Source organism: Aequorivita flava (genome assembly GCF_038742595.1).
Lineage (GTDB): Bacteria > Bacteroidota > Bacteroidia > Flavobacteriales > Flavobacteriaceae > Aequorivita > Aequorivita marisscotiae.
The window spans coordinates 1-57,671 of sequence record NZ_JBANCF010000008.1; the positions used below are offsets into that span (position 1 = coordinate 1).

Consider the following 57,671-nt stretch of genomic DNA (forward strand, 5'->3'; position numbering starts at 1 on the left):
ATATGGGTAAAAAATAATACCCCCCTCAATGCCTAGTCCCGTAGGGACTACATATAATATGGGGTTTTCCAGAGTTAGTCATTACTTTTATCGGACAAAAATGTTTCCGAATCCACGAATTAACGAATCAACCAATTAACAAATCCCGAATCCACGAATCCCGAATCCACGAATCACAAATCCCAATAGTTTTCGTTATTTTTGAAACAAAATAATTGTAATGAAAATAGTAGTTTCCCCAGCCAAAACCTTGGATTTTGAATCAAAACTTCCCACCACTCGCGCTACCCAACCCAAATTTTTGGAGGAAGCCGAATTAATCAACAACAAACTGGAACGCAAAAGCAAAAAAGCAGTTGCAAAGTTGATGGATATCAGTGATAAACTGGCGGAACTCAATTACCAGCGGTACAAGGAATTTAATACTCCATTTAGCAAAGAAAACGCCCGCCCTGCGATTTACGCCTTTGCTGGCGACGTATATACCGGTTTAGATGCATATACTATTCCTTCCCAAAAAATAGATCTTTTGCAGGATTCCCTTCGCATACTTTCGGGCATGTACGGTTTGTTGCGACCTTTAGATTTAATACAGCCCTACCGATTGGAAATGGGTACCAAACTCTCCGTAAACCGCAAAAAGGATTTATACGCCTTTTGGAAAAAATCCCTTACCGAAACTTTAAATAACGAATTGGAAGCTGATGAGCTTTTCTTAAACCTCGCCAGCGTAGAATACTTTAAGGCAATTGATTCAAAAAAACTAAAAGTACCGGTAATTGCTCCGGTGTTTAAGGATTTTAAAAATGGGGAGCTTAAAATAATTTCCTTTTTCGCCAAAAAGGCGAGAGGAAGTATGGCGCGTTTCGCCATAGACAACGCTATAAAAACTGCAGACGATTTAAAAGCATTCGATTATGACGGATACGGCTATAGTGAAGAATATACAGAGAAGGCGAATGAGCCTGTTTTTATTCGGTAATTGAAATAAATAACACTTCTTTTTTCACAATTCATTGTTCATTTTTTAATAAAACCCGCTTTCCCGAAAATATGTTTCATTATTAAATGCGTTACTTTATATTTGTTCATTATCAACCCTGCTATATGAAATTTACGTCCCTACTGTTGTTTTTGATTGTTGCAGCAAGTTTCACTTCTTGCGTAACCACCAAACAGCTTACTTATTTGCAGGAAAATACCAGTGGCACCGATACGTTGGCGCTTTTGCGCAAAAAGCAGGAGCCCTACCGACTTCAAATAAACGACCTTTTAAGTATTCGCGTTAAGGCCTTAGATCAGGAAACCGTGGGGATTTTTAACCCCATTAACGACGAGAATCCAAATGTTACTGGCGAAGAACGGTTGTACTACGACGGATTTAAGGTTGACGATCACGGCAACATTCGCATTCCAAGTTTGGGGCTGATAAACGTTTTGGGCTACACGGTAGATGAAGTTCGGGAAATGCTGGAAGAACGTTTGCTGCGCGATTATTTTAAAGCTGAAGCCAATGTATTTGTCACCGTAAAACTCGCCGGAATCCGTTACACTATCAACGGTGAAATTAACAGCCCGGGCTCCAATATTATTTATCGCGACCAAGTAAGCATTATGGAAGCTATTGCCAATAGTGGCGATATAACCTTAACCGGAGATCGTAGCGATGTAGTTATTATTAGGCAATATCCCGCAGGGCAAAAGGTGCACCACATAGACCTCACAAAGTTAGATGCTATGAATTCGCCTTACTACTACATTAAACCAAACGATTTAATTTTAATAAATCCGTTGCCACAAAAGGCGCTGGGTACGGGTACAACCGGGTTGCAGTCTTTTACCACAATTATTTCAATTACAACAGCGTTGGTTACAACCATTTTGTTGTTTACCCGATTATAAAAATATGAACGAAGAATTCGAAAAAAATGAAAACCAGGTTACCTTTGATTTTAAAGGTTTTCTCTTGCGGCTTTTGCACCATTGGCCGTTGTTTTTGGTTTCATATTTTATCGCTTTCGGAATAGCGTACTACATAAACGTTCGCAAGCTGCCTATTTATATAATGGAGAATACAATCTCCATAAAAGATGATCAAAATCCGTTTTTCACCAGTACTACCAGTCTTACTTTTAACTGGGGCGGAACCACTGATAAAGTTAATACAGCGGTTATTTCGTTAAAGTCGCGATCGCATAACGAAAAGGTAGTAGAGCGATTGCAGTACTATACCACCTATTTGCGCGACGGAAAATACCAGCAGGTAAACGCCTACAAACAAACTCCTTTTATGGTAGAAGTTGACGCTTCGAAACCCCAAATGCTCAATGAGCAAATAAAAGTTGTTTTTAAGGATTCTGTAAATTTCGACTTAAGCTTTGCTTTTGAAAATGGAAAGACCGTTAGCTTACAAAACTATACCACCAAAGAAATCAGCACCCTTTTTATTGACGCGGGCAAATTTTCACAATCGTTTAAAATTGGGGAGCAAATTAACCTGCCTTTTTTTAGCGGCACCTTTGTTGCAAACCCCGAGGTGGTGTCGCAGCCCGGAACGCCTTACTATATTGTTTTTAAAAACTTTGATGGCGTAGTACAGCGTTATGCCGGAATTCGGGTTGATGCCGAGAGCAAAGGGTCTTCTGTTTTAAACATGCGGCTCACGGGCAATAATAAGGCCGAATTGGTAGATTATTTAAACACTTCGGTGCAGGTTTTAAGTGAAAATATGCTGGATCGCAAAAACCTTTTCGCTACCAAAACAATCAAGTTTATAGACAGTAGTTTGGCGATTAAATCGGCCGAACTTTCTACGGTTGAAGACGAGCTGAATAAATTTAAAAACAAAAATGCAATTTTTGATCTTGAAAGCGAAGGAACCGAAATAAATAGCAAACTAAACGAATTGGACCTTCGGAAAGAGGCTGCAAGTCGCGAATTGAATTACTACAACACCTTGGAAAATTATCTCACCAACCGCACAGATTACAGGGATGTGCCGGCGCCATCGGTTGCAGGTATTTCGGAAGCAAGTGTGGTAAGCGGGGTTGGCAAAATAATAGCGCTTGCCGAGCAGCGCAACAAACTTCAGTATTCGTACAAGGAAGGTGCGCCTATCTTTAACGATATAGACCGACAGATTAATGCGGTAAAATCTGTATTGTTAGAAAATATTCGTTCCTCTAAAAGCTTAAAAAATCAGGAGCTCTCATCCATTAATCGCGATATTGCTAAATACGAAGCCGAAATCAGAAAACTTCCAAAGGAACAACAGGGGCTTTTAAATATTGAAAGACGCTATAATTTAAGTCAGGGGGCTTACAATTTATTTTTGGAAAAACGCAGTGAAGCTGGATTGGTAAAAGCCGCCAACGTAAGCGACGTGATGGTAATAGACTCTGCAAAAGACACCGGCGGCGGACAAATAGGCCCGAATACACAGTTAAACTATATGATGGCTGCGCTGCTGGGCGGGTTATTGCCGTTTTTATTTGTGTTTTTGCGGGTGTTTTTTGATACCAAAATAAGTAAAGTGAAGGATTTGGAGCGAATCACCCCCATTCCGTTGTTGGGCATAATTGGGAAAAGCCCAATTGACAATAACTTAGTTGTGCTCCAAAAACCGAAATCCGCAATAGCCGAAGGGTTTAGGGCCTTGCGTTCCAGTTTGCAATTTATTTATAAAAAGCAGGGTATTACAGGATCTAAAACGGTTTTGGTAACCAGTTCGGTGAGTGGGGAGGGTAAAACATTTTGCTCCATTAATCTCGCATCGGTTTTTGCGTTAAGCGAAAAGAAAACCGTTTTGGTGGGGCTCGATCTTCGAAAGCCGAAGATCTTTGGCGATTTTAATATCAATAATGAAATAGGGGTAGTGAATTTTCTTATAAATGAAACTCCCCTAGACACGATAATTCAAAAAACGGAAATTGAACATTTAGATGTAATTACTTCTGGTCCGGTGCCGCCAAACCCTTCCGAATTATTGATTAGTGAAAAGCTCGATGAGCTTATTGATAAATTAAAGGAGCGCTACGACTATATCATATTGGATTCCCCTCCTTTGGGAATTGTTTCCGATTCGTTGGAACTGATGAAACACGTTGATGCCACCCTTTATATGGCGCGTTTTAACTATACCCACAAAAATATGTTTGCCTTCGTAAATGAGAAGTATAAAACGGGAGAAGTAAAACATATAAGTATTGTACTAAACGATTATATTGAAAAATCTGGTCGCGTTTATGGCTACGGCTACGGTTATGGCTACGGTTATGGCTATGGCACCTACGGCAATTACGGCAGTGGCTACCACGATAAAGTAAAGCCAAGTTCGCTGTTGCGCAGAATTTTACGGGTTTTTAGGAAGAAGTAATACTTCCCTTAAATCCCCTCACTGCGTCAAGCTCAGCACATCACTTTTAAGAAGGGACTTATATTCCCGTCCGATAATTATTGGTGATTTCCGAAACCGCTCCTCCCTTTGAAGGGAGGCTGGGAGGGATGTTTTTGCGAATAGTTCCCCTAAATCCCCGCACTTCGACAAAATTAGCACATCACTTTTAAGTAGGGACTTGTATTCCCGTCCGATAATTATTGGTGGTTTCCGAAACTGCTCCTCCCTTTAAAGAGAGGCTGGGAGGGATGTTTTACAACTCACGGATTAACTTTTCAAAGTCCTCATCGTTGTCTTGAAGTTGCATTTTCGACTTTATTCGGTACTTTGTAGCGGTAACATTTTCTTCTGTGACGCCCATAAGCGATGCAATTTCGGAGTCGGTTAGTTGCAGTTTTAACAGGGAGCAGAAAGCAATATCGTCTTCAGATAAGCTTGGGAACATTTCGATGAGGTTATATCCAAACTCGGGATGCACCTCGATAAATTTCGATTTAAAATGTTTCCAATAATTAAGTTGGTTTAAGGTATTGATAATTTGCGTTGATAATTCATCAGAGATTTCCTCTTTGTTACTGGCTTCAATTAAATCTTTTATCTGCTTTTGTATGTTTGCCACTTCCAAAGAAATTGCCACTAATTCCCGTTCTTTATCGGCTAGGTTTTTTTCTTTTTCGGCTAAAAGTTCTTGCTCCAATTCCCGTTTTTCATTTAAAATAGTGTTTGCCTTTTCCAAATTTGTAACGGCCACTTTTTGTAGTGAGAGTCTTTTTTTATGATACGTATAAATAACTACACTGAGTATAAGTGTTAAAATAGTAAGGAGCCAACTCAGAATAGTTGTGGTATGCTGCTTTGCATTGTATTTTTTTAAAAGCGCGTTGCTTTCTTCAAGGGCAATATTTTTATCGCGTTGGATTTTATTTTGGTAGGATTCCTCGAGCTGTTTTATTTTAACTCTATCTACGGCAGTTTTTAATGAATCTTTTAAAAAGTCAATTCGGTCAAAGAGGGTTAGCGACTCTTTAAACAGTCCTTTTTTTCGAAATGTTTCGCGGGCGCTGACTAAAAAATTCATTTCATCTTGCACGTTCATAGTACGCTGGAAGTTATTGGTACTATTTTTAACACGTTCTATAACCTCTAAGCCTTTATTGTAATCGCCTTGAAGGTTTAGGAAATCTAAGTATTCCCGGGCAATTTCCATAAATCGGGTGGACTGGATTTTAAGGAGATAATCAAAAGCTGAAGCAAAGGCTTTAGACGCTAAAACAGGGCGATTGGTTACTTTGTAAATTTTCCCCAATTTCCCCCAAGCCACGTGCATATACTCTAAATTGTTAATCGCCTCCAGGCCGTCTTTGGCTTCCATCAAACGTTTTTCGCCTTCTTTAATCTTTCCGAGTTTAACCAAACTTTCAGCATAGGCAAGCAGGGTAAAATAATAGGGAGGTCCTTTTTGTTTGGCAAATTCGGGTAACACTTCTTCGTATAAATCTACTGCAAATTCATAGTTTTCATTGTTGTAGTAGGCATTGGCCAATTTTTGCTGTAAAATATAAAGTCGGGGTTCATTAGCTTCCTTAAATATTTCAATGGCTGTTTCTAGGTGGGTAATTGCCTTTTCCTTTTCGGCCATATAGCTGAAATTAGAAGCCATTTCGCCGTAAACCACGCCTTCGCCAATTCGGTCGCCTATACTTTGGTAAAGTTCCATAGCTTTTTCCAAGGCAGCCAAAGACTCGGTATAATTGGCAGAAGTGCGGTAATTTATTGCATTGTTTGAATAAATGCCGGCTTGAATTTTCGGAAAACCAGCAGACTTTTTAATTCCTTTTTCAAAGTAATAAGTGGCCGAGTCGTAAACCGCTAATTGATTGTAGGTAATGCCCAATTTACTGTAGGTTTCAGCAACTGTGGTGTCCGGACGTTGGTTGGAATAGGCCAAAAGTTTATATAAATAAATTTTTGCGGAGTCGGGTTTTTTAAAGATATATTTTTCAATTTCCGATTCCAATTCGGAAATTTCTTCGGTTTGGGCGGAGAGCGAACCGCAAAGCAGAAATATAAAAAGTGAGGCTAAAAATTGTTTCATACAAATTATGTGGGAGTTCAAATTTATCGAAAATAATTGAAACGCAAATTTGAAAGAATGTTGCATGACTTTTTTACCTAGCTGCCTTTCTTTTAATTACAGCTTTGGGTATTGGATTTCAAAATTATAAAAATTGGAGATTTTTTACAGTATTAATTCTATTTTGAAGAAAAATGAGCCTGAAATTGATTGCTTTAAAAACAGAAGAGATTTTATATTGGCTACTGTTAAGCACTTTAATAGGGAAGGAAAATGTATTCAAATTACTTATATTAGCTCCCAATTAAAATAAACATTTGACTTCTCGAGAAAACGACACCTGGCTCTACGAAATTTCATCCAAACGAAAAGCGCTCGACCTTAATTTAAAGGAAGTTTGGCGCTATCGCGATTTGCTTATTCTCTTTGTAAAAAGGGATATAACTACAGTGTATAAGCAAACTATTTTGGGGCCGCTGTGGTATTTTATTCAGCCGTTATTCACCTCGGTTATTTTTACGTTGGTGTTTAATAATTTGGGAAGTATTAGCACCGGTAGTATTCCGCCTTTTCTCTTCAACCTAGCCGGTATTACGGCTTGGAACTATTTTACGGCTTGTTTTACTGGAACTTCAAATACGTTTAGAAGCAATGCAGGAATATTTGGGAAGGTGTATTTTCCGCGGGTTATCATGCCTATGTCTATTACCATTAGCAACCTTCTAAAATTTGGGATACAGCTACTTATATTTTTTATTTTTTACGGGTATTATTTATTTCAAGGCGCGAGTATTAGTCCAAATTTACATGTTTTGCTTTTCCCAATTTATATTTTAATGATGGCTTTACTCGGATTGGGATTGGGAATGACCATCAGCTCGATGACCACCAAATATCGCGATTTAAACGTATTGGTAGGCTTTGCTGTCTCGTTATTGATGTATGTTTCGGCAGTGCCATATCCGCTTTCGGAAGCTCGGAAAAAACTGCCGGGTTATGTAGCCGATTTTGTGGAATACAATCCGCTTACCCAAATAATCGAAGGTTTCCGTTATATGTTATTAGATACGGGCAGTTTTAGTTGGTTGGGATTTTTCTATACTTTAGCAGTAAGTGTAGGGTTGTTTCTTTTAGGGTTGGTTATTTTTAATAGAACGGAGAAATCGTTTATTGATACTGTTTAGATTTGAGAAATGAGACGTAAGACGGGAAGACGTATGACGTATGACAAATGGACGTTTCTGATATGATTACTTAGTTTATAAAAATTATGATGGAAGATATGAGGGTGGGGTTAAAAATTTATATTTTTATATGTGAAACTAGTATGATACTAGGGGATGACTAGGGAAACACTAGCATGAATGTAGCACTCGAGTAGCATGAAAGGTACATGAACTATACATTAACACAGCATGAAAGTAGCATACAAGCACTCCCAACTATGCATAGATAATTTTGAAAAGTACATGGAGTGCTTTGAAGGTAGCATTAATATCAAATCCCAAATCACAAATCTCAAAAAAAAACAAATCCCAAATCCCAAATCCCAAATAACAAATAACAAAATTAACAAACTCATCGTCAAAAGCACGATCCCTAATTAACAAATCCCGAATCCCGAATTAACGAATTAACGAATCCCGAATTAACGAATTCCAAATGACAATTTTAAAGGCCGAAAACATTAGCAAACAATACCGCCTAGGGAATGTAGGTACAGGGACGCTTTCGCACGATTTAAATCGTTTTTGGCACAACATCCGTGGGAAGGAAGACCCTTATTTAAAAATAGGGGCGGTGAATGATAGGAGCAGTAAAGCCAAATCAGATTATGTTTGGGCGCTTCGCGATATAAATTTTGAAGTACAGCAAGGGGAAGTTTTAGGAATTATAGGGAAGAACGGTGCTGGGAAATCTACCCTGCTTAAAATTCTTTCGCGAGTAACGAGTCCAACGACGGGTGTTATTAAAACTAAAGGTCGAATTGCATCTCTGCTCGAAGTAGGCACAGGGTTTCACCCCGAACTTACAGGACGGGAAAATATATACCTTAACGGGGCCATTTTAGGGATGACCCGTGGCGAAATTACCGCCAAACTAGAGGAAATCATAGATTTTTCTGGCTGCGAGCTATATATTGATACGCCAGTAAAACGGTATAGCAGCGGGATGACCGTGCGCCTAGCCTTTGCCGTGGCGGCACATTTGGAACCCGATATTTTGGTGGTGGATGAGGTGCTTGCCGTAGGCGATGCGGAGTTTCAGAAAAAGGCAATTGGGAAGATGCAGGATATCTCAAAAGGAGAGGGGAGAACGGTACTGTTTGTTAGTCATAATATGGATTCAATACTTAGATTATGTTCTCGCGCTATTTTAATGAAAAATGGTTGTATAATTGAAAATGGCGATGTTTCAAAAATTATTGATAAATATTTGCAGACAGAATTTGGTTCAAGTTCCCATAAAAAGTATCCTCAAAAGAGGAGAGGAGGTCTTGTAGATATTTTGGAAGTATTTGTACATAATAACAAATATGTGAGAGGCGAAAATTTTAAAATTACAGAAAAAGTTGGTATTACAGTAACATATGAGGTTTTAGAATCTGGAAATAAAATCCATTCTGCTTTTAATTTTTATAATGCCAATGGTGTTAATATTTTTGATTCTCATGAAAGCAATTCTGAACTCTATCATTTGAAAAAGGAAAAAGGAATCTATCAAACTACCGTTTGGGTTTATGAAAATTTATTTTCTGAAGGAGTAATAGTAGTGGGAGTTGCATTGGTTACACATGATCCTTTTGTTGTACATTTTCATGATAGAGATGCATTAGCATTTAATATGATTGAAGATATTAAAAATAGTCCAACAAGAGGTGATTATGTTGGAAGTTTACCTGGAATAATTAGACCAAGTTTAAAATGGGAGTCCATAAAAAGTGAGATAAATGTTTAAAATAGGAAAAAAATTAGCAGATGAGGAAGTTCATTTCGATGTTAAATCTGTCGATAAAGGACACCATAATGTTACTTATAGGGGCGTAAAAGCAGTTAGATGCCCATTTGATTATCTTATCTATCAAATGATTATTTCCGAAGTAAAACCAGATTTGATAATAGAAATCGGAACGAGGAAAGGAGGTGGAGCTTATTACTTGGCTGATTTGCTTCAGAATATCGGGCATGGTATTGTCCATACAGTAGATATTGTAGATGACGTAGAAACCGTTGTAAGGAAACATCCGCGAATAAATCTTTTTACAGACGGTTGGGCTAATTATGATATTACTCTTGCTAAAGATCATGAGAAAATAATAGTAATAGAAGATGCCTCCCATATTTATGAAGATACTATTGGCGTATTAAATAAATTTCATTCTTTAGTTAATATTGGGTCTTATTTTATCATTGAGGATGGTATTATAAATGAACTAGGCCTAGAAAAAGACTATAATGGAGGTCCTTTAAAGGCAATTCGAGAATTTTTACCAAATCATTCAGAGTTTATAGTAGATAAAAAATGGTGCGATATGTTCGGTAAAAATGCCACTTTTAATGTAAATGGTTATTTAAAGAAAATTAAATAGTCAAAAATATTTAACCTATACAGAAGCAATGTCAAGAGTATTTACAGGTGAGAGATTAGAAACAAATATCTATAATGATAACTCTGTAAAACACCTTCATCGATACGCCGTGACAACAAAGTATATTCATAATAAAATTATATTAGATATTGCTTCAGGTGAAGGATACGGCAGTAATTTAATGAGTGATTTCGCTTCTTTTGTTTATGGTGTTGATATTGAACTCTCTGTAGTCGTTACCGCAGGCAATAAATACAATAAAGGCAATCTGAAATTCCTTCAGGGCTCAACAAGTAATATCCCATTAGGTGATAATTCAATAGATGTAGTAGTTAGTTTTGAGACCCTTGAACATCACGACGAACACGAGAAAATGTTTTCAGAAATCAAAAGAGTATTACGTCCTGAAGGAATACTGATAATATCTACGCCTGATAAGTATTATTATTCGGATAAGAGAAATTACTCAAATGAATTTCACGTTAAGGAATTATACAAAACTGAATTTATTCAGTTAATTTCTGCCAACTTTAAAAAGCACGAAGTTTTAAGTCAAAGCTACCTGAACAATAATTCATTAATATTTGAAGAGGTGGTCAGAAATAATATGGCTTATTATAGTGGAGATTTTAATGGAATATCGGAAGTAGATTCAAGTCCTCACTTTTTAATAGCGGTTGCATCAGATTACGACTTTCCAAATCTTGGCAACAGTATGTTTGAAGGTGAAAAAATTCTTTCGAAGAATTTTATTCAAGGTGGTAAAATCGATGAGATTTATCGTTCTTCTTCATATAGATTAGGACATTTGTTGCTTTTGCCATTTAAAAGATTAAAACGCTTTTATAAAAAACTTAACACAAAGAAATGACAGAATATGTAGTGGTTATTGCCACTTACAACGCAATGCCTTGGATTAAAAAATGCTTGGAGAGTTGTATTGGGATGAACGTTATAATTGTGGATAATAAGTCAACGGATAGCACCGTAAATTATGTTGAGGAAAATTACCCAAACGTATCTATATTACCTCAAAATCAAAACTTTGGTTTTGGCCAAGCTAATAACATAGGGATAAGTTATGCTCTGAAACAAGGTGCAGAATATGTGTTTTTATTAAACCAGGATGCGTATTTAGTAGATGGTTGTATTGACGTTTTGATAGATATGCAGCAACAAAATCCCCAATACGGTATATTAAGTCCAATTCATTTGAACGGAAAAGGCGAAAGGTTGGATCAAAACTTCTCCAATTATGTAAATTATAGAAACAATCCTGATTTCTATTCGGATTTTGTTTTGAATAAATCTTTATCGCAAGTTTATGATTTGCCATTTGTAAATGCTGCGGGTTGGTTATTGTCGTGGGAAATATTAGAGACTGTAGGTGGTTTTGACCCTATTTTTTTCCATTATGGTGAAGACGATAATTATTGCCAGCGAGCTCGCTTCCATAATTTTAAAATAGGGGTAGTCCCAACAGCTTTTCTAAAACACGATCGAGAAGATAGAGAAGTTATTGAATCAAAAACTTCCAATTATTTAGCCAATTACGAACGTAGTTTAAAAATGAAATATGGAGATATCAATAACGATAATTTGGGCGACTTAAAGCATTTACTAAAAAAGAGAAAACGAGCGTTAGTTAAGTTGCTTTTAAAGCTTCGTTTCTCAAGTGTGGAGGCTTTAAGAAAGGAAATCCATATAACAGAAAAGGTCATACGGGAAGTGGAGCTTAGCCGAGATAACAATAGAGCTAAAGGAAAGCATTATTTAACTTAAATAGATATCTATGCGAATAACCTCAATTTGATTTGAAATTTGTAAGAAAACACGGAATCTTAAATCTGTTAACTCTTTATTTTTCACTATTTTTGGCTAAATTCATTTCTAGTGAAAGAACCTTTAGTTTCCATAATAATTCCGACTTATAACCGCGCCCACCTAATTGGTGAAACGCTGGATTCCGTATTGGCACAGACTTATCAAAATTGGGAGTGTATTGTAATAGATGATGGGAGTACGGATGATACCGCTGAGGTTATGGCTACTTATTGTGGAAAGGATTCTAGATTTCAATACCATCAGCGACCTGCAGACCGTTTGTCTGGAGGAAACGCAGCCCGAAATTACGGGTTTGAGCTGAGTAGAGGAGAGTTTGTGAATTGGTTTGATAGTGATGATTTAATGACAGAAAACCACTTGAAAGAAAAAGTAGAGGCAATCATTTTTTATAATGTGGACTTCATTGTAGCCGATTGCGTTAATTTTAAAACTGACAAAGATATCCACTTAGGCAAACCGTTTAATACTGTTCGTCAAAATAAACATTTAAATGCGATGAATTTTGCCTTTCATACAATTGGTTGGATTACTGATGATTTTTTTGGAAAAAGAATCCTTTTAGATTCTATCAGATTTAATGAAAAACTTAGGGCAGGTCAAGAGTATAATTTTTTTTTGAGATTATTGTTTAAGAATTCTAATGGTCACTTTTTAAATAAAGTTCTAACAAAAGCACGACTTCACGACCAATCTTTAAGTTCGAAGAGTTATGATCGGTTAGGAAATCGACATAAAATCAATGCTGAAATAAAGTTATTGACTTTGGAAGATATTTATATATCGGCTCCGAAACCTTTAAGAGCATGGTTTATATCGGGATATATGCAATTCGCATTTGAAACTGCTTTGCAGAAACAAAACCAATCATATCTAACCAAAGGCTTTTGGCTTGTTTCGAGAACAAACTCTGTTTTTAAAGGAATTATATTCTTATTTGGAATCTTTACGGCCCGATTTTTCTCGAAAGGATATAACATTATAAAGTATGTTAGATTAAAGTAAATTATGGTTGATATTATAATCCCCCTTTACAATAAGGAAGAATTTATCGAAGATACCCTGCATTCCGTCAATTCACAATTATATAATGATTATAAATGTTATATAATAGATGATGGTAGTGATGATAATTCAATTAATCTAGTTAAGAATTTTATAAAGGATAAGCCTCGCTTTTTTCTTATCAAAAGGAATGAAGAGCTTTCTAAGGGGGCTGCTACTTGTAGAAATATTGGTTTACAAAATTCAAATCAAAAATTTATTCAATTTTTAGATGCAGACGATTTACTAGCACCAAATAAAATATCCAGTCAACTAGAATTATTAGTGGATGAAAATCCGTTAACGATTTCTACTTGTAAATGGGGTGGCTTGCTAAATGGTAAAATAGAAAGATACAACAACTTAATTTCCTATAAATCATTTTACAATATCCCTGGTTTTCTTAACTCACTGACTCAATCAAAAGGTTATTTTCCAATCCATGCATATCTTATTCCTAGAAAATTAATTCAAAAATCAGGATTATGGAATGAGGCTTTGGCGTTGAATGATGATGGAGAGTTTATAATGCGTATTTTGTCGAACACAACTAAAGTTGTTTATTCCAAAAAGGGTTATGTGCTTTATAGGGGGTCAAATGGAAATAATCTGAGCGATTTCTCGAGTCTAAATAAAACTGAAGGAGCTTTAATAAGTTGGATTTTAGTTGAGAATATGCTCATAGAAAAGTTCGATAGTCGAGTTTTAAAGTTTATTGAATTCAGTAAAGGGAAGTTTTTTAGTAATGTAGAGAGAAATTACCCTAATTTAATCCAAGAAAATCCGATTTTCTTTAAAAAACAAATAGCGGATAAGAAAAAGGAAAAATCATTTTCTCATAGATTACGAAAAAAACTATTTAAACTTATTTATGGATAAGCTAGTATCGATAATTATACCTTGCTACAATGACGCTTCATTTATTGAGCAAGCAATAGACTCGGCTTTTTCGCAAACATATGCCAATAAGGAAATCATTGTCGTAGATGACGGATCAAACACGGAAACCAAGAATATTATAAAATCTGTACAATCAAAAATAGATATACTTATAACACAACAAAATAAAGGAGTGTGCATTGCTCGTAATAATGCAATAGAAAGGGCGAAAGGAGAATATATTTTGACCTTAGATGCCGATGATTTCTTTGAACCCTCTTTTTTAGAAAAAGCAGTGGATATCTTAAATAAACGTTCAAATGTTGGAATGGTTACTTGTTATGTGAATGTTATAACTGTTAAGAACAATACTTCATACGTTTTAAAACCTTCAGGGACAAATGACACTGAACCATTATATTATAACAACTCTATGGGTTCCTGCTTGTATAGAAAATCAATTTGGCAAGAAGTTGAAGGTTACGATGAAAATCTAAAAGAAGGATTTGAAGATTGGGAATTTAACATTGCTATTTCAAAGAAAGGGTGGATGGTTCATGTTATAGCTGAAATATTGTTCAACTATCGAATAAAACCGACATCGCGTAATCAATCTGCAAAAAACTATCAAAAAAAAATAAGGCGATATGTGTTCTTAAAACATAGTGATATTGCCGAGACTAATTTTGAAAAAACGTTGGATTTCTTTTTAGATGAGATAGAAATGTTAAGAAGGCTTATTCACGCCCAGCAGAACACAGCATCTTTCCGAATTGGACATTTTTTTGTTAAATTGGGAAAGCCGATTTTATCCATTTTTAAAAAAAAATAGTCTGGCACCATTAGTTTCAATAATAATCGCTACTTATAATAGACCAAAACACCTTTCTAAGGCCATTGATAGTCTATTACAACAAACAATGGGTGATTGGGAGTGTCTTATTATAGACGACCACTCTATACCATATGATTTTAATGAAAATAAAAAGATTGCTAGAAAAGATGCCAGAATAAAACTTTTAAGAAATAATCATAAAAATAAAAATGGACCTTCAGTTTGTAGGAATATTGGTCTAAAAGTAGCTTCAGGTAGATATATTCAATTTTTTGATGATGATGATATAATGTTTCCCGAAATGCTTGAAACAAAAATTAATTTTATACAGTTTGATGATTTAGATGTAATTATTTCGCCTCTTGCTTTTTACGATGTACAGGAACAAAATATAACTCATCAAAACAAAATTTTATCAATTAAATTAATCGAAGACTATATTTTGGGCAAGGTTTCTTGGTATGTTAGTGGTCCTTTATGGAAAAGGAAATTTTTGAAATCGAAATTTGATGAAAACATCCAAACTCTTGACGATTGGGATTTTAACCTTTTAAATATTTATAATAATCCAAAAATCAATTACCTAGATAAACCACTACAATATTATAATAGATATAGTTTGGAATCAACGTTGAGTACAAAAAAAATAAATAGGGGAAGCGTTCAAAACAATTCATTATTCTTCGCATATAGTAAACATTTAGAAATACTACAGAAAGAAAAAATTCTAACACCAATACTTGCGCATAGATTGATTAATTTGATTATTGGGACTTTACGGGAATCTTTAGAGGAAAGAAATGAGAATGTTTTAGTTATTTTTAAATTCATTCAGAAAAACAGCTCATTGCTTAAGAGAGGACGTTACTTAAAATTATATTTAGGATTTTACAGTTATAAAATATTCGGCAAAGGGTATAGATTTATTAATTGAAATTATGTATTCAACTTCAAGAAATATAAAATGAAACTAAAAGTTTCTATAATAATGGCGACCTTCAATAGGGCTCATTTTATTGAGGAAACCTTAATCTCGATACAGAATCAAACGTTTAAAAATTGGGAATGCTTGATTATTGATGATGGAGGAACGGACAATACTGAAGAAATCATTCAATCATTCATACAAGATAAACGTTTTCATTATTATAAACGATCAAGCAAATATGCTAAAGGCCTTTCTGGCTGCCGCAATTTTGGGCTTGACTCCGCTATTGGGGATTATATTATATTTTTTGATGATGATGATATTATTCATCCCCGCAATTTAGAATTTTGTGTTAAAGAATTGGAAAATCCTTTTTACTTTTTTTGCCGATATCACAGAGAAATTTTTACTGGAGATTTTCATTATTACTTCTCTAATATCTCCAATTATAAAATAATTGAGTTGAATGGTAAAACGACTGTAAAAAAATTATTGACCCAAGAATTACCTTTTAATTCTTGTGCTATTATGTGGAAAAAAGAATGTTATGTGAATAATGTTTTTATAGAATCTTTGCAATATGCTGAGGAATGGGAGTTATATAGCAGAATATTAAGTAATGGATTTAATGGAGTGTCTATCAACGCAACTTTGTATTATGGGAGAAAACACTCCAATTCCAATACCGGCGAATTCTGGAGGGGTAATGAAAAGAGGATGCAAAGCAAGATTGAAGCTACTAAACTCGTTATCTCTAATCTGGAAGCGAAAAAAATATTGGATACTAGTCTAATAAAGTATTTTAGTTGGGAAAGTGTCCGGCTTAAGAGCCCAGCCCTTTTTTCCCATTTAATGAAACAACCAAGCTTAAATACAATACATCGTTTAAAGGAAAAAATGCGATATTTCGGTAGCCCCTTAATTCACGTTATTTTGCGAATAAAAAAAAGACTTCGATAAAAATGTCAAAAAAAATACTAATACTTGCTGAAACCTTGGATGTTGATAGCAGTAGTGCGGGGAAAGCTTGCAATGCTTTTATAAAATCTTTGGCAGCAGAAGATTTTTATATTATAGCCTACCATTATTCCCATAAAGAAATAAATATTAATAGCGTCCAAACCATTCTTATTAAGGAAAATAGAAAGGATATCTATTATTTTTTAAGCCGTTCCCAAAGAGTATTTCAAAGGTTGACGAAAAACGATATTTCAAAAAAAATGGAAAACAGATTTGGTTTTTCCTTTACTTTTAAAAACGATGTCAATGGCATGGTTAAGGCAATGGAACATGAAAACCCATCTGACTATGATCTCATTATTACATTAAGCAAAGGCGCTAGTTACCGTACCCACGCCGCGCTTTTAAAACTTCCAAAATGGCACAACAAATGGCTTGCCTATATTCACGATCCCTATCCATTCCATTGGTATCCTCCACCGTACGAATGGACCGAAGCAGGCTGTGTTAAAAAGGAATGGTTTTTTGTACAGATCGCACATAAATCAAAGTGGCTGGGTTATCCATCACAACGATTAGCTGAATGGATGGGCCAATTTGATAATGCGTTTTTAAAAAAGGCAGTGGTCCTGCCCCACCAAATGCCTAGAAATAAAACTGAAAATAGCACCCCTTTACCAAGTTTTTATTTAAAAGATAAATTTACAGTATTGCATGCGGGGAACTTACTGAAACAACGTAATCCTTTTCCACTAATTGCGGCATGGAAAAGATTCTTAGAAGAGATCCCCGAAGCAAAAAAATGTAGTCAATTGCTATTGATAGGCCCTTCCTCCTACCATCAGCCTAAATTGTCAGCAATTCACAATACTATTCCCTCCATATTTGTTAGTGAGGGAAATATGAATTATGAAGAAGTCCTTCAAATGGAAACAGAAGTCACTGTAAATATTGTTTTGGAAGCAGTTTCAGAAATCAGCCCTTTTCTTCCCGCTAAATTTCCGGGCTTAGTAAAAGCAAATAGACCTATTTTTCATTTAGGCCCCGTTAATAGTGAAAGCAGGAGGTTGCTTGGAATTGATTATGAATATGTAGCAGCGGCCGATGATGTAATAGCAATAAAAGGAACCCTGAAGAGCTGTTTTGTAAATTGGAAATCCAACGATTTTCAATTGAATAGAGGAGACCTGAACGAATATTTTTCATCCAGTTATTTAAAAAAGATTGTAGATTCGCTAGTGTGATAAAGTTTTCCATTCTTATTACCACCAAAAATAGACGGGATGAGCTTAACATAACGCTCCGTTCCTTAAAGCAAATCATGGGACGTGATGACGTAGAGCTGATTGTTTGTGATGATGGTTCCAATGACGGAACCTACAATTACATAAAAAAGGAATATCCAAATATCATCTTGTTGAATAATAAAAAGAACATTGGGCTTATTGCGAGCCGGAACCGATTGCTAAGTGAAACAACTGCACAATATGCAATATTTCTTGACGACGACGCCCATTTTTTGAGTAGTACTGTTTTAGAGACAATTGAAACGCATTTTGCAGAAAATAATAACTGTGGCGTTATTGCCTGCCGCATCTTTTGGGGAATTCAGGAGCCGCATTCATTTAGAACACTAGAAAAACCATTGCGAGTAAAGGGCTTTGTGGGCTGTGGCCACGTATGGAATATGAAAGCTTGGCGCAACATAGCTAATTATCCAGAATGGTATATATTTTATGGAGAGGAGGAATACGCTTCGTACCAACTTTTTAAAAAAGGTTGGCAAGTGCACTATCTACCCGATATTTTAGTGCATCACCGCGTTGCGGTAAAGGATAGGAAAAAGCAAAACGATTATGCACTTCGCCTACGCCGGTCCTTACGTTCTGGTTGGTATAATTATATGTTGTTTTTGCCATTAATTAAAATTCCTCGAAAGTTGTTTTATACTTTGTTTATACAGTTAAAGCTAAAAGTTTTTAGGGGAGATTTAAAAGCCGCCATTCCCATTCTGCAAGCTTTGTGGGATTTGTTGGTACATTTACCGTTGCTGTTAACTGAGAGCAAACGCCTTACGCAAATGGAGTTCAAAGAATACCAGAATTTAGCGGATACTAAGATTTATTGGCAGCCAAAAGAAACTACTAATGCGTGATTTTTTAAAGAACCACATTTCGTTTCAAAATCGTTTAAAGATAAAATACCGTTTAAGGCACTTAAAAGCAATTTTATTTCCGTTTAACTTGTCTAAAATGGCCAAAATCCATAAAACCGATAAATATGGAAATCATTTCTATACGCCCCATTATCAAAAACATTTCAAACAATTTAAATTTAAGAAAATAAAACTTTTGGAAATTGGCGTAGGGGGTTATGACAATCTCTTCTTTGGAGGGAACTCATTGCGTATGTGGAAATCATATTTTCCTTTTGTAACAATATTTTCTTTGGATATTTACGATAAGTCATTTTTACAGGAAAATAGAATACGTATTTTCCAAGGTAGCCAAGTAGATAAATCTTTTTTAGATGAAGTGATTGAAATAATAGGAAACTTAGATATTATTATTGATGATGGAAGCCACATCAACCAGCACGTTATAGAAACTTTTCAGTTTCTTTTTCCAAAACTTAAAATAGGAGGCGTTTATGTAGTGGAAGATACACAAACCTCATACTGGCCAGATTATGGAGGCTCTTCAGATATTAATTATAGCGGTAATACCATAATGAATTTTTTTAAATCCTTAACAGATGGGCTAAATCATGTGGAATATATTTCACCAACCTTTGAACCTTCATACTTTGATGAAAATATAGTTTCAATTCATTTTTATCATAATTTAATTTTCATTTATAAGGGCGAAAATAAGGAAAAGTCTAATTTTTTGATACAAAATCAAAAACCAACTAAAATTTGAAGAATACACATTCCAATATTGCAATGCTCACTACGGTGATAAATTTCGATTTTTATAACAAAACCGTCAATTTATTTCCAGAGAATATTCCTTATTACATTATTGATGGTCGGAACGGGATGCACGGCATCCATAGTCTATTTTATGCCTTTAAAAAATTAAAAAACAAAGGTATTGAATGGCTAATTATGGCAGATGAGGATGTTATTTTTCAGAACGCTAAATCTGTTTTTGGAATCATTGATTTTATGAAAAATAATAAATATACCGTTTGCGGTGTTAGGGATGGGGGAGTTATAGATCATAGAAATAACAATCCGCATTTAATTAACACCTTTTTTTCCATCATCAATTTTAAGGAGGTAAGCAATTACTTCAATAAAAAGGAAATTTTAAAAAATCAGTATGTAATTGAAGGAGAATTTAAAGATGAATTTTATGCTCCATTTAAATATGACTCACAAAGTTTGTATGAACCATATTATTGTTTCTATTTCTGGCTCAGAAGAAAAGGTGTAAATATTCTATTTTTGGAAGCAGAAATGTATGGAGATGACCAACTGTCAAATACAGTAATGGATCATTTTGGAGAAACTTTTTTAATTCATACTTGGCACGCGCGATCTTACGGTATTAATAAGAAACATACCCAACGCATTAACCGTATTTTAAATGAAACTAAAATTGAAATTAAGCAGCATAATAAAATTTATGTTTTAAGATCAAAAACTTTTGTTATAGTTCAGAAATTTAAAAAATTGCAAAGGAGATTTTCGCGTTATTTTAAGCTGATTCAATAACATTCAACGAGCAAAGTAATAATTAGCGGGATGATGAAGCAAATATAAATATGAAATATAAAACACTCTTTTTAATCGCCGAAATCGCTCAAGCTCATCAGGGCAGCTTTGATAAGGCATTGGAATATATAGATGCGCTATCCAAAACTGGTATAGATGCAGTAAAGTTTCAAGTTCATATAGCCGAGGCGGAAAGTAGTATTCATGAGCCCTTTCGCGTAAATATGGCTGGAGGCGATAAAACCCGTTTTGATTATTGGAAGCGAATGGAGTTTTCTTTGGAGCAATGGAGAGCCATTAAATCTCATTGTGAAGCAGGAGGCATGGAATTTATAGCTTCCCCATTCAGTAACGCCGCAGTAGATTTACTTGAAAGAATCGGGGTCTTAAGATATAAAATTGGTTCTGGTGAGGTAAATAACTTATTGATGTTGGAAAAGATCGCAGCAACAAAGAAACCTATAATTCTATCATCAGGAATGAGTTCCTATAAAGAGCTTGACGAAACGGTGGCATTTTTAAAGAATAGAGGATGTGATTTTTCATTACTTCAATGTACTACCAGCTATCCCACACAGCCTGAAAATTACGGACTAAACGTTATTGCCGAATTAAAAATGAGATATCAAGTGCCTGTAGGTTTTTCAGACCATTCCGCCAAAATTGAAACTTGTATTGCCGCTGTTGCAATGGGAGCAGAAATTTTAGAATTTCACGTGGTTTTTGAGAGAAATAATGATAACGGGCCTGATTCTTCTTCTTCCTTAGAAATTGATGAAATAACACAACTGGTTAGGAGTGTCAAAAATATTTCCATTGCAATGAACAATCCAATCGATAAGACAGACAATTCCGGATTCTCAGAATTAAAGGGCATATTTGAGAAGAGCCTTGCTGTAAATAAATCTTTAAAGAAGAATCATAAGCTAACTTTTGAGGATCTGGAATCCAAAAAACCCAAAGGTTTTGGAATTAAGGCCTCAGAATTTGAGGCGGTTATTGGCAAAAAACTTGTAAGAGATATGACACAATGGGATTTTTTACGACACGAAGATCTTTTTGAATAAACGCGCTACCTTGTACTTGGGATATATTATGATGTCTTAAATGTTTGTTTTTCAAATATATCAATAGAAATTTAACTTTGAATAAATGGTGAATATAAATAATTTTTCCAATTCTCAGTATCGAAAATTCTGTACTCTTGAAGGGAGTGAATATATTGCGAGTGAATTTGCTTTACGAAATATTTTAAGAGTAATAAAAAAAAATAGAATTGAAAAGGTTCTAGAAATTGGTGTAGGAATAGGTACTATATCGGGTAGTATAATTAAATTCTCTCAAGATGAAAATTTAAATATCAGTGTTACTGGAACTGAAGCTAATGAGTTTTGTTTGAAGCAAATTCCAATCAATTTAAAAGATTTGATTTTGCAATTAAAATTATATCCTGACCTATCAAAAATTCCAGATTCTGAATTATTTGACATTATAATTGTTGATGGATCGGAAAAGAATTTAAATAAGGTACAATGTTTAATAAAGCCTAATGGAATAATTTTGATTGAAGGAGATAGGAGTGATCAGGTTAAAATTATAAAGAAAATATTTAAAAGTTCTAAATTTGTCCATTTAATATCTCTTACAAAGAACGGAGATTATTCAGTTAAAAACAGTGATAATTATCAAGGAGGACTTAAGATTATTTACACAGATCCCTCAAATGCACATTTAATATATTGGTTTAGTTCTAAGATTAAAACAAAAATTAAATACATCTTACGGAAACTTTGACTAGTTTAATTATTTAGGTCTTTGAATCCTATATTTTAAAATGGAAGCCACGTAACCTAAAATTTCTCTACATTTAGAGTCGATTTACAATCTTTCCAATGAAAAAACGCAAAATCTGTGCTGTAATTACTGCCAGACCTACATATAGCCGTGTAAAAACGGCACTTCAGGCAATTAAAGAACATCCTAATCTAGAATTGCAACTGGTGGTGGCTGGTTCAGCATTACTTGACCGTTACGGTACTGCCGTAAATTTTATTGAGAAAGATGGGTTTAACATTTCTGCTAAAGTTTTTATGGTCTTGGAAGGGGAAAACAAGACGGCTATGGCGAAAAGTACGGGCTTGGGAGTGATGGAATTGGCCAATGTTTTTTACAATTTACAACCCGATGCGGTACTTACCATAGCAGATAGATTCGAAACTATTGCCACTTCTATTGCCGCTGCATATCAGAACATTCCGTTAATCCACTTGCAAGGGGGTGAGGTTACTGGGAATATCGATGAAAAAGTACGCCACGCCAATACAAAACTGGCGGATATCCACTTTGTTACTTCAGAAGATGCAAAACTTCGTGTAGAAAAAATGGGGGAAGACCCCGAATATGTTTACAATACGGGCTGCCCTTCAATCGATATTGCTGCGGAAGTTTTGAAATCACCACAATTAGATTTTAATCCAATACAAAAATACGGGGGTGTTGGTAGTGCGATTCCATTCTCCGGAGAATACTTGGTTGTTATGCAACATCCTGTTACTACTGAATACTCTCAGGCGAGGGAAGATGTTCAAAAAACTTTAAGAGTTATTGACGCACTACAAATTCCCACATATTGGTTTTGGCCTAATGTAGATGCTGGGGCAGACGGCACATCGAACGGAATTCGTTCATATCGCGAAATACAGAATCCTAAATATATTCATTTTTTTAAGAATATGGAACCGGTCGATTTTTTAAAATTATTGGTCAATAGTAAATGCCTCATTGGCAATAGTAGCGTTGGTATTAGGGAATGTTCCTTTTTAGGAGTGCCCGTTGTAAATATAGGAACTCGACAAAATAGAAGATTACGGGGCGACAATGTTTTGGATGTTGTCTATAATGAGGAGGACATTAGGCAAGCCGTTAATTCGCAATTAAAAAATCCGAAAAATAATAGAAGTACTATCTATGGAAATGGTGATAGCGGTAAAAGGATTGCCGATATTTTGGCAACTGTTAACTTACGCTATCATAAAACAATCTCGTACTAATGAAATTTTTGGGTATTATACCTGCGCGTGGAGGGAGTAAAGGTATCCCCAATAAAAACAGAAAAATGTTGTTGGAGAAACCTTTGATGCAATACACTATTGAAAGTGCATTGGCTTCAAAATTGTTAAGCAGGGTTATTTTCTCCTCCGAAGATGAACAACTAATTGCACTTGCTCAAAAATTAGGTGTTGAGGTTCCGTTTAAAAGGCCCGAAAAGTATTCGCGAGACAATTCGCCGTCAATTGACTTTGTAAAACATGCATTAAAAACACTTTCTCTGGATAATGAATATTATGACGCAGTTTGTTTGCTTCAAGTTACAAGTCCTTTCCGAGGAGAGCAATTCATTGATCAGGCCATTTCAAAATTCGTAAAATCAGAAACGGATTCTTTAATTTCAGTTATAGAAGTTCCCCATGAATACAACCCTCATTGGGTTTTTAAAACTAACGATAATGGACATTTAGTATCTGCTGTCGGTGATAGGGAAATAATAAAACGTCGGCAGGATTTGCCGCCTGCATTTATTCGTGATGGTGCCATTTATATTACCAAAACAGAAGTCGTGTTAAAACACAATTCACTTTTCGGTGATAGCATTTCATACATTCAATCAAACCAAGAGACCTATGTTAATATAGATACGACAGAAGATTGGGAGAATGCTGAAAAAATAGCAAAAAACCTTTTTCGCTAATGTGTGGTATAGTTGGTATAATTGGAGCAGCAGCGAACGAAGATTCCTTAACGAAGATGCTAAACACACAGCGTCATAGAGGGCCAGGTTTTACAGGAACTTATACTAAGCCAAAGCTTTGCTTGGGTCATAACAGGCTCGCAATAATCGATCTTTCAAATAATGCCAATCAACCTTTTATCTCTGCTTGCGGTAATTATATTCTTATCTTCAATGGTGAAATCTATAATTATGTAGAACTCAGAGAAGAGTTAAAGAAGAGCTATCACTTTAAAACTACATCTGATACCGAAGTATTACTCGCCGCTTTTATAATCTGGGGCAAGGAATGCTTGAATAAGTTTAACGGAATGTTTTCTTTTGCAATTTGGGATAAGGAACAGAAAAGACTTTTCGCAGCTCGGGATCGTTTTGGTGTAAAACCTTTCTACTACACTAAAAATCAAGATTCGTTTTTCTTTGCCTCCGAAATAAAAACGCTTTTTGCAGCTGATGTTTCGAAACAACCTAACAGTAAAGTTTGGGCAACTTATTTTGCATTTGGAAATTATGGGATGCCGTCCGAAACTTTCTGGAAAGATATTTTTCAACTGCCGGGAGGTCATTATTTGGAATTTAAGGAGGATAAGCTTACGATTGAAAAATATTACATGTTTGAGGAGGCTGTAAAAAAGCAACCAATACTTAATTTTGCGGAAGCAAAAGAATATTATTTGGAATTACTGAAAGATAGTATAAACCTTCGGTTTCGTGCTGATGTTCCTGTTGGATTTAATATTAGTGGAGGATTAGACAGTTCACTTTTACTGGCTTTGGTAAACCAAAACTATAAGGGTAAAAACATTAACGCTTATACCTTTTATACAGGGCATCAGGGTTACGATGAGTTGCAGTGGGCAGAAACTCTCATTTCCACAACTGAGAACCCATTGAGTAAAGTGAAATTAGATGCTGAAGAAGTAATTGATTTGGCTTCTCAATTTGCTCATTTCCAAGATGAACCTTTTGGTGGGATTCCGACTATTGCTTATGGAAAGATTTTTGCTGAAGCTTCAAAACAGGGAGTTAAAGTATTGCTAGACGGACAAGGAATGGACGAGCAATGGGCAGGATATGATTATTATTTCAACGAAAGTGATGCAACTATTCAAGGGGTAAAGGATTCGCCTTTTAGGAAAAATGTTCTCAAGAAAGAGTTTTTGAAATTGGCGGAAAAGCCAAGCTATCCGAAACCTTTTTCTGATAAATTATTGAATTTGCAGTATCGCGATTTATTCTTCACAAAAATACCGAGGGCGCTCCGTTTTAATGATAGAATATCAATGGCGGCCAGCACCGAATTACGAGAGCCTTTTTTAGACTATAGACTTGTTGAGTTTGCCTTTGCGCAACCTTTAGAGTATAAATTCCATAATGGAATTCAAAAATATTTATTAAGAGAATTAGTGTCAGATTTTTTGCCTGATTCCATAACCTTTACACCCAAAAGGACTATGCAGACTCCCCAACGGGAGTGGCTGGCAGACGAATTACAGCCATGGGTCGAGGAAGTTTTAAATAATATCCAAGATCACCCTTGGTTTAATTCGGACGAACTTGAAGAAGAAATAAAAGCTTATTTTCACGGTCGCAATGATAGTAGTTTTCATATTTGGCAGTGGATTAGTTTTGCATTGCTAAAAAATCCTGAATTTTGAACAAAAAACTAGCCGTAGTAATCACCGATGGAGTAGGCTTCCGCAATTTTGTGTTGAGCGATTTTTTAGTGGAAGCAGAACAAAATTTTAATGAGATAGTTATTTTCTCTTGTCTTCCGGCATCGGTCTATAAAGGAATAACAGATTGTAGGGTCATAGAGCTTGAAGTTTTTGAGGAGCATTTTTTTACCTGGTTTTTTAGAAAGGCAAAAGAAGTAGCACATCTTCAAAATCATAAAAAGGGTAATTTTGGGATTACTGATAATTTGAACACAAATAAATCAGATAACAAAACGCCACGCGGATACGCTACGCGAATGATTTTTAAGATTACTGGTTTGTTTCACAGTGAAAAATGGATTTCCTATTTCAATAAACTTCAACAAAGCACTTTTAAAAACAAATCGATTACTAAAAACTATTTAGCGATTTTAAAAAATGAAAAACCAGACCAGCTTTTCTTTACGCATCAACGACCGCCTTATATTGCGCCTTTGGTATATGCAGCACATAAATTGAATATCAATACTTCAGCATTTATTTTCAGTTGGGATAATTTGGCCTCTAAAGGGAGAATGGCAGCTGATTTTAAAAACTATATGGTGTGGAGCGAATTGATGAAAAATGATCTTCTTCGTTTTTATAAAAATGTAAAGGCTGAAACCATTGAGGTTGTAGGCACCCCCCAGTTTGAACCTTATGTACTGCCGAGATATGCAAATACTAAGGAGGAATTCCAAGAACAATTTGGTTTAAAAGCTGACTTGCAGACAGTCTGTTTTAGTTGTGGTGATATTTCTACAAGTAAGAATGATGAACTCTATATTAAAACAATTGCCGAAGCTTTGATAGTTGGGCAACTGCCTCAATTCAATTTTATAGTGCGCACTTCTCCGGCGGAAGATCCTATACGATTTAAGGAGATTTCGGCAAAATATCCTTTTATAATTTGGAATTACCCTGATTGGAAGATAAGTCGTCACGGGCATCAGGAAGCCTGGTCGCAGCGAGTACCGTCTATTGAAGATGTAAAATATTTACGTGCAATTCTTGAGTTTTCAGATATAAGTATCAATATGCTTTCTACCATGAGTCTCGATTTTATGGAGTTTGATAAACCAGTGATAAATTCGGTTTTTGGCAACGAAAAAAATGGGTTGTACAACGATGGCCGTTTTCTGAATTACGAACATATTGAATACGTTGTAAAGAGCGAAGCAACTATAATAGCAAAAAACAAAACTGAATTAATTGAAGCGATACAGTTTTATTTAAAAAACCCAAATGCCCATCAAGAGGAAAGACAATTATTATTGGCACAGCAAATAGGAAAACCTTTAATAGGCACCAGCGAACGCATAGCCAAAACCTTGAGGCAATGGGCATAAATAACAAGAGAATAGCGGTACTTTGCGACTATAGATTGTTGCCTGATAGAGTAGGCGGGATGGACTATTTTTTTTGGCAATTTGATGCAAGTAGTAAAACACTAAACATATCCGTGGATTGGTTTTTTCCCAATAGTGGAAATCACGGTGAGTATGGTAAGTTGAATATTATAGCAGCGGATGGGAAATCGATTGAGAATTTATTTCTAGACTATGTTCAGAAAAGAAAAGCTTCTTATTCCCATGTCATCACGCACTTTTTAGAATTATGCACTCCATTTTATAAATGCGTAAAAGAGATTTTACCGGGTAAAATTATCGCAGTAGATCACAATCCGCGACCATTGAACGGATACCCCATCAAAAAGAAAATAGTAAAACGGATTAAGGGAAGCTTATACGCTAAATACATCGATCTTTTTATAGGCGTATCTCAATATACTGTTAATGAATTAATACGCGATTTCGGAAAGCATATAAAACCAAAATGCGAAGTTATTTACAACGGTATTTTAATTCAAAATATAAAAGAGAGCGCTATTCGAAATGCTAAAAGCCCTTCATTTTTGGTTGCTTCTCACTTAAGGGAATCAAAAGGAATACAAGATTTAATTGCGGCAGTAGCTAAAATTCCACAACAATTGAAAGCCAACTTAATAATAGATGTGTATGGGGAAGGGCCTTATGAGAAGCATCTATTTAAACAGTTGAAAGACCTGGGAGTTGAAGAAAATTTTAATTTTATGGGGAGTTCACCTAATTTATCCGAAACATATTATAAATACGATTACCTGTTGCATCCCACTCATATGGAGTGTTTTAGTTTGACAATCTTAGAGAGTTTGGCAGCCAATGTGCCAGTAATTACTACTCCGGTTGGCGGAAATACTGAAGTTATAATAAATGGAGTTAATGGATACATTTTCAAAGCAAAGGATGTCGAAGAATTGAAGAGTATATTGATAAATCTTATTCAAGGGACTGATCAGATAAATGGAAATTCCCGCAAATTGATTAAGGAAAACTTTGGGCTTGAGAAAATGGTAGAACAACATATAGCCATATTAGAAAGTTAACCTTTATGTATTTTAACTCTATTACATTCGCTATATTTTTTATAATCGTTTTTTTCTTTTATTGGTTTGTATTAAAAAGAAAAATCAGTCTTCAGAATATCTTTATTCTTATTGCTAGCTATGTTTTCTATGGTTGGTGGGATTGGCGTTTTTTGAGTTTGATAGCTTTTAGCACCTTGGTAGATTTTTTCCTTGCCTTAAAAATCACCAAGATTGAGAATAGGGGAAGAAGAAAACTGTTTTTGGCCTTTAGTCTTTTAATTAATTTAGGCTTATTAGCCATCTTTAAATATTACAACTTTTTTATAGAAAACTGGATAGATGCGTGGGCTTCCTTTGGAATAATTATGTCCAAGCATACAATGAATATAATTCTTCCAGTCGGTATTTCCTTCTACACCTTTCAAACATTAAGTTATACCATTGATGTTTACAGAAATAAAATGAAGCCTACAAAGAACCTCGTAGACTTTGCAGCTTATGTTGCTTTTTTCCCTCAACTTGTGGCAGGGCCCATTGAACGGGCGTCACATTTATTACCTCAATTACAAAAGGAAAGAAAATTCAATTATAGTTATGCCCAATCTGGAATTCATCTTATAATCTGGGGCCTATTTCAAAAAGTGGTTATCGCCGATTCCTGCGCCATATATGTGAATGATATTTTTGAAAACTACGAGCAATACAACGGTTTAACGTTGGCTATTGGAGCCATTTATTTTGCTTTTCAGATTTATGGCGATTTTGCAGGTTATTCAAACATTGCGATTGGCACTGCACGATTATTAGGCTTTAATTTAATGCGAAATTTTAATTATCCTTACTTCGCTCGCGATATAGCAGAATTTTGGCGCAGGTGGCATATTTCATTATCAACGTGGTTTCGTGATTATTTATACATTCCCCTTGGAGGTTCCAGAGGATCAGTCGCAATGAAGGTTAGAAATGTATTTATCATTTTTATTGTATCTGGATTTTGGCACGGAGCTAACTGGACGTTTTTGGTTTGGGGGGCTATTCATGCTTTCCTATTTCTTCCACTACTTTTGGCAAACAGAAATAGGAATAATTTGGAAAACATCGCACTAGATCGATTAATTCCTTCCCTAAAGGAATTCTATCAAATTACTAGTACATTTATACTAGTTACCTGTGCTTGGATATTTTTTAGAGCCGATTCTATTTCCATTGCAATAGATTATTTAAAAAATATCTTTATCAGATTTAAATTCAAAATAGAATATCTGCCTATTGAAAGATATAGTGTAGAGCTAATTGGCTTGATAGCATTATTTATCGCAATAGAATGGTTACACAGAAATTTTGAGCATCCATTTGTTGGCAAGCTGCGATGGCTTAAAATAATTTTTGTATTAATAATGTTGGTAACTCTTGGTGTTTATTCCAATTATCAAGATTTTATATATTTTCAATTTTAATGAAACGGTTTTTATTATCTACCATTTTTTTGATAATTGCATTAATTGCAACTATGTATGTTTGTGATTCCATTTATACGTATGCGTTTCAAAATGCCCCCCCCAGAAATAAAATTCAAAAAATCCTTAAATTAAATAATAAAGAATATGACTATGTATTTTTGGGATCGTCGAGAACAGAAAATCACATCGATTGTGCTTTAATCGAAAAGATAACCGGAAAAACTTGTATTAATCTTGGCATATCAGGAGGAACTATTGGTGATATGTTATTTATATTAAAAATTGCCGAAAGAAATAATGTGAGATTTCGTCAAGTTTTTTTACAAATTGATTATAACTATAATCACAATGGTATTTCTAGAAATGTATATGCCGAGTTAATGCCATTTATCCACGATAGCTTAATAAGAAATGAGATTGAAAACTATAAGAATTATTCTTGGATGATCAATTTCCCTTTTTATCGTTATATGAAAAATGAAAAGGTAGTAGGATTCAGGGAGTTTTTTACAGCTCTTCTAAATAAGAAACCAAATAAAGATATAGACATAGGATTCATGCCTTTCTTTGGAATTGGATATGATTTAGCTGGTAAATTTCCCGAAAACTTCAACAAAAGTAATATTGAGATTGATGAAATGTTGGAATTATCAAAAAGAGATGACTTTGAATTGAAGTTTTTTACTGCGCCTTATTGTAAAGAAGTAGAAAATAGAGAAAACGCTCAAAGCTTAATAAAACGAATTCCTTCACTTCACAACTATATTTCTTTATTTGACGAGAATCCTCAATATTTTAGCGATTGCGGTCATCTCAATATTGAGGGAGCTGAAGCTTTTACCAAAAAAATTTGTAATGATTTAATAATTAAGCATCAATGAAAATTGCCTTTCTAACCCCGGAATATCCCAATAAAAAAACTGGCAAGTCAGGTGGTTTGGGAACCAGTATTTTAAACCTGGCAACTGGCTTAGTGAAACTTGGACATCTAGTTTCTGTTTTGGTTTACCAACAAAAGAAGGATACTATTTTTGAGGAGGACGGCATCACGGTTTATCAAATAAAAAATATAAAAATTAAGGGGCTGTCCTTATTGTTAACACAACAAAAAGTACAACGTCTCATTAATAAGTTGTATGCTGAAAAGAAACTAGAAATAGTGGAAGCACCCGATTGGACAGGTTTTACAGCTTTCTTAAGGCCCAAATGTCCTTTAGTAATCCGCTTAAATGGTAGCGACACTTATTTTTGCCATTTGGATAAACGACCAGTAAAAACAAAAAATAAATTTCTTGAGAAACGTGCTTTACAAAGGGCTGATGGCATTATCTCGGTAAGTCAATTTACAGCAGATGTTACCAAGAAATTATTCGACCTTAAAACCCAAATAACCGTAATTCCAAACTCTATTGATATTGCGAAATTTCAACCTAAAAATATAGAAGCAGCGGATGCAACAATCCTATATTTTGGAACTTTAATTCGAAAAAAAGGTCTTTTAGAATTGCCTTTTATTTTTAATAAAATAAATAAAACTCACCCAAATGCTAAACTCATTCTTATAGGAAAGGACAGTGGTGATAAGCAAACGGGCAGTAATTCAACTTGGGAGTTAATGAAGCCTCTTTTTGCGGGTGAAGCTTTTAAAAATGTTGATTACTTAGGTTTAGTAACCTACAGTAAGATTAGTGAACATATTGATAAAGCCACTGTCTGTGTTTTTCCTACCTTCGCAGAGGCACTGCCGGTTTCGTGGATAGAGGCCATGGCGCTAAAAAAAGCGATTGTTGCTTCAAATATTGGCTGGGCTCCAGAAGTTATAGACGACGGACTCAATGGGTTTTTAGTACATCCCACCAATCATAAAGTTTATGCTGAAAAAATCACAAAACTTTTGAATAACGCGGCATTACGTCAGTCATTTGGGGGTGCGGCAAGAAAAAAAGTGGAAGAGACTTTTGCTATGGAGGAAGTTGCAAAACAAAGTTTGAATTTTTATAAGAAATTTTTGAAATGAAAATTACTCCAAACTTTAATGAATTTACAAATTCTAAAGATGAGATTATTCTTTATACAGGAGACCCAGATTTAGACTTGTTGGAGAAACTTTCAATAGAAGAAGGTGACATTTGGCACAGTTCCTTTAAAGAAGGATATAAAAATGCGTTTCCGGAAATAGTGTATCAGACAGCTGTATTCTTTTGGTATGTTTATGATTTTGATAATCTTGAAAAATGCATTAGTTGGCGGATGTCTCCCAATAATTTTGCTATTCGCAAAAATGCTTGGGAACGGCTAAATGGATTTGATAAAGATTTCGAATCTCCATGCATGCAAGCTATAGATTTCGCTTACAATGCGCTTCGGAATAGTGGGGCAGTGCCGCTCTATGTGAAGAATCTTTTTGCAAATACAAAAAATGCTGACGTAAATATTTCTATTTTAGACCGCTATGTTTTTTATCGAAAGAATTTCAAAATGGCACATTCCTATTATATGCTTTTTAGAAAAGGTATTTGGAAGCCTAATGAATGGAAAGCTTTTCTAGACGCAAGGAAAAATTTTAAACAGCGAAAAGCAGCTCAAAAAGTTCAGCCAAGAAATTTGAAACCATTGGAGGGGTATCCAACAGTTAGTTATATTATTCCTACTATGTTACGGCAGGATTATACGCTTCAACTTTTAGAGGATTTAAAAAATCAATCGTATTTACCGACGCAGGTGATAGTAGTTGATGCAACACCCGAAGAAAGTCGGGACCATAGTTTGTACAAATCTGAAAATTATCCTTTTGAAGTGCAGTTCCACTGGCAAACAACCAAAGGGAGCTGCAGGGCTCGAAATGAAGCAATTGCGTGCTGCGAAGGCGATTATATAGTTTTTGGAGACGATGATATTCGTATCCCATCAGATTTTATAGAAAATCATATCAGGTTATTACAAACTTATAATGCTGGAGCCTGTAACGGCCTTGACATTAGAGCGGACAATGAAAGGCAAGACCTGTCAAATCTTTCGTCTAAACTCAAGAATAAGGGAGACTCACGATGGTGTGTGGGGGCCGCAAACAGTTTCAGTAATGCTAATTCCTGTGTAAAAAAAGAATACGTAGAAGCATTGATAGGTAACGACATTAATTATGACGGTGGGTATGGCGAGGATAGCGACTTTGGAATTTCACTAACGAAAATGGGGGTTACAGTACTTCACAATCCATTTTCAGCGAACCTTCACCTAAAGCCACCTAGCGGGGGATATCGTTTTTGGGGAAGTCAAGCAAAAATACTTGGTAAAAAACGAAAACAGCAACCGTGGGAACTCGACAATCCTGTGGGGATGATACGTCCAGTACCTAGCCCAACATTAATGTATCAATTTTATAAACAATTCAATAAACAACAAAGAGCAGAGTATAAGCGCAAGTATTTTATACGTTATTTGTTTACTGGGAATAAGCTGATGTTTCCTATTCGACTTTTAAACCTACCATTTAGGTTGATGCAATACGACAAATCGATTTTTTATGCGAAACAACTCCTAAAACTGGGAAAAAGAACTTCTTAATATGAAATTCTCCCTCATCATTTGCACCTATATGCGGCCACAGCCTTTGTTAAAGCTGCTTGAGTCGGTGGCAAAGCAGACGCTGTACCCAAATGAAATTTTGATTGTGGATGGGTCAACAGATGAGGCAACTGAAAGCATGCTTCAAAAGAATTCTTTTCAAAATCTAAAATACTTTAAAGTAACAGAAGAAGATCGCGGCCTAACCCGCCAGCGCAATTTTGGAATAGAAAAAGTTGGGGATGATATTGAAGTTGTCTGTTTTTTAGACGACGATACTGTTTTAACTGAAACTTATTTTGAAGCACTTTTAAACACCTATTCCATTCACCCCGAAGCCTTGGGAGTGGGAGGCTATATTATAAATGAAGTGGAGTGGTGGGAAAACCAGGTATCTAATGGACAGCATCGGTTACTGAGCGAAGCCGAAGTAAGGCCTAATGAATATTCATACGATGGCTGGACCCGCTCAGATGGTTCCCGCTTTGTGCTTCGAAAAAAACTTGGGTTAGATGCAAATAAACCGCCAGCGCATTTTCCTGATTTTGGACATGGCAGAAGTGTAAGCTTTCTTCCGCCCAGCGGGAAAATTTATGAAGTGGAACAATTTATGGGCGGCGTTGCTTCCTATAGAACAAAAATATTGGAGACTGAGAAGTTTTCAGAATATTTTGAAGGCTATGGCCTTTACGAAGATGCAGACTTTACCCTCCGGCTTTCAAATATTGGAAAATTATATGTGAATACTGCGGCGCAACTTTATCATTACCACGAAGCAGCAGGGAGGCCAGACTACTATAAATACGGGAAAATGGTAGTCCGCAATGGGTATTATGTTTGGCGGGTAAAACACCCAAACCCTTCTTTAAAAGCTCGCTTTAAATGGAATGCCACATCATTTTTGCTTACCCTGATCCGTTTCAGTAACGCGTTGACTACTTCCAATAAAAAAGATGCCTTTAAGGAAGCCTGCGGAAGAGTAGCTGGATGGTTCAGTTTATTGTGGGATACTAAAAGGAGTACTAAATAAGTTTTATGATGTTTTACTTTAATTCCGATTTAAAAAAATATAAACACTATTCATGCAAGAGTGGTTTAACCTTATTGCTAACGCAGCAGGGGCTTTGGGCATTATTTGTTTACCGAATTAATTCAGCTATTTATAGGTCTGCTTTGCCGCAATTTGTAAAAAAGCTATTTTTATTGTTTTCTGTTCTCTGTCAGAAATGGATTGAGATTGTTACTGGTATATCGATTCCGTATACCGCGCAAATAGGACATTCTTTTTATATAGGACATTTTGGGAATATAATAATTAACGCCAATGCAATTATTGGGAATAACTGCAATATTTCGCAAGGAGTGACTATAGGCGTGAGTGGAAGAGGAGATAAACGAGGTGTGCCTGTACTGGGTAATAATATTTATATAGGTGCAAATGCGACGATAGTTGGGAAGATAAAGGTCCACGATAATTCTGTAATAGCTGCCAATTCTTTGGTGATAAATGATGTGCCAGAGAACACAACTGTTCTAGGAGTGCCTGCGGTACCAATAAATACAAATAGTTCAAAAGATTATATATTTTGAAATTCTTGGTAATTACATCAGCACCTACATTTTATAAGGACTCGAATTATCGTGCTTATGCGCCCTATGTCAAGGAAATGAATATGTGGTTCAAAAGTGTTGAAGAAGTAACCATAATTTCCCCAATTAAATATCACAGACCTTTACTGAAAGCATCATTTAATGCGAAACACATAAACTTGGTGGGAGTACCCAACCTAGCAATGAATAACTTTTTCGACATATTATCACTTGTGGTATGTGTTCCTCTTGTGTTTTTCAAACTCTATAAAGAAATGATCCGGACAGATCATATTCATTTAAGATGCCCTGGAAACATCGGCCTGTTGGGATGTATTGTCCAAGTATTTTTTCCGAAGAAAAAAAAGACCGCCAAATACGCTGGCAACTGGGATCCGAAGGCGAAACAGCCTTGGAGTTACCGTCTGCAAAAATGGATACTCTCGAATACCTTCCTAACTCGAAATATGAAAGTGCTCGTTTATGGGGAATGGCCCGAACAGACTAAGAATATTAAGCCTTTTTTTACAGCTAGTTATTCGGAAGAAAAAATTGCTGAAATTCCCACAAAGAATTACAACAATATTTTGCAATTTGTTTTTGTGGGTACCTTGGCTGACGGGAAACGTCCTCTTTATGCGCTGCAGTTAGTAGAAAATTTATTGAAAAAGGGAATTTTGTGTAGGTTAGCTATTTACGGGGAAGGGGAGCAGCGTGAAGATATAGAAAACTATATAGAGGAAGCGCAATTAGGTTCGGTGGTTACACTTCACGGAAATCAACCAACAGATGTGGTGGAGGCAGCCTATAAGAAAAGTCATTTTTTGATATTACCCTCTAAATCTGAAGGCTGGCCAAAAGTTGTGGCCGAGGCCATGTTTTGGGGCGTTGTGCCATTAGTAACACCTGTATCTTGTGTGCCTTGGATGCTGGATAACGGAAACCGAGGGATAATCTTAACATTGAAGGTAGCGGATGATACCGAAACACTACTTAGATTGTTAAAAGGAAAGGAGATATTAAAGAAAATGGCAGTGCACGGTGCCCAATGGAGCCATCAATATACTTTGGAGTTATTTGAGGCAGAAATTAAAAAATTAATTTAATGCGGGTGTTACAGCTTATAGATTCCTTAAATCCGGGAGGTGCCGAGCGTATGGCGGTTAATATTGCCAATGCTTTAGACAAGGCGGGAGTGGCTTCGTATTTGTGTGCAACGCGGGAAGAAGGTGAGCTTAAAAAGGAGTTGGCGCCAAGCGTAGGGTTTTGTTTTCTCAAAAAACGAAACGCTTTGGATTTTATGGCCTTTTTAAAATTGATAAAATTTGTAAAGCAACATAAAATTGAAATTGTTCACGCGCATTCCACATCTTTCTTTTTTGCCACTCTTTTAAAAATTACCCTTTACAATATAAAAATAGTCTGGCATGACCATTATGGAAATAGTGAGTTGCTAAATAATCGAAAGCATAGATTTTTAAAGATTTGTAGCTTTTACTTTACAGCTATAATTTCAGTCAACAAGATTTTAAAGAATTGGTCCGAAGAAAAATTAAAGACAAGGCAGGTGTTTTATCTTTCCAATTTTGTTAGCCCTAATAAATTGAAGCCATCTATCGCTCTTAAAGATAGTAATTCAATAAAAATAATAAGTGTTGCCAACCTTCGGCCACAGAAGGATCATATAAATCTATTAGAAGCTTTTAAAATCATTCAGAAGAAATATTTAAATGTTTCCCTGCATATTGTCGGAAGGGTGGATGACAACCAATATTTAAAAAACATAGAAGAATTTATATATCATTCTAAAACTTTAAAGGTGTACATATACGGGTCGCAAGCCGGAATTCCCGCGCTACTAAAAACTGCTGATATTGGAGTTTTATCATCAATTTCTGAAGGGTTGCCAATAGCGTTATTGGAATACGGAGCTGCGGGTTTGTCCGTAGTAAGTACCGATGTAGGAGAATGTAAGGAAGTGATAAACGGCTTAGGCAAAATAGTGCCACCCAAAAATCCAGAAGCCTTGGCAGCAGCCCTGCTATTTTATATTGAAAATAAAGCGGCACGCAGGGCAGACGGTCTAGCATTTGCAACACATATAAAAGAAAATTACGCAGAAGACACTATTATTCCTAAATTGCTGGATATTTATAAAAATACAAGCAAATAAAATTCTCCAATAACATATTATATTTTCAACTCTTGGCTTTTCATATTGCCTTGGGCTTTGCAGTTTATATATTTAATGCTTTTTCCAAATACTATCTAATTGCAATTTGTTTTTACTTTCTTTATCGCATTATAACGAACGCCAATCGCAAGGACGAAATACTTCTTGCCGCCGGATATATAACGGGGTTTGAGGTGCTTTCACGAATGACGGGAGGTGCCATAAGCTATGAATTTGCCAAATACGCGGTTATTGGTTTTGTGCTAATAGGGATGTTTTTTAAAGGTTTTAAACTCACCTCTTGGCCCTATTTGCTTTATACAATATTTTTAGTGCCCGGGATTGTGTTTTCTGCAATCAACTTAAGTTATGAAGCAAAAGTGGGGAATGCTATCGGCTTTAATTTAAGTGGGCCGGTGTGCTTGGGGATTGCAGCCTTATACTGTTACGACCGAAAAATACCAATTGCACGTCTGCAAACTATTTTATTGGCGGTACTCTTGCCAATTGTATCTATTACGGTTTATCTATTTCTCTATTCCCCGAGTATTCGGGAAGTACTAACGGGAACTGCTTCCAATTTTGCAGCCTCGGGTGGATATGGGCCTAATCAGGTTTCAACTGTCTTGGGGTTGGGGGCCTTTATTCTTTTTACTCGAATATTCACCGTTAAAAATAGGTTTATAAATATAGTAGATGTTGGTTTATTGGCTGTTATAGGGTATCGTGCCCTTATTACCTTTTCACGTGGCGGGGTAATAACAGCGGTAGCTTGTGCTGTTTTGTTTTTAATTGCCCTATTTTTAAAATCAGGAGTAAAACAAAAGGCCATTATGTTGCCGAAAATAATTCTGATGGTTTCTGTTCTGGTTGGAATTTGGGTAATAAGTTCATTTGCTACTATGGGGTTGATTGAAAACAGATATGCCAATGAAGATGCAGCCGGAAGGGAAAAGGGGGATGTGGGTACTGGACGGGCGGCCATATTTCAAACGGAATTGGAAGCTTTTAAAGAGGCACCTTTTACCGGAATAGGGGTAGGTAAATCTAAGGAGTACAGAAAAAAACGCACCAATATTGAAGCCGCTAGCCATAATGAAGTCAGCAGGCTGCTGTCTGAACACGGCCTATTTGGTATTTTGGCATTGGTAATTTTACTGGTTACGCCGCTTGCTTTTGGCTTGCAGCATAGATCTAATATATATTTGTATTCATTTTTGTGTTTTTGGTTTTTTACCATTAACCATTCCTCCATGCGGATTGCCGCCCCAGCCTTTATTTATGCCTTAAGTTTGTTGAAGATAGATTATGCACCAAAGAAAAAAACTGCTATACATAGGAAATAAGCTGGCGGAACACGGAAAGCCGCCGACGGCTATCGATTCGCTTTCAGTAAAATTTGAAAACGAAGGCTATTCGGTTATTATGGCTTCGTCTAAAAAGAATAGATTAGGAAGGATGTTCGATATGATTTGGACAACCCTAAAAAATAAAAACGAAATTTCCTTGGTCTTAATAGATACCTATAGTACGCAGAATTTCTATTACGCCTTGATAATCGGTAAAATATGTCGCCTCCTCGATCTGCCTTATGTGCCTGTATTGCACGGGGGCAACCTTCCCAAAAGACTAAGTAAGAATAAAGGGTTTAGCAATATATTCTTTGGAAAAGCCTATACAAATGTGGCTCCTTCAGAATATATATTGGAGCAGTTTAAAACGATGGGATTTCAAAATCTGACCTATATTCCCAATACCTTGGAAATTAAAAACTATCCTTTTCAACCTAGAAAAATTATAACTCCTAAATTATTATGGGTGCGTTCCTTTGCCGAAATATACAATCCGCTCTTGGCTTTGGAAATTGTAGAAGGCTTATTAAAACGCGGTATAAAAGTATCTCTTTGTATGGTTGGCCCCGATAAGGACGGATCTATGGCGCGTTGTAAAAAAATAGCGGCAGATTTAAAATTGCCGGTTGTCTTTCCAGGGCTGCTTAAAAAAGAAGAGTGGATCTCCCTTTCAAAGGAGTACACTATTTTTATAAACACCACTAATTTTGACAATATGCCTGTAAGTGTAATGGAAGCAATGGCGTTAGGGTTACCGGTAGTATCCACAAACGTAGGGGGCATGCCGTTTTTAATTAAAGACAATATTGATGGTATATTAGTCCCACCAAATAATTCCGAACTATTTGTGAATGCAATTGAAGAATTATGTGATAACCCTTCCAAAGTAGAGGAAATTACAAAAAACGCAAGGATGAAAGTTGTACAACTGGACTGGCAGATAGTTAAACATAGTTGGATGGAGCTTATTGGGAAGGCGTGAAAATTGACTAAATTTGAAGGGGGGGGAGTCGGTTGTCGGTTGTCGGTTGACTGTTGTCTGTTGATTGTTGGCGGTTGACTGTTGTCGGTTGACTGTTGTCGGGTGTCTGTTGGCTGTTGTCGGTTGACTGTTGTCGGGTGTCTGTTGTCTGTTGTCGGGTGTCTGTTGGCTGTTGACTGTTGTCTGTTGACTGTTGTCTGTTGACGGTTTAACAACCGATTATTATGAAGATTTGGATATTTATTATTTGGCTTTGGAGTATGCAATAGAAGTTCATCAAATGTCGCTGACAATGCCAAAATTTGAACTTTATGAGTAGGGCAGCTAAATTGGAAGGTCGTCAAAGCGTGTTTAGAATAATATTATAGAGATTTATGACAGATGAAAATACAAATAGGATTTCAGTAATTTTTTTGACTTATCTCCATACCACTTTACTTGAAAGTAAAGGACGAATGGCAACAATACAAATGCCTTATAACGTACCAAAAGTGCCCGAATTAATTGTAAAATTTGATAGTCAGGGCGCAAGAATTTTTACTTTTATTCTAAACGATTTTTAACCGATGACACACTTTAATGAACACTCCCTAAACGAAAAGAAAAACTGGAAAACATAATCCACAACCCGACAACCGATAACTCACAACCGACAACCGATAACCGATAACTCACAACCCACAACCGATAACCCACAACTGACAACCGACAACCGATAACCGATAACCCACAACAGACAACCGATAACCCACAACAGACAACCGATAACCGATAACCCACAACCGACAACCGATAACCGATAACCGATAACCCACAACTGACAACCGATAACCCACAACCGACAACCGACAACCCACAACTGACAACCGATAACCGATAACCCACAACTGACAACCGATAACCCACAACTGACAACCGACAACCCACAACTGACAACCGATAACCGACAACCGATAACCTAAAATGGCCAAAAATCGAATCCATTTTGATATCTCAGAAAGAAAGGTGCTCTTGCGCATCTTTGATATTGTTCATGTATTGGGGCTGTTGTATGTAATGGGGATTGGGTTCGATTTCGATTACTTTAAGATCAATGCCCAACACTGGATGTGGTCTGTTGTACTGGCAGTATATCTCACAACCTTTGCAACCATATTTGAATTGTACGACTTGCAAAAGGCAAGCAGATTTAATGTGGTAGTAAAAAACGTAATCATCACCTCCTCGGTAACGGTGTTGTTTTATTTGCTCACCCCTTTTTACACCCCCACTTTACCGTCTAATAGATTGCAGATAGTCTATTTCTTTCTCGCCATTAATGTAGCTTTGCTCGCTTGGCGTTATGCTTATATTACGCTTATCTCTGCCCCACGGTTTTATAAAAGAGTGGTGTTAATTGCCCACGGACAGGATGTGGATGCCATAGTAGCTTCCCTCCAAAAGTCCGATCCCAACTATCGGGTAATAGGCTATTTTAATACGTCGCCCAGAGATGGTAGAATTATTCACAGTTTGGAAATAGACTCTATTTCTATTTCTGAAATAAGCCGATTGGCGAAGGAAACAAATGTTTCTGAAGTGGTGGTGGGGGCGCCTTTATCTGAAGGAATGACAATTGAACTCAACAACCAGCTGATTAAATTGTTGGAAAACGGAATTCCCATTCGCGAATACACCCAAGTGTACGAGGAATTAACCCATAGAATACCCGTACAGCACGTAGAAAAGGATTTTTATCGCTACTTTCCCTTTAGTCGAAGCAATCAAAATAAACTCTACTTATTCTACAGTAGATTTTCTGATTTGTTTATTTCTGTATTGGGGCTAACTTTTGGTGTTCTTCTCTTGCCATTTTTTTTAATAGGAAATTTATTAGGAAACAGAGGTCCTTTGCTTTACACCCAAAAACGGGTGGGAAAAAACGGAAAGCGTTTCAGGATATATAAATTGCGAAGCATGATAAAAAATGCTGAAACCAATGGCGCCCAATTCGCAAAGGCCAAAGATAAGCGCGTAACAAAATTTGGCCGATTTTTACGACGATCCCGCTTCGATGAAATCCCACAATTTATAAATGTAATAAAAGGCGAAATGAGCGTTATAGGCCCTCGTCCCGAACGCCCTGAATTTGTAAAGGACCTGATAGAACAAATTCCATTCTACGAAATACGCCATCTGGTAAAACCCGGATTAACAGGGTGGGCGCAGGTAAATGCCAAATACGGCTCAAGCAATGAAGATGCCCTGGAAAAATTGCAATACGATTTATACTATATAAAACACCGAAGCTTTTTCCTGGATGTTACTATAATCGTTAAAACGTTGAGTACCATTCTTTTTTATAGAGGGCAGTAAAATTGAACTTTCGACTTATGTTTATAACACCTTCAATGATGGGAAACAGGAACCACGACTTTTAGACCCACGACTAAAGAACGACGAGTATCCATTTAAACGGATAGTTTAGAACAAAGCCGTGGCAAAGTCATAGCAAAGCCATAGCAAAGCCATTAAACTGTAAGAAAAACATTATTTTTTCCTACAAATTTTGGAGCTCATTTAAAAAGCCATAAATAAGCGTAGAAAACCTTCCATTTAGACATACTCATATTTTCCATTTCCGAAATTGCCCTCTCGTAGAAGGGAGCCTGGGAGGGATGTTTACCTAATCTCTGAGTCTGCTGAGGTTTGTGCTGCAATAAAATACATCAGCCACACATAGCGTATGGCCAAGGCTATCAATAAAGGTAGTAACGCGATTGCGAATACTTGTACCCCTGTTATCCAATGTATGGTTAATAGCACCAAGAGCAGGATTAACAGCAGTACATAACGCTTCAGTTTAACGGAGACTCGTTTTTTAGAAATTGCAAACACTACAAATAGGGAAATTGGAAACGCCCATAATAGATTGTAATTATTGGCGGTGGCAGTATGATCTGTTGCAAACCAGAGTAGCAACAACAGTACGCCCACGAGCCCTGTAAATGTAAATATGGCCGTATCTAAATATCGGCTTCGAGTGTTTCTTTTGTAGTCGCGGTAGGTTATAAAAACAATCAATCCCCCTAATAATCCCAGTATAAATAGCGGACTGGTTAAAAATATATTTTCTGGGGAGCTAGGGTCGTTATTAAAAAGTACGGTTGTTTCTTTAACCAAATTTTCGGTTTTCCCATTTCTATGAATAATGGCATTTGCCGCTCCCTCATACACATAATCGGGTAAGAATTGGTATTCTATAGGTTTTGCTTTTCTGTCTATTACAGCGCCTAAGGCAATGTCTATGCCCATACTTCCCCAAGTATTGGCGTTGAGGTTTTGCTGAATAAGCTCGCGGAAGCTCAATTCTTCTTTTATATGGTCTTCCTTAAATTCCAACTTATCGCCAAGTACGGTCTGCACTACGTCCCGAATCTTGGTGGCACAATTGTCATAAAAGAAATCGTATTTATACTTTTTGTTTTCTGGCTTAGCGTTGTTCCACAAAAAGTCTGAAACAGCCTGCTTTTCGGCATAGTTGAGGTTGAGGGTCTGTTCTTTTATCCAACGGTTTTGGGCGACATAGCTATTGTAAAATGGCTGATAATAATTAACTCCCAGCTCGTAAAGCAATTTTCCCTGTGCGAATTTTGTATAAAAATTGGGCGTGTCGAAATCGAACTTCCCGTAATTAAAAACTACGTCAACTTCATTTAAAGTGTCTTGTATTCTGAAAGCACTATGCCCAAACTTATCGTAAAGTTCGGCTCCCGGACCGATAGTTAAAATGCTGATTTCTGAAGTTTCAGATAAAGGCATAAACTGCGCTTTTACCGAAACACTTAATAGAAGAATAAATATGAATAAATAATTTTTCACCACGAATACACGAATGTTTTAATTGTTTTTCAATAGCTCCACAACGAAAGTTCCAGTTTCATTTTTGATTTTGATTTCGATTTCGATTTCATTTTCTATCTAAAAATCTTCCAATCCAACTTCAAAGAAAACACATTGCTATAAAGCGCCGCACTTTGATCGCCAATATCGGTTAAAGCGTAATCTACTTGAATGCCTTTATATCGAAAACCCACGCCAATATTAGGCTGAAAACCTACAGATTCACTGCCGTCCAATTGTTTTATATTTTGAAAATTTCCAACGCCACCGCGAACGTAAACCATATCTATATAAGCAAATTCGAGGCCTAAAGAAGGGGTTATACTGGCAACTGAAGTTGCAATAACATCGTTGGTTTCTGCAAATCTAAAATTGAGATCTACTTCGGCCAATAAGGTATAATCGTAATTGTAAACAAACTTTCTCGCTATACCAAATTGTAGCTTTGGAATAGTAATTTCGGTAGTTTCGGGCAATTCCTGATTTTGACCTTCTACGGCGCCTTGAATTTCGGCAAATTTTTCTTCGTCTATACTCCAAGCGTTAAAAGTAGTGGTAATGTCGCGCGCCATAATACCGAACATCCATTTGTCATTTCTAAATTGAACCGCAGCATCCAACCCAAAGCCCCAGGAGGAGGCGAAGTCGCCAATAATTCGTCTAATAACTTTGGCATTCACGCCGTAATTTAAGCCGTCGAGCGGCAGTTTCCGGGCGTACGAAAAAGTAACCCCATAATCGGCTGTTGAAAATAAACTAATCCGGTTGTAATCTATATTGCCCTCACTGTCTATAAGTTGGGTGGTATTTAAAATATCGTCAACTCCAAAACGAATTAAGGAAAGGCCCACCGCACTTTTATCGTCTAGCGGCATAGCGAAGGCAGCGTAATCGTAATTGGCAATATTCGCAAAATAGGAAGCGTGCATCAACGAAATTTGTTTGTCCTCCAAATTTACCAAGCCGGCCGGATTCCAGTATCCCGAGTTTACATCGGCAGAAGAAGCCACCACGGCGTTGCTCATGCCAAAAGCAGCGGCATCAACTCCAATATTCATAAATTCGTTAGAATATTTACGCACTGTTTGTGCGCTCAGCGTGGCTGAAACAAGTAATAAAAGGAGGAAAAATTTTTCTTTCAAGCTAAAAAATTTGGACAAATATGGCACAATTTTACAGAATACTAAACTTTAAATTTGTGCACATATTGTGTTTTAGTAGCATTGGACGAAAATACTTTGTTATTTTTACATAAAAATTTTTCTTTTAAATAAAAGAACTTGTGTTTTGTCCGCTCGAGCGCAGTCTAGACCTATTTACTATACCATATGCTAAAACAAATTCCAAACATTATCACTTCCTTAAACATCCTCTGTGGATGCGTTGCTATACTTTTTGCAACCTCGGGCGATTTGATTACAGCTTCCTTTTTTGTTTTCCTCGGAATTTTCTTCGACTTTTTTGATGGGCTTGCAGCGCGATTGCTCAAAGCGCAAAGCGAAATTGGTCTGCAATTGGATTCCTTGGCAGATGTTATTACCAGTGGCGTTGCACCGGGAATTATAATGTATCAAATGCTGAATTTATCGTATTTCGGACATATGCAAACCTTAACCGAAACCTTTTCGATGGATGGGTGGAATGTAGGTTTTAAAAATTATATGCCTTTAATTGGTTTGCTCATCGTTATTGCTTCGGCATATAGATTGGCAAAGTTTAATGTAGATACCCGCCAAACTACTGGGTTTATAGGCCTTCCAACGCCTGCGAATGCACTTTTTGTTTTAAGTTTACCGTTAATTCTGCAATTTCAATATTCCGAATTGGCCGAAACCATAATATTAAATAGATGGTTTTTAATAGGAATAACCCTAATTAGCTGTATCCTACTAAATGCTGAAATTTCCCTTTTCGCATTAAAATTTAAAACTTGGGATTTTAAAAGCAATGCCATCCGATATGTATTTTTAATACTTTGTTTGGTGCTTTTAGTACTGCTGAAGTTTTTAGCAATCCCTTTTATAATAGTGCTATATATTGTGCTTTCGATGTTTAACCACAAAGTACACTAAGTAGAATTAATTATCTTCTCAGTGTTTAAGAGTAATAACCACAAAGTACACTAAGAAGTCACAGAGTGCACAAAGAAGAAACAATTATCTTCTCAGTGTTTAAGAGTTATAACCACAAAGTACACTAAGAAGTCACAGAGTGCACAAAGAAGGATTTGTTATACGCAGATCAGTGTGTTCTTTGTGAAAACCATTGTGGCCATAGTTGTTACATTAAGAATTTATTTTATTTAGAATGACCGAAAAATAAATAGCTAATAAAACTATAGGCTGTGCATTGGAAGTTCATAAGGCACTTGGGCCCGGCTTATTAGAATCTGCCTACCAAGAATGCTTATTTTATAAATTAAAGCTGAAGGGAATAAATGTTGAGAAACAAAAACCGATGCTTCTAATCTTTGAAGATGTAAAACTAGAAATTGGTTATCGAATTGATTTATTAGTTGAAAATAAAGTCATTATAGAAATAAAAAGTGTTGAATCTTTAAAGGATGTTCATTTAGCACAGACTCTGACTTATATGAGACTTGGCGGTTTTAAGTTAGGACTTCTTATAAATTTTAACGTAAGTCTATTAAAACAGGGTATTAAAAGAGTTATAAATGGAGACCTGTAAAATTAAAACTTTGTGTTCTTTGTGAAAACCTTTGTGTTCTTTGTGGTTAATTAGGGATAAGCATTCATTAAGTTGCATTGTAAAAACTGCCACGAATACACGAATACTATTTAAAAAAAAACTGTGAATTAGTGGCAAAAACTTAAAACTCCAATTTCTTCTTCCGAAGTTCAAAATTTTGTCCCAAATATACTTTTCGCACCATTTCGTCTGCAGCAAGTTCTTCGGGGACGCCGTGTTTTAAGATGCTTCCTTCAAACATTAAATACGTTCTGTCTGTAATAGCAAGTGTTTCCTGAACGTTGTGATCGGTTATAAGAATACCGATGTTTTTGTTTTTAAGTTGTGCTACAATTCGCTGAATATCTTCCACTGCAACAGGGTCAACGCCAGCGAAGGGCTCATCCAGAAGAATAAAATGCGGGTCGGTTGCCAAGGCGCGAGCAATTTCGGTACGCCTTCTTTCGCCACCGCTTAAAAGATCGCCCCGGTTTTTGCGAATGTGCCCTAAGCCAAATTCTTCAATTAGCGATTCCATTTTGGCGCGCTGTTCTTTTTTTGAAAGTTTTGTAAGTTGTAAAACGCTTAAAATATTGTCTTCCACGCTTAATTTTCTGAAAACAGAAGCTTCCTGCGCCAAATAACCAATTCCGTGTTGTGCGCGTTTGTACATTGGGTATTTGGTAATCTCGGTTCCTTCCAAAAAAATCCTGCCGCCATTGGGTTTAATTAAGCCCACAATCATATAGAATGAAGTGGTTTTACCAGCCCCATTCGGACCCAGTAACCCAACAATTTCTCCTTGATTTACTTCTACAGTAATTCCTTTAACGACCTTTCGGCCTTTATAGGATTTCATTAAATTTTCGGCTTTTAGCTTCATTTAATAGGATTAAAATTTTGATACAACAACCACTATTTTTCTCGGCTGAATGTTTTTTGCCACGAATACACGAATGCTGTTGAGCTATATGTTTTTTGCCACAAATATTTGAGCTCCTAACTATAAGTGTTCCACGCCTCTTTAGTCTCTATTCTCTTCTCTCTATTCTACAGTCTAGAGTCTTTCTTCTCACTAAAGTATTCAATTAAAACACACGAATATATCAATAATTCGTGAATTCGAAGGGGTAATATCTTTTGCGAGTCTGTACGGCTGCTCTATGTTTTTAGTGAATTAAACAAATGAGCGATCCGGAAAATTAATTTTTCTCTTCCAAGGCTTCCCAATATTCAAAAGCCCTGCGTAAATGTGGAATCACAATGGTGCCGCCAATAAGTAGGGAAATACTCATGCCTTCAACTACTTCTTCCTTGGTTAAACCTAGTTTGTGGCATTCCTCCAAATGGTACCGCACGCAATCGTCGCATCTAAGTACCAGTGAGTTTCCCAAGCCCAACAACTCCTTCGTTTTCTTAGGTAGGGCGCCCTCCATATAGGCATTGGTGTCTAAATTAAAAATTCGCTTGATGATCTTGTTGTTTTCCGCAAGCATCTTTTCATTCATCTTTTCGCGATAGGCGTTAAATTCTTCAACTATATTATTTTTCATTATATATGTAAATATGGAAGTTTTCTAGTTTATTAAATGCTAAATCGAGATATATAACATTCAAAGTCAATTCTCTCTTTCCTCTTTAATCTTTCCTCTTTCTTCTATTTTCTTCTCTTTTCTGATTTCTAATTACAATTTTCGAAATATATATACTCACTTCGTATAATATAATTATAGGAATAGCCACAATTATCTGACTTACAATGTCAGGAGGTGTAATTATAGCCGAAAGAATTAAAACAATTATTAAGGCGAATTTGCGGTTCTTCCGAAGTATTTCGGGCGTTATCAAGCCAATTTTTGTAAGGATATACATAATGATGGGCAGTTCAAAAACAATGCCGCAAGCCAATACCGAAGTTCGCACCAGCGCAATATAACTGTCTAAATCAAAATCGTTAAAAACCTCTTTGCTCACTTGGTAATTTCCCAAAAAGTTAATTGAAAGGGGGGTAATTAGGTAATAACCAAATAGAACTCCAATAAAGAATAGGAGGGAAGCTATAAAAATAAAGCCGCGACTGGTTTTGCGTTCTTTCTCTTTAAGTCCGGGGCTTATAAACTTCCAAAATTCGTATAAAATATATGGAAAAGCTACGATAATTCCCGCGTAAATGGATGTCCACATATGCGCCGAAAACTGTCCGGCCATAGTTCTACTCTGAATTCTAAAAGGCATTTCCTGAAAGCAAAAGGTGTCTAAACCCAAGGCTTGCGAAATGTTGCAAAACATTCTATAGGTAGGAAAATCGGGTTGCTTGGGTCCGAAGATAAGGGTGTTAAAAACAAAATCTTTAAAAATAAAGGCCAATACCGCCAGAATCATAACTGCTGCCGTTGAACGAATAAGGTGCCAACGCAGTTCCTCTAAGTGATCTAAAAAGGACATTTCTTTTTCTGGGGAACCAATTTTCTTCATTATATAATGCCCTCTTTGGTAAGATTATGAATGTGTACTACCCCGCTATACCTGCCTTTGTCTTCTGCGAGAATTTGAGTGATGCCGTATTTGTCCATCATTTCCATAGCTTCAACTGCCATAGCATTATTCGCTATTTTCTTGGGGTTATGGGTCATAATATCCTTGGCGGTTAATCCTGTAAAGTTATTGGTTTTGGTTAACATACGTCGCAAGTCGCCATCGGTTATTATTCCTACAATAGTATTATTTTCCACCACTGCGGTTACACCGAGCATTTTTTCAGAAATTTCAATTATAACCTTTTTTAGGTCGGTGTCTGGAGCTACTTGTGGCTTTTCGTTTAGTGAAGTAAGATTGCTTACCCGCAGGTATAATTTTTTTCCCAAGGAGCCTCCGGGATGGAATTTAGCAAAATCCTTACTCGAAAAACCGCGAAGATCCAACAAGCACATAGCCAGGGCATCGCCAATTACAAGTTGTGCCGTGGTACTGGTTGTAGGTGCCAAATTGTTTGGGCACGCTTCTTTTTCAACAAAGGCATTCAGTACAAAATCTGCTTGCTGCCCTAAAAACGATTCCCTATTACCAGTTATGGCTATTAGTTTATTTTCAATGGCTTTAATTAAAGGTACGAGTACTTTTATTTCGGGGGTATTTCCACTTTTAGAAATACATATTACGGTATCGGTTTCTTGCACTGTACCTAAGTCTCCGTGGATGGCGTCTGCCGCATGCATAAAGATAGCAGGCGTGCCCGTAGAGTTTAAAGTTGCTACTATTTTAGTGGCTATAATAGCGCTTTTGCCGATTCCGGTAATAATTACCCGCCCTTTGGAGTTGTAAATGCATTCTACTGCCCCTGCAAATTCTTCGTTCACTAAATGCGCCAAATTCGCAATGGCTTTACTCTCAGTTTCTATGGTATTTTGGGCTACGGAAATGATTCTGTTTTGCTTGTTCAAAATTTTAATGCTTTTGAATGTTTGTAACTGTTTCAGAAATTAGTATATTTAGAATAGAATTATATCAATTCAGATATCTTAACTAGTGATACTTTCATTTAAGATGCAGTCAACGTAATACGGTTGCAAAATTACAATTGTTAATCTGTAAAACAATGTATTGTTAACTAAAACTGAATTGTCTTTAAAAAACTAAAGCAGCGTGGCAGAAATTGACATTTATGCAGGCCTAAAAAAATACTTTGGGTTTACCCGCTTTAAGGGGTTACAGGAGGAGGTTATAAAAAGCATCCTCGATGGCAAAAACACCTTTGTGGTTATGCCTACTGGCGGTGGAAAATCGCTTTGTTACCAGCTTCCGGCACTAATGCAAGACGGAACAGCAATAATTGTTTCTCCGCTTATAGCGCTGATGAAAAACCAAGTAGATGCCTTACGTGCACTTTCTTCAGAAGAAGGCGTGGCCCACGTTTTAAACTCATCCCTTAACAAAACCGAAGTAAAAAGAGTAAAAAGCGATATTGCCAGCGGTATAACAAAATTGCTTTACGTTGCCCCCGAATCGCTTACAAAAGAAGAATATGTAGATTTTCTGCAAACCCAGAAAATTTCATTTATGGCAATAGATGAGGCACATTGCATTAGCGAATGGGGCCACGATTTTAGACCTGAATATAGAAACTTAAAAAATATCATTCAGCGAATAGGCGATAATATACCTATTATAGGGCTTACCGCCACCGCTACGCCAAAGGTGCAGGAAGACATTCTTAAAAACTTGGGCATGCCAGATGCCAATACGTTTAAAGCTTCTTTTAATCGTCCGAATCTCTATTACGAAATACGTCCAAAAACAAAAAGTGTTGATGCGGATATTATTCGCTTTGTAAAACAAAACGAAGGAAAAAGTGGAATTATTTACTGCTTAAGCCGAAAAAGAGTAGAGGAACTCGCGCAAGCCTTGCAGGTAAACGGTATAAAAGCCGTGCCATACCACGCCGGACTCGATGGGAAAACGCGGGTAAAACATCAGGATATGTTTTTAATGGAAGACGTAGATGTGGTGGTGGCAACCATAGCTTTTGGAATGGGTATAGATAAACCAGATGTGCGTTTTGTAATCCATAACGATATCCCAAAAAGTATTGAAAGCTATTACCAAGAAACCGGACGCGCTGGACGGGATGGCGGCGAAGGGCATTGCCTGGCATTTTACAGTTATAAGGATATTGAAAAACTCGAAAAGTTTATGAGCGGCAAACCCGTGGCCGAACAGGAAATTGGTCACGCACTCTTGCAAGAAGTAGTTGGTTTTGCCGAAACTTCTATGTCGCGTAGAAAATTTATCCTGCATTATTTTGGGGAAGAATTTGACAATGAAACTGGAGAAGGTGGAATGATGGACGATAATATGCGGTTTCCAAAAAAGAAGCACGAGGCAAAAACAGAAGCGGCATTGCTGTTAGACGTTGTGTCAAAATCTAACCAACAATATAAAAGCAAGGAAATTGTAAATGTTTTAATAGGAAAAGTAAATGCACTAATTAAATCGCATCGCACCGATACCCAAGCCTACTTTGGCTCAGGTGCAGATCAGGATGCTGCCTATTGGATGGCGCTACTCCGACAGCTTTTAGTGGCGGGTTACTTAAAAAAAGATATTGAAACTTATGGCGTAATTCGGTTAACGGAAGAGGGGAAACAATTTATAAAATCGCCAACTTCATTTATGATGACCGAAGATCATTCCTTTAAGGATGCCAATGACGATATAATTGTGGGAGTACAAAAAGGAGGCGATGTGGTAGATGAAAATCTGTTTAAGCTTCTAAAAGCCGAATTAAAAAAAGTAGCCCACGATTTAGATTTACCGCCATTTGTAATTTTTCAGGAACCCTCTTTGGAAGATATGGCGCTTAAATATCCAATCACCCTCGATGAACTTTCAAATGTGCACGGCGTAGGCGAGGGGAAGGCCAAAAAATACGGAAAACCTTTTCTGAAAATAATTCAAAATTACGTTGAGGATAACGATATTATTCGGCCGGAGGATTTTGTAGTAAAATCTACAGGCAGCAATAGCTCGTTAAAATTGTATATTATTCAAAACGTAGATCGCAAACTTGCCCTACCCGATATAGCCGATGCAAAAGGGCTGGAAATGCCAGAGTTTATAAAAGAAATGGAAGCGATCGTTTTTAGCGGTACCAAGCTTAATATAAGTTATTGGATCGATGAAATATTAGACGAAGACCAACAGGAAGAAATCCACGATTATTTTTTAGAGGCCAAAACCGATAAAATTGAAGATGCCCTCGACGAATTTGATGGCGATTACGACGAAGAAGAATTGCGGCTATACCGAATTAAATTTATCAGCGAAGTAGGAAATTAAAATTTGGCCGTAGTAGAGACAGATTGCAATCTGTCTCTACGATTTTTGTTCTTTGTTAAAATACACCAAGTAGTAATACATTTGTTTTTCTTCATCCCAACCTTTTTCAACAAATTTTTCGGCGCTTTCGGGATTTATAAAATCTAACTTTATCTGAATGTTGGTGTCGAGATTAATAATGTTTTTTATTTTCTTTCGCGCAGCTGTAACGGCTGTGTTTGCAATGGGGAAAGTAGTTAAATCCTCAATGCTGTATTTAGGTGCTTTTTCGGTTTTATAGTGTCGAAACTCCGGCATTAAATCGGGATTGTCTATTACCTCATTCATAAAAGCCGTCTCTTCAAATTGGTCGTTTTTCGCAAAATGATTTACAGCGCGGTTCATAAACATTACCTCCTGCTTTTTATCTTCTGCCGGTAGAACAACATCTTTCGCAAAATCCTGGCAGAATTTTAAATACTTTTTTGTGTAAAAATTATCATCGGCAAAAGCTTCCACACCTAAAAAGCTTTCCAGCCAATAGCGTGCGTCGTAACGGTTGCTATCTACCGAAAGAATTTTGTAACCCTCTTCTTTTTTTGAATTGAAAATAATACAGCCTTTGTCTAATTTATTCAAGCTAACCCCGTGCTGTAACATCGCTTCCAACTGATTTCCTTCCTCTGCAAATTGAAGAAAATCCTGTTTTAATTCACTCTTAAAAATACCGATGGCATCCATCTTTACATTGTCCAATTGCACATTTTCAAGATAGGCAACATACACTTCGCCGCTTTTTATATGCGGATGTTCCGATTGGTTGTAAAGGTAGGTTGCAATCTTTCGGCTTTCTTCGTGAATGCTATTCGGATTGTCGAAAATCTTAGTGGCACTGTTGTAAAGTTCGTGAAATTCCAAATCGGCTTCGTGCGCAAATTGGAAGTAATTTTCTTCTTTTTCACGGAAAGGTTTTAGAAAAAACTCTTTGAGCAATGGCGTAATTTCGTCGTCCATTTTATACGGACTTTCAGAAAGGAAAATACTTTCGTTTCTACTTTTATTACCCACTCTATGAATGGAAAGGGATGCAATATGGGTGCTAAAAAGATTGATCATTTTTTAAAAAGTGAGTAAGTGAATATGTAAATAAGTAAAATTTTTTAACCGACAACCGACAACCGACAACCGACAACCGCCAACCGACAACCGACAACCGACAACCGACAACCGAATCAATTCCAGTTTTCGTCAAAATCGAGATTGTCGTAATCTTCCGGATCAAGATCAAATTCTTCGTCAAGGTCGTCGTCTTCAATTTCTTCTGCAATAAATTCTTTTTCTGGAGCTTCTTCGGGAATTTGACCGTGCGAGTACATCAAGTTTGGATATATCTGCCCGGTTTCCGCTTCGGCAATATCGGCAAGTTCCACCATAAACGTCCACATATTTAGAAAATCGTACACATAAAGCAATCGGGTGCTATTTTCATCAACTACATCTTCCAAATAGGTTTCGTTCATTACGCGCGTACCTCCTTCTTCGTCGCTAACGTCAAATAGTGAGATTTCTTCACCTTCTTCCCATAAATCGTTACTGATGTAAAAGGAAGCCATTTCCAGACCATCAAAGCCAAAAGATTGGGTTATTGCGTTGTGAAAATCTTCCAATGAAGCAGAAGCGTTAATTTCAATATCGCGAAAAACATCTTCGTGGGTGTCTAAAATAACTCTGAAACGGTAAATCATTTTGTTTAATTTTTTGGGTTGCAAAGGTATTAAAAAGTAGGCAGTTTTAGTTGTAATTTACGGTTTTTGACTTCCTTTTATTTTGAAAATCTATGTAGCACAAAAGTCATAGAGGCCAAGAGAAAAAAGGCGGTAACCTGATGCAACACACCCAAAACTACGGGAACTTGCAGAATCAATGTGTAAACACCCAATATAAACTGTGTGAAAACCAAGATAAGTAAAGCGTTTATACTTTTTTGTTGCAGGTTTGTTAGGGATAATTTTCGGGTTTTGTACCAAATAAATAGTATTACGGCAACCACCAAATACGCCATATAGCGATGCACAAATTGCACCCCGCTTTTACCTTCTACAAAGTTTTTCCACAGGGGCACTTGCTCTGTATAAACAGTTTCGTGTATTAATTTTCCTTCGTTCATAAAGGGCCAATGGTTGTGAATCCAACCCGCATCGAGCCCAGCTACAAAGGCGCCCCATATAATTTGAATGAGCAATACCGCCATTCCAAAACGAATAATGTTTCGGATATGGGTGTTTATTTCTTTTTTAACCGGATAAATTAAATCTAAGGCTACCCAAAAGGTATATGCAAAAGTTAAAAAGGCGGTTGTAAGATGCATGGCCAGCCTGTAATGACTCACACTGGGCCTATCTATCAGCCCGCTTTTTACCATATACCAGCCCAAAAACCCTTGGAAACCACCCAGAAATAGGAGGATGATCGCTTTTTTAATAGTGGGTTTGGTGAGTTGTTTTTTCAGCAGAAAATAGAAAAACGGCACTAGAAATACGATACCCAACAATCTGCCCAAAACTCGATGAATGTATTCCCAGAAGTAAATATCCTTAAAATCCTCCAAATCGAAGTGATTGTGAAGTTTTTGATATTCCGGAAATTGCTGGTAATGTTCAAATTCGGCTATCCATTCGGCTTCGTTTAACGGCGGAATGGTGCCAGAGACCAATTTATAACTGGAAATTGAAAGCCCCGAATGGGTAAGCCGCGTTATACCGCCAACCACAACCATTATAAAAATCAGGAAACATCCTGTGAGGAGCCAGTAAATTACTTTTTTGTTGTCTTTTTTTACCACGAATTCACTAATTATTATATGATACTATTTTTTGTATTCCATCCTTCCACTGCGCTCAGGGTGACAGATTTAAGTTCAGCAATCAACAATCGTTAATCCTCAATCGTTAATCCTCAATCGTTAATCCTCAATCGTTAATCTTAAATCGTTATTCCTCAATCGTCAATCCAATTTCAGCCCCTTTTTTCAGCATAAACTCTCTTGCCGCTTCGTATTCATTTGGGATTTCTCCTTCGAGAATTGCTTCTTTTATGGCGTCTTTAATAAGTCCGATCTCGCGCGAAGGTTTTAAATTAAAGGTTTTCATGATTTCTTCACCGCTTACTGGGGGCTGAAAGTTGCGAACATGGTCTCGTTCTTCAACCTCTACAATTTTATCGCGCACCAATTGAAAATTGGCGTGATATTTTTTAAACTTTTTCGGATTTTTCGTAGTAATATCGGCCTCGCAAAGAGTCATTAGATCTTCTACATTTTCACCTGCGTCAAAAATTAAGCGACGCACGGCACTATCGGTTACATCGCTGGCTAAGGCGATGGGACGGGAGCTCATTAAAACCATTTTCTGAACGAACTTCATTTTATCGTTCAGCGGCATTTTCAGCCTTTTAAAAAGTTTGTAAACCATTTTTGCACCAACAAACTCGTGTGTGTGAAAGGTCCACCCCAATTTTTTGTCGAATCTTTTTGTCGGTGCTTTTCCGATATCGTGAAGCAATGCAGCCCACCGAAGCCAAAGGTCGTCCGTTGCTTTTGAAATATTATCGACCACCTCCAATGTATGCCAAAAATTGTCTTTATGGGTTTGCCCTTCTTTTTCGTCAATGCCCTGTAATGCCACCAATTCTGGTAGAATATAGGATAGTAAGCCCGTTTTGTGCAAAAGGGCGAATCCTTTTGAAGGAACATTGGCGAGCAGCATTTTATTCAGCTCGTCAACAATTCGTTCCTTTGAAATTATTTTTATTCTTTTGGCATTTCGCTTAATAGCTGCCAAGGAATCTTTTTCAATAATAAAATTTAATTGGGTTGCAAAACGAATGGCCCGCAACATCCGCAATGGGTCGTCGCTATACGTTATATCTGGATCGAGCGGAGTTCGGATTATATGGTTTTCCAGATCGGCAATTCCGTTAAAAGGATCTAATAGCTTACCAAAATTTTCATCATTCAGACTCAAGGCTAGGGCGTTAATGGTAAAATCCCTTCGGTTTTGATCGTCAGCCAAACTGCCGTTTTCCACAGCAGGATTTCTACTTTCTTCGGAATACGATTCCTTACGTGCGCCTACAAACTCAAGCTCTATCCCCCCACTTTTCAGCATGGCCGTGCCATAGGTTTTAAAGACGGAAACTTTTGGTTTTCCCGGAAGCAATCTTGAAACTTCCTGTGCCAGTTCAATGCCACTTCCTACAGCAACAATATCAATATCCTTGGCTTCACCGCGATTTAAAATATAGTCGCGCACATAGCCCCCAATTACATAGCTCTCCAAGTTTAAGTTTGAAGCGGCTTTGGAAATGGTTCTAAAGATTGGGTTTTGTAATGCTGATATGTAGGATGGGTTGACCACTAATATTTTTTTTTGCCACGAATACACTAATATGGTGTGGTGGGCTTTTATTATTTTTATTTATAGGACAATTCTCTTATGGTCTAAAAATTCTTTTTGGAAATTCCCTAAAAGCGCCAGCTTACATTCTGAAACTTTTAAATAGTTAATGCATTGAGCTAAATGTTTATCGTTAAGCATTTCAACAGATTTAACTTCCAAAATTATTTTATCCATAACCACAAAATCTGCATAAAATTTATGTGGTAAAGTAATGTCTTTATATTTTACTGAATATTGCTTTTCTCTTTCGAATGGAATATCCTTTTGTTTAAATTCATATTCAATAGCATCTTTATAAACAATTTCGGAAAAACCACTACCCAATTCATTATACACGTCAAACATACAACCGACAATAGCATAGCTATCCTCTTTATATATAATATCTGCCATTGTATTAGAGTGTTGTTTAAAAAAAAATTCGTGAATTCGTGGCAATACTTACTTCCGAATAACCTTTACGGAACCATCGTTTTTCAACTTAATAATAGCCGAGGGTTTTCCCGATTTTTTTTCGTGATGCAAATTTACAACATAGTCCACGCCTTCCAAAATTAAAGGGTCTATTTCCTTAAAACTTTGCGGCGTATTTGTGCCGCTTATATTTGCGGAAGTTGAGACCAATGGATGCCGTAATTTCTTGATCAATGTTTTGCAAAAATCGTCTTTTGGAACCCGCACTGCAAGCGAATTGTCTTCGGCAATTAAATTTTCCGCTACGCGAATTGGGTCGTCGTAAATAATTGTCGTGGGCTTTTTGGCATATTTTAAAATATCGTATGCCACTTCGGGTACGTTTTCAATATATTCGTTCAACATTCTAAAATCGCTTACCAAGCAGATTAGCGACTTTTTATCGCTTCGTTTTTTAAGTTGAAATATTCTTTCAACAGCCTCCGAATTAGTGGCATCGCAGCCAATGCCCCAAACAGTGTCAGTTGGATAAAGAATTAACCCTCCCTTTTTTAAAATATCCAAACAATTTTCAATTTCAGTTTTCATCTAAAAAGCTCATTTTTTGTTTTCGTTTTAAAGATTGTGTTTGGTTGTTGCTCTTTAAAATTATCGGCAACAAGTGCCATTTTTTGGGTTTCAGCAATAGTGCCACACACAAATAAGTTCTGATAAGCAAATATTTTCCGAAGCCGTAATTTTTCCGAAGCACATATAAATACGAAATATAACTCTCCCTATTCATCGCTTGCGACGTGCCCGTACTTACCCCTTGATGGTGCAAAATTTGCGCTTCGGGGACCAGCCAACTTTCATACCCCAATTTTTTTAAGCGATGGCAAATATCCATCTCTTCCCAATACAGAAAAATATTGGTGTCAAACCCGCCTACCTCTGCAAATGCCTTGCTGTCAAAAAAAAGAAAAGCACCATTTACCCAATTTACTTTTACTGGTTCGGAATATTCTTTTTTGCGCTTGGGATATAATTCCGGATTGTTTTTTTCAAGAAAACTTCTACCGAAAAGTAATCTTCGCAAGCCTTTATTATGGTCAAAAGAAGGAACAAAATCATTGTTTTCATCAAAATTCTGCGCT

General features: G+C 36.5%; 52 protein-coding genes (1 of these 52 running past the window's edge). 38 read left to right on the plus strand and 14 right to left on the minus strand.

The window, feature by feature from the left end:
* The first annotated feature begins 220 nt into the window (after positions 1 to 220).
* The 3 genes from yaaA to VZD24_RS10260 all read left to right on the plus strand — a co-directional run bounded on the left by yaaA (position 221) and on the right by VZD24_RS10260 (position 4,375).
* Positions 221 to 982 (plus strand): peroxide stress protein YaaA, encoded by a 762-nt coding sequence (gene yaaA / locus VZD24_RS10250; RefSeq protein WP_342687244.1) that lies wholly within the window; start codon positions 221 to 223, stop codon positions 980 to 982.
* Between the two features lie 125 nt (positions 983 to 1,107).
* Positions 1,108 to 1,902 carry a polysaccharide biosynthesis/export family protein gene (locus VZD24_RS10255; RefSeq protein WP_279448824.1) on the plus strand — a complete coding sequence of 265 codons (795 nt, stop codon included), beginning with the start codon at positions 1,108 to 1,110 and terminating at the stop codon, positions 1,900 to 1,902.
* A 4-nt stretch (positions 1,903 to 1,906) separates the two neighbouring features.
* Complete coding sequence (locus VZD24_RS10260; protein ID WP_342687245.1) at positions 1,907 to 4,375, plus strand: exopolysaccharide transport family protein; 2,469 nt, start codon at positions 1,907 to 1,909, stop codon at positions 4,373 to 4,375.
* 274 nt (positions 4,376 to 4,649) lie between these two features.
* On the opposite strand, the gene VZD24_RS10265 is transcribed toward VZD24_RS10260, so the two are convergent.
* On the minus strand, positions 4,650 to 6,491 hold the full coding sequence (locus VZD24_RS10265) for a tetratricopeptide repeat protein (protein ID WP_342687246.1): 1,842 nt from the start codon (positions 6,489 to 6,491) through the stop codon (positions 4,650 to 4,652).
* Positions 6,492 to 6,787: 296 nt separating this feature from the next.
* Between VZD24_RS10265 and VZD24_RS10270 the strand changes: the two genes are divergently transcribed.
* The 32 genes from VZD24_RS10270 to VZD24_RS10425 all read left to right on the plus strand — a co-directional run bounded on the left by VZD24_RS10270 (position 6,788) and on the right by VZD24_RS10425 (position 41,635).
* Positions 6,788 to 7,654 carry an ABC transporter permease gene (locus VZD24_RS10270; RefSeq protein WP_342687247.1) on the plus strand — a complete coding sequence of 289 codons (867 nt, stop codon included), beginning with the start codon at positions 6,788 to 6,790 and terminating at the stop codon, positions 7,652 to 7,654.
* 478 nt (positions 7,655 to 8,132) lie between these two features.
* Positions 8,133 to 9,428 (plus strand): ABC transporter ATP-binding protein, encoded by a 1,296-nt coding sequence (locus VZD24_RS10275; RefSeq protein WP_342687248.1) that lies wholly within the window; start codon positions 8,133 to 8,135, stop codon positions 9,426 to 9,428.
* Positions 9,421 to 10,059 (plus strand): CmcI family methyltransferase, encoded by a 639-nt coding sequence (locus tag VZD24_RS10280; protein ID WP_342687249.1) that lies wholly within the window; start codon positions 9,421 to 9,423, stop codon positions 10,057 to 10,059. The genes VZD24_RS10275 and VZD24_RS10280 overlap by 8 nt, the downstream gene beginning before the upstream one ends.
* 28 nt (positions 10,060 to 10,087) lie before the next feature.
* Positions 10,088 to 10,930 carry a class I SAM-dependent methyltransferase gene (locus tag VZD24_RS10285; RefSeq protein WP_342687250.1) on the plus strand — a complete coding sequence of 281 codons (843 nt, stop codon included), beginning with the start codon at positions 10,088 to 10,090 and terminating at the stop codon, positions 10,928 to 10,930.
* Positions 10,927 to 11,841, plus strand: a complete 915-nt coding sequence (locus VZD24_RS10290; RefSeq protein WP_342687251.1) for a glycosyltransferase family 2 protein — start codon at positions 10,927 to 10,929, stop codon at positions 11,839 to 11,841. The genes VZD24_RS10285 and VZD24_RS10290 overlap by 4 nt, the downstream gene beginning before the upstream one ends.
* A 111-nt stretch (positions 11,842 to 11,952) precedes the next feature.
* Positions 11,953 to 12,906, plus strand: a complete 954-nt coding sequence (locus VZD24_RS10295; RefSeq protein WP_342687252.1) for a glycosyltransferase family 2 protein — start codon at positions 11,953 to 11,955, stop codon at positions 12,904 to 12,906.
* A 3-nt stretch (positions 12,907 to 12,909) separates the two neighbouring features.
* A complete protein-coding gene (locus VZD24_RS10300) occupies positions 12,910 to 13,824 on the plus strand; it encodes a glycosyltransferase family 2 protein (RefSeq protein ID WP_342687253.1) in 915 nt (304 codons plus the stop codon).
* Positions 13,817 to 14,656 (plus strand): glycosyltransferase family 2 protein, encoded by an 840-nt coding sequence (locus VZD24_RS10305; RefSeq protein ID WP_342687254.1) that lies wholly within the window; start codon positions 13,817 to 13,819, stop codon positions 14,654 to 14,656. The genes VZD24_RS10300 and VZD24_RS10305 overlap by 8 nt, the downstream gene beginning before the upstream one ends.
* On the plus strand, positions 14,610 to 15,593 hold the full coding sequence (locus VZD24_RS10310; protein WP_342687255.1) for a glycosyltransferase family 2 protein: 984 nt from the start codon (positions 14,610 to 14,612) through the stop codon (positions 15,591 to 15,593). The genes VZD24_RS10305 and VZD24_RS10310 overlap by 47 nt, the downstream gene beginning before the upstream one ends.
* Positions 15,594 to 15,623: 30 nt before the next feature.
* Entirely contained in the window at positions 15,624 to 16,547 is a 924-nt protein-coding gene (locus tag VZD24_RS10315; RefSeq protein ID WP_342687256.1) for a glycosyltransferase family 2 protein, read from the plus strand.
* A 2-nt stretch (positions 16,548 to 16,549) separates the two neighbouring features.
* Positions 16,550 to 17,791 carry a glycosyltransferase family protein gene (locus VZD24_RS10320; protein WP_342687257.1) on the plus strand — a complete coding sequence of 414 codons (1,242 nt, stop codon included), beginning with the start codon at positions 16,550 to 16,552 and terminating at the stop codon, positions 17,789 to 17,791.
* Positions 17,788 to 18,702 (plus strand): glycosyltransferase family 2 protein, encoded by a 915-nt coding sequence (locus VZD24_RS10325; protein ID WP_342687258.1) that lies wholly within the window; start codon positions 17,788 to 17,790, stop codon positions 18,700 to 18,702. The genes VZD24_RS10320 and VZD24_RS10325 overlap by 4 nt, the downstream gene beginning before the upstream one ends.
* Positions 18,695 to 19,468: a class I SAM-dependent methyltransferase gene (locus tag VZD24_RS10330; RefSeq protein WP_342687259.1), complete on the plus strand. Its 774-nt coding sequence runs from the start codon at positions 18,695 to 18,697 to the stop codon at positions 19,466 to 19,468. Before VZD24_RS10325 ends, VZD24_RS10330 begins: the two co-directional genes overlap by 8 nt.
* Positions 19,465 to 20,268, plus strand: a complete 804-nt coding sequence (locus VZD24_RS10335) for a hypothetical protein (protein ID WP_342687260.1) — start codon at positions 19,465 to 19,467, stop codon at positions 20,266 to 20,268. Before VZD24_RS10330 ends, VZD24_RS10335 begins: the two co-directional genes overlap by 4 nt.
* Before the next feature lie 50 nt (positions 20,269 to 20,318).
* The gene (locus tag VZD24_RS10340) at positions 20,319 to 21,335 is read left to right on the plus strand and encodes an N-acetylneuraminate synthase family protein (RefSeq protein WP_342687261.1); all 1,017 of its coding nucleotides are present in this window, start codon (positions 20,319 to 20,321) and stop codon (positions 21,333 to 21,335) included.
* 85 nt (positions 21,336 to 21,420) lie between these two features.
* Entirely contained in the window at positions 21,421 to 22,062 is a 642-nt protein-coding gene (locus VZD24_RS10345) for a hypothetical protein (RefSeq protein WP_342687262.1), read from the plus strand.
* 98 nt (positions 22,063 to 22,160) lie between these two features.
* Complete coding sequence (neuC, locus tag VZD24_RS10350; protein ID WP_342687263.1) at positions 22,161 to 23,318, plus strand: UDP-N-acetylglucosamine 2-epimerase; 1,158 nt, start codon at positions 22,161 to 22,163, stop codon at positions 23,316 to 23,318.
* Complete coding sequence (locus VZD24_RS10355) at positions 23,318 to 24,016, plus strand: acylneuraminate cytidylyltransferase family protein (protein WP_342687264.1); 699 nt, start codon at positions 23,318 to 23,320, stop codon at positions 24,014 to 24,016. Before neuC ends, VZD24_RS10355 begins: the two co-directional genes overlap by 1 nt.
* The gene (gene asnB, locus VZD24_RS10360; RefSeq protein WP_342687265.1) at positions 24,016 to 25,713 is read left to right on the plus strand and encodes an asparagine synthase (glutamine-hydrolyzing); all 1,698 of its coding nucleotides are present in this window, start codon (positions 24,016 to 24,018) and stop codon (positions 25,711 to 25,713) included. Before VZD24_RS10355 ends, asnB begins: the two co-directional genes overlap by 1 nt.
* Complete coding sequence (locus VZD24_RS10365; protein ID WP_342687266.1) at positions 25,710 to 27,101, plus strand: hypothetical protein; 1,392 nt, start codon at positions 25,710 to 25,712, stop codon at positions 27,099 to 27,101. Before asnB ends, VZD24_RS10365 begins: the two co-directional genes overlap by 4 nt.
* Complete coding sequence (locus tag VZD24_RS10370; RefSeq protein WP_342687267.1) at positions 27,092 to 28,177, plus strand: glycosyltransferase family 4 protein; 1,086 nt, start codon at positions 27,092 to 27,094, stop codon at positions 28,175 to 28,177. Before VZD24_RS10365 ends, VZD24_RS10370 begins: the two co-directional genes overlap by 10 nt.
* A gap of 5 nt (positions 28,178 to 28,182) precedes the next feature.
* Positions 28,183 to 29,616, plus strand: coding sequence for an MBOAT family O-acyltransferase (locus VZD24_RS10375; protein WP_342687268.1), 1,434 nt, complete (start codon positions 28,183 to 28,185; stop codon positions 29,614 to 29,616).
* On the plus strand, positions 29,616 to 30,500 hold the full coding sequence (locus tag VZD24_RS10380; RefSeq protein ID WP_342687269.1) for a hypothetical protein: 885 nt from the start codon (positions 29,616 to 29,618) through the stop codon (positions 30,498 to 30,500). Before VZD24_RS10375 ends, VZD24_RS10380 begins: the two co-directional genes overlap by 1 nt.
* Positions 30,497 to 31,636, plus strand: a complete 1,140-nt coding sequence (locus tag VZD24_RS10385; protein WP_342687270.1) for a glycosyltransferase family 4 protein — start codon at positions 30,497 to 30,499, stop codon at positions 31,634 to 31,636. The genes VZD24_RS10380 and VZD24_RS10385 overlap by 4 nt, the downstream gene beginning before the upstream one ends.
* Positions 31,633 to 33,183 (plus strand): glycosyltransferase family 2 protein, encoded by a 1,551-nt coding sequence (locus VZD24_RS10390; RefSeq protein ID WP_342687271.1) that lies wholly within the window; start codon positions 31,633 to 31,635, stop codon positions 33,181 to 33,183. Before VZD24_RS10385 ends, VZD24_RS10390 begins: the two co-directional genes overlap by 4 nt.
* Position 33,184: 1 nt before the next feature.
* The gene (locus VZD24_RS10395; protein WP_342687272.1) at positions 33,185 to 34,213 is read left to right on the plus strand and encodes a glycosyltransferase family 2 protein; all 1,029 of its coding nucleotides are present in this window, start codon (positions 33,185 to 33,187) and stop codon (positions 34,211 to 34,213) included.
* A 5-nt stretch (positions 34,214 to 34,218) separates the two neighbouring features.
* Entirely contained in the window at positions 34,219 to 34,773 is a 555-nt protein-coding gene (locus VZD24_RS10400) for a serine O-acetyltransferase (protein ID WP_342687273.1), read from the plus strand.
* A complete protein-coding gene (locus VZD24_RS10405; RefSeq protein ID WP_342687274.1) occupies positions 34,770 to 35,879 on the plus strand; it encodes a glycosyltransferase family 4 protein in 1,110 nt (369 codons plus the stop codon). The genes VZD24_RS10400 and VZD24_RS10405 overlap by 4 nt, the downstream gene beginning before the upstream one ends.
* Positions 35,879 to 36,946 carry a glycosyltransferase gene (locus VZD24_RS10410; protein WP_342687275.1) on the plus strand — a complete coding sequence of 356 codons (1,068 nt, stop codon included), beginning with the start codon at positions 35,879 to 35,881 and terminating at the stop codon, positions 36,944 to 36,946. Before VZD24_RS10405 ends, VZD24_RS10410 begins: the two co-directional genes overlap by 1 nt.
* 32 nt (positions 36,947 to 36,978) lie before the next feature.
* On the plus strand, positions 36,979 to 38,292 hold the full coding sequence (locus VZD24_RS10415) for an O-antigen ligase family protein (RefSeq protein WP_342687276.1): 1,314 nt from the start codon (positions 36,979 to 36,981) through the stop codon (positions 38,290 to 38,292).
* Positions 38,255 to 39,280 (plus strand): glycosyltransferase family 4 protein, encoded by a 1,026-nt coding sequence (locus VZD24_RS10420; RefSeq protein ID WP_342687277.1) that lies wholly within the window; start codon positions 38,255 to 38,257, stop codon positions 39,278 to 39,280. Before VZD24_RS10415 ends, VZD24_RS10420 begins: the two co-directional genes overlap by 38 nt.
* A 963-nt stretch (positions 39,281 to 40,243) precedes the next feature.
* The gene (locus VZD24_RS10425; RefSeq protein WP_342687278.1) at positions 40,244 to 41,635 is read left to right on the plus strand and encodes a sugar transferase; all 1,392 of its coding nucleotides are present in this window, start codon (positions 40,244 to 40,246) and stop codon (positions 41,633 to 41,635) included.
* 306 nt (positions 41,636 to 41,941) lie between these two features.
* Here VZD24_RS10425 and VZD24_RS10430 read toward each other — a convergent pair whose 3' ends face one another.
* The gene (locus tag VZD24_RS10430; RefSeq protein WP_342687279.1) at positions 41,942 to 43,081 is read right to left on the minus strand and encodes a lipoprotein N-acyltransferase Lnb domain-containing protein; all 1,140 of its coding nucleotides are present in this window, start codon (positions 43,079 to 43,081) and stop codon (positions 41,942 to 41,944) included.
* A gap of 155 nt (positions 43,082 to 43,236) precedes the next feature.
* Positions 43,237 to 44,304: a putative type IX sorting system protein PorV2 gene (locus tag VZD24_RS10435; protein WP_342687280.1), complete on the minus strand. Its 1,068-nt coding sequence runs from the start codon at positions 44,302 to 44,304 to the stop codon at positions 43,237 to 43,239.
* 186 nt (positions 44,305 to 44,490) lie between these two features.
* On the opposite strand from VZD24_RS10435, the gene VZD24_RS10440 reads away from it, so the two are divergent.
* Both VZD24_RS10440 and VZD24_RS10445 read left to right on the plus strand, forming a co-directional pair.
* Entirely contained in the window at positions 44,491 to 45,234 is a 744-nt protein-coding gene (locus VZD24_RS10440; RefSeq protein ID WP_279448793.1) for a CDP-alcohol phosphatidyltransferase family protein, read from the plus strand.
* Between the two features lie 250 nt (positions 45,235 to 45,484).
* Positions 45,485 to 45,850 (plus strand): GxxExxY protein, encoded by a 366-nt coding sequence (locus VZD24_RS10445; RefSeq protein ID WP_373693820.1) that lies wholly within the window; start codon positions 45,485 to 45,487, stop codon positions 45,848 to 45,850.
* A 142-nt stretch (positions 45,851 to 45,992) separates the two neighbouring features.
* On the opposite strand, the gene lptB is transcribed toward VZD24_RS10445, so the two are convergent.
* The 4 genes from lptB to VZD24_RS10465 all read right to left on the minus strand — a co-directional run bounded on the left by lptB (position 45,993) and on the right by VZD24_RS10465 (position 49,290).
* Positions 45,993 to 46,733 (minus strand): LPS export ABC transporter ATP-binding protein, encoded by a 741-nt coding sequence (gene lptB, locus VZD24_RS10450; RefSeq protein ID WP_272855090.1) that lies wholly within the window; start codon positions 46,731 to 46,733, stop codon positions 45,993 to 45,995.
* Between the two features lie 319 nt (positions 46,734 to 47,052).
* Entirely contained in the window at positions 47,053 to 47,403 is a 351-nt protein-coding gene (locus tag VZD24_RS10455; protein WP_342687281.1) for a carboxymuconolactone decarboxylase family protein, read from the minus strand.
* 85 nt (positions 47,404 to 47,488) lie between these two features.
* Positions 47,489 to 48,325 carry a twin-arginine translocase subunit TatC gene (gene tatC / locus VZD24_RS10460; RefSeq protein ID WP_342687282.1) on the minus strand — a complete coding sequence of 279 codons (837 nt, stop codon included), beginning with the start codon at positions 48,323 to 48,325 and terminating at the stop codon, positions 47,489 to 47,491.
* The gene (locus VZD24_RS10465) at positions 48,325 to 49,290 is read right to left on the minus strand and encodes a KpsF/GutQ family sugar-phosphate isomerase (RefSeq protein WP_279448790.1); all 966 of its coding nucleotides are present in this window, start codon (positions 49,288 to 49,290) and stop codon (positions 48,325 to 48,327) included. The genes tatC and VZD24_RS10465 overlap by 1 nt, the downstream gene beginning before the upstream one ends.
* A 202-nt stretch (positions 49,291 to 49,492) precedes the next feature.
* Between VZD24_RS10465 and VZD24_RS10470 the strand changes: the two genes are divergently transcribed.
* Complete coding sequence (locus VZD24_RS10470) at positions 49,493 to 51,685, plus strand: RecQ family ATP-dependent DNA helicase (RefSeq protein WP_279448789.1); 2,193 nt, start codon at positions 49,493 to 49,495, stop codon at positions 51,683 to 51,685.
* Positions 51,686 to 51,721: 36 nt separating this feature from the next.
* Here the strand turns inward: VZD24_RS10470 and VZD24_RS10475 are convergent, their stop codons facing one another.
* The 7 genes from VZD24_RS10475 to VZD24_RS10505 all read right to left on the minus strand — a co-directional run.
* A complete protein-coding gene (locus tag VZD24_RS10475; RefSeq protein ID WP_279448787.1) occupies positions 51,722 to 52,780 on the minus strand; it encodes a nucleoid-associated protein in 1,059 nt (352 codons plus the stop codon).
* A gap of 116 nt (positions 52,781 to 52,896) precedes the next feature.
* Complete coding sequence (locus VZD24_RS10480; protein WP_342687283.1) at positions 52,897 to 53,409, minus strand: IS1096 element passenger TnpR family protein; 513 nt, start codon at positions 53,407 to 53,409, stop codon at positions 52,897 to 52,899.
* A 77-nt stretch (positions 53,410 to 53,486) separates the two neighbouring features.
* Positions 53,487 to 54,506: a COX15/CtaA family protein gene (locus VZD24_RS10485; RefSeq protein WP_279448784.1), complete on the minus strand. Its 1,020-nt coding sequence runs from the start codon at positions 54,504 to 54,506 to the stop codon at positions 53,487 to 53,489.
* Positions 54,507 to 54,654: 148 nt separating this feature from the next.
* Positions 54,655 to 56,079 carry a CCA tRNA nucleotidyltransferase gene (locus VZD24_RS10490; RefSeq protein WP_342687284.1) on the minus strand — a complete coding sequence of 475 codons (1,425 nt, stop codon included), beginning with the start codon at positions 56,077 to 56,079 and terminating at the stop codon, positions 54,655 to 54,657.
* A 60-nt stretch (positions 56,080 to 56,139) separates the two neighbouring features.
* The gene (locus VZD24_RS10495) at positions 56,140 to 56,514 is read right to left on the minus strand and encodes a GxxExxY protein (RefSeq protein WP_342687285.1); all 375 of its coding nucleotides are present in this window, start codon (positions 56,512 to 56,514) and stop codon (positions 56,140 to 56,142) included.
* A gap of 48 nt (positions 56,515 to 56,562) precedes the next feature.
* Positions 56,563 to 57,123: an L-threonylcarbamoyladenylate synthase gene (locus VZD24_RS10500; protein ID WP_342687286.1), complete on the minus strand. Its 561-nt coding sequence runs from the start codon at positions 57,121 to 57,123 to the stop codon at positions 56,563 to 56,565.
* Positions 57,113 to 57,671 carry the 3' portion of a glycosyltransferase family 2 protein gene (locus VZD24_RS10505; RefSeq protein ID WP_342687287.1) on the minus strand. Its footprint extends 353 nt past the window's final position, so 559 of the gene's 912 nt are visible here — the last part of the coding sequence; the start codon falls outside the window, past its right edge; the stop codon is at positions 57,113 to 57,115. The genes VZD24_RS10500 and VZD24_RS10505 overlap by 11 nt, the downstream gene beginning before the upstream one ends.

Coding starts and splice junctions, on each gene's coding strand:
- VZD24_RS10380 (WP_342687269.1), top strand. CDS start 29,616: ATGAAACGGTTTTTATTATCTACCATTTTTTTGATAATTGCATTAATT.
- VZD24_RS10305 (WP_342687254.1), top strand. CDS start 13,817: ATGGATAAGCTAGTATCGATAATTATACCTTGCTACAATGACGCTTCA.
- VZD24_RS10320 (WP_342687257.1), top strand. CDS start 16,550: ATGTCAAAAAAAATACTAATACTTGCTGAAACCTTGGATGTTGATAGC.
- VZD24_RS10390 (WP_342687271.1), top strand. CDS start 31,633: ATGAAAATTACTCCAAACTTTAATGAATTTACAAATTCTAAAGATGAG.
- tatC (WP_342687282.1), bottom strand. CDS start 48,325: ATGAAGAAAATTGGTTCCCCAGAAAAAGAAATGTCCTTTTTAGATCAC.
- VZD24_RS10385 (WP_342687270.1), top strand. CDS start 30,497: ATGAAAATTGCCTTTCTAACCCCGGAATATCCCAATAAAAAAACTGGC.
- VZD24_RS10265 (WP_342687246.1), bottom strand. CDS start 6,491: ATGAAACAATTTTTAGCCTCACTTTTTATATTTCTGCTTTGCGGTTCG.
- VZD24_RS10260 (WP_342687245.1), top strand. CDS start 1,907: ATGAACGAAGAATTCGAAAAAAATGAAAACCAGGTTACCTTTGATTTT.
- VZD24_RS10500 (WP_342687286.1), bottom strand. CDS start 57,123: ATGAAAACTGAAATTGAAAATTGTTTGGATATTTTAAAAAAGGGAGGG.
- VZD24_RS10355 (WP_342687264.1), top strand. CDS start 23,318: ATGAAATTTTTGGGTATTATACCTGCGCGTGGAGGGAGTAAAGGTATC.
- VZD24_RS10280 (WP_342687249.1), top strand. CDS start 9,421: ATGTTTAAAATAGGAAAAAAATTAGCAGATGAGGAAGTTCATTTCGAT.
- VZD24_RS10340 (WP_342687261.1), top strand. CDS start 20,319: ATGAAATATAAAACACTCTTTTTAATCGCCGAAATCGCTCAAGCTCAT.
- VZD24_RS10480 (WP_342687283.1), bottom strand. CDS start 53,409: ATGATTTACCGTTTCAGAGTTATTTTAGACACCCACGAAGATGTTTTT.
- lptB (WP_272855090.1), bottom strand. CDS start 46,733: ATGAAGCTAAAAGCCGAAAATTTAATGAAATCCTATAAAGGCCGAAAG.
- VZD24_RS10400 (WP_342687273.1), top strand. CDS start 34,219: ATGATGTTTTACTTTAATTCCGATTTAAAAAAATATAAACACTATTCA.
- VZD24_RS10330 (WP_342687259.1), top strand. CDS start 18,695: ATGCGTGATTTTTTAAAGAACCACATTTCGTTTCAAAATCGTTTAAAG.
- VZD24_RS10430 (WP_342687279.1), bottom strand. CDS start 43,081: ATGCCTTTATCTGAAACTTCAGAAATCAGCATTTTAACTATCGGTCCG.
- neuC (WP_342687263.1), top strand. CDS start 22,161: ATGAAAAAACGCAAAATCTGTGCTGTAATTACTGCCAGACCTACATAT.
- VZD24_RS10290 (WP_342687251.1), top strand. CDS start 10,927: ATGACAGAATATGTAGTGGTTATTGCCACTTACAACGCAATGCCTTGG.
- asnB (WP_342687265.1), top strand. CDS start 24,016: ATGTGTGGTATAGTTGGTATAATTGGAGCAGCAGCGAACGAAGATTCC.
- VZD24_RS10285 (WP_342687250.1), top strand. CDS start 10,088: ATGTCAAGAGTATTTACAGGTGAGAGATTAGAAACAAATATCTATAAT.
- VZD24_RS10370 (WP_342687267.1), top strand. CDS start 27,092: ATGGGCATAAATAACAAGAGAATAGCGGTACTTTGCGACTATAGATTG.
- VZD24_RS10440 (WP_279448793.1), top strand. CDS start 44,491: ATGCTAAAACAAATTCCAAACATTATCACTTCCTTAAACATCCTCTGT.
- VZD24_RS10275 (WP_342687248.1), top strand. CDS start 8,133: ATGACAATTTTAAAGGCCGAAAACATTAGCAAACAATACCGCCTAGGG.
- VZD24_RS10255 (WP_279448824.1), top strand. CDS start 1,108: ATGAAATTTACGTCCCTACTGTTGTTTTTGATTGTTGCAGCAAGTTTC.
- VZD24_RS10475 (WP_279448787.1), bottom strand. CDS start 52,780: ATGATCAATCTTTTTAGCACCCATATTGCATCCCTTTCCATTCATAGA.
- VZD24_RS10420 (WP_342687277.1), top strand. CDS start 38,255: ATGCACCAAAGAAAAAAACTGCTATACATAGGAAATAAGCTGGCGGAA.
- VZD24_RS10410 (WP_342687275.1), top strand. CDS start 35,879: ATGCGGGTGTTACAGCTTATAGATTCCTTAAATCCGGGAGGTGCCGAG.
- VZD24_RS10315 (WP_342687256.1), top strand. CDS start 15,624: ATGAAACTAAAAGTTTCTATAATAATGGCGACCTTCAATAGGGCTCAT.
- yaaA (WP_342687244.1), top strand. CDS start 221: ATGAAAATAGTAGTTTCCCCAGCCAAAACCTTGGATTTTGAATCAAAA.
- VZD24_RS10395 (WP_342687272.1), top strand. CDS start 33,185: ATGAAATTCTCCCTCATCATTTGCACCTATATGCGGCCACAGCCTTTG.
- VZD24_RS10425 (WP_342687278.1), top strand. CDS start 40,244: ATGGCCAAAAATCGAATCCATTTTGATATCTCAGAAAGAAAGGTGCTC.
- VZD24_RS10375 (WP_342687268.1), top strand. CDS start 28,183: ATGTATTTTAACTCTATTACATTCGCTATATTTTTTATAATCGTTTTT.
- VZD24_RS10300 (WP_342687253.1), top strand. CDS start 12,910: ATGGTTGATATTATAATCCCCCTTTACAATAAGGAAGAATTTATCGAA.
- VZD24_RS10345 (WP_342687262.1), top strand. CDS start 21,421: ATGGTGAATATAAATAATTTTTCCAATTCTCAGTATCGAAAATTCTGT.
- VZD24_RS10455 (WP_342687281.1), bottom strand. CDS start 47,403: ATGAAAAATAATATAGTTGAAGAATTTAACGCCTATCGCGAAAAGATG.
- VZD24_RS10495 (WP_342687285.1), bottom strand. CDS start 56,514: ATGGCAGATATTATATATAAAGAGGATAGCTATGCTATTGTCGGTTGT.